Source organism: Rhodanobacter sp. T12-5 (genome assembly GCF_008329435.1).
In the GTDB taxonomy this organism is placed as follows: Bacteria; Pseudomonadota; Gammaproteobacteria; order Xanthomonadales; family Rhodanobacteraceae; genus Rhodanobacter.
In genome coordinates this window covers 1-57,671 of sequence record NZ_NPKN01000006.1, presented here as the reverse complement: position 1 = coordinate 57,671, position 57,671 = coordinate 1, and the positions used below count along the sequence as shown (strand labels likewise).

The 57,671-nt window shown below is 64.6% G+C and carries 34 protein-coding genes (1 of these 34 running past the window's edge); 13 read left to right on the top strand and 21 right to left on the bottom strand.

What is annotated here, in order from left to right:
• From CIW53_RS17960 to asnB, 4 genes are all read left to right on the top strand, one after another.
• Nucleotides 1–430, top strand: the final stretch of a protein-coding gene (locus CIW53_RS17960) for a phosphoglycerate mutase (RefSeq protein WP_242451896.1). 491 nt of this gene lie to the left of the window's left edge; only the last 430 of its 921 coding nucleotides appear in the window; its start codon lies off the left edge, out of view; it ends in the stop codon at nt 428–430.
• On the top strand, nt 427–2,139 hold the full coding sequence (recJ, locus tag CIW53_RS12575) for a single-stranded-DNA-specific exonuclease RecJ (protein ID WP_242451895.1): 1,713 nt from the start codon (nt 427–429) through the stop codon (nt 2,137–2,139). The genes CIW53_RS17960 and recJ overlap by 4 nt, the downstream gene beginning before the upstream one ends.
• 68 nt (nt 2,140–2,207) lie before the next feature.
• Nucleotides 2,208–2,573 (top strand): STAS/SEC14 domain-containing protein, encoded by a 366-nt coding sequence (locus CIW53_RS12570; protein WP_149365082.1) that lies wholly within the window; start codon nt 2,208–2,210, stop codon nt 2,571–2,573.
• A gap of 354 nt (nt 2,574–2,927) precedes the next feature.
• A complete protein-coding gene (gene asnB, locus CIW53_RS12565) occupies nt 2,928–4,595 on the top strand; it encodes an asparagine synthase B (protein WP_149365081.1) in 1,668 nt (555 codons plus the stop codon).
• A gap of 4 nt (nt 4,596–4,599) precedes the next feature.
• On the opposite strand, the gene chrA is transcribed toward asnB, so the two are convergent.
• Both chrA and CIW53_RS12555 read right to left on the bottom strand, forming a co-directional pair.
• Complete coding sequence (chrA, locus tag CIW53_RS12560; RefSeq protein ID WP_197736657.1) at nt 4,600–5,799, bottom strand: chromate efflux transporter; 1,200 nt, start codon at nt 5,797–5,799, stop codon at nt 4,600–4,602.
• A complete protein-coding gene (locus CIW53_RS12555; RefSeq protein ID WP_149365080.1) occupies nt 5,796–7,277 on the bottom strand; it encodes a multicopper oxidase domain-containing protein in 1,482 nt (493 codons plus the stop codon). Before CIW53_RS12555 ends, chrA begins: the two co-directional genes overlap by 4 nt.
• A 105-nt stretch (nt 7,278–7,382) precedes the next feature.
• On the opposite strand from CIW53_RS12555, the gene prfB reads away from it, so the two are divergent.
• The 7 genes from prfB to zipA all read left to right on the top strand — a co-directional run bounded on the left by prfB (nt 7,383) and on the right by zipA (nt 15,716).
• A protein-coding gene (gene prfB / locus CIW53_RS12550; RefSeq protein ID WP_149365079.1) for a peptide chain release factor 2 occupies nt 7,383–8,508 on the top strand; the annotation gives its coding sequence in 2 pieces (ribosomal slippage) (nt 7,383–7,457 and nt 7,459–8,508; 1,125 coding nt in all).
• A 41-nt stretch (nt 8,509–8,549) separates the two neighbouring features.
• Nucleotides 8,550–8,876: a hypothetical protein gene (locus CIW53_RS12545; RefSeq protein WP_149365078.1), complete on the top strand. Its 327-nt coding sequence runs from the start codon at nt 8,550–8,552 to the stop codon at nt 8,874–8,876.
• A 109-nt stretch (nt 8,877–8,985) separates the two neighbouring features.
• Nucleotides 8,986–10,518 (top strand): lysine--tRNA ligase, encoded by a 1,533-nt coding sequence (gene lysS, locus CIW53_RS12540; RefSeq protein ID WP_149365077.1) that lies wholly within the window; start codon nt 8,986–8,988, stop codon nt 10,516–10,518.
• 3 nt (nt 10,519–10,521) lie between these two features.
• Nucleotides 10,522–10,821, top strand: a complete 300-nt coding sequence (locus CIW53_RS12535; protein WP_149365076.1) for a YciI family protein — start codon at nt 10,522–10,524, stop codon at nt 10,819–10,821.
• The gene (locus CIW53_RS12530) at nt 10,818–11,081 is read left to right on the top strand and encodes a BolA family protein (RefSeq protein ID WP_149365075.1); all 264 of its coding nucleotides are present in this window, start codon (nt 10,818–10,820) and stop codon (nt 11,079–11,081) included. Before CIW53_RS12535 ends, CIW53_RS12530 begins: the two co-directional genes overlap by 4 nt.
• Before the next feature lie 131 nt (nt 11,082–11,212).
• Complete coding sequence (gene smc, locus CIW53_RS12525; RefSeq protein ID WP_149365074.1) at nt 11,213–14,722, top strand: chromosome segregation protein SMC; 3,510 nt, start codon at nt 11,213–11,215, stop codon at nt 14,720–14,722.
• A 10-nt stretch (nt 14,723–14,732) separates the two neighbouring features.
• Nucleotides 14,733–15,716, top strand: coding sequence for a cell division protein ZipA (gene zipA / locus CIW53_RS12520; RefSeq protein ID WP_149365073.1), 984 nt, complete (start codon nt 14,733–14,735; stop codon nt 15,714–15,716).
• Nucleotides 15,717–15,755: 39 nt separating this feature from the next.
• Here the strand turns inward: zipA and CIW53_RS12515 are convergent, their stop codons facing one another.
• The gene (locus CIW53_RS12515) at nt 15,756–19,625 is read right to left on the bottom strand and encodes a glycosyl transferase family 36 (protein ID WP_149365072.1); all 3,870 of its coding nucleotides are present in this window, start codon (nt 19,623–19,625) and stop codon (nt 15,756–15,758) included.
• A 180-nt stretch (nt 19,626–19,805) separates the two neighbouring features.
• Between CIW53_RS12515 and CIW53_RS12510 the strand changes: the two genes are divergently transcribed.
• Nucleotides 19,806–21,146 (top strand): glucoamylase family protein, encoded by a 1,341-nt coding sequence (locus tag CIW53_RS12510; protein WP_242451894.1) that lies wholly within the window; start codon nt 19,806–19,808, stop codon nt 21,144–21,146.
• An 88-nt stretch (nt 21,147–21,234) separates the two neighbouring features.
• Here the strand turns inward: CIW53_RS12510 and CIW53_RS12505 are convergent, their stop codons facing one another.
• The gene (locus CIW53_RS12505; RefSeq protein ID WP_149365071.1) at nt 21,235–29,880 is read right to left on the bottom strand and encodes a glucoamylase family protein; all 8,646 of its coding nucleotides are present in this window, start codon (nt 29,878–29,880) and stop codon (nt 21,235–21,237) included.
• 436 nt (nt 29,881–30,316) lie between these two features.
• Between CIW53_RS12505 and CIW53_RS12500 the strand changes: the two genes are divergently transcribed.
• Nucleotides 30,317–30,700 (top strand): HU family DNA-binding protein, encoded by a 384-nt coding sequence (locus CIW53_RS12500; protein WP_149365070.1) that lies wholly within the window; start codon nt 30,317–30,319, stop codon nt 30,698–30,700.
• Between the two features lie 187 nt (nt 30,701–30,887).
• Here the strand turns inward: CIW53_RS12500 and hppD are convergent, their stop codons facing one another.
• The 17 genes from hppD to CIW53_RS12415 all read right to left on the bottom strand — a co-directional run.
• Entirely contained in the window at nt 30,888–31,961 is a 1,074-nt protein-coding gene (gene hppD / locus CIW53_RS12495) for a 4-hydroxyphenylpyruvate dioxygenase (RefSeq protein ID WP_149365069.1), read from the bottom strand.
• A 160-nt stretch (nt 31,962–32,121) separates the two neighbouring features.
• Complete coding sequence (locus CIW53_RS12490; RefSeq protein WP_207105465.1) at nt 32,122–32,892, bottom strand: 4'-phosphopantetheinyl transferase superfamily protein; 771 nt, start codon at nt 32,890–32,892, stop codon at nt 32,122–32,124.
• Nucleotides 32,893–32,900: 8 nt separating this feature from the next.
• A complete protein-coding gene (locus CIW53_RS12485; protein WP_149365067.1) occupies nt 32,901–34,229 on the bottom strand; it encodes an MFS transporter in 1,329 nt (442 codons plus the stop codon).
• Nucleotides 34,226–41,635, bottom strand: a complete 7,410-nt coding sequence (locus CIW53_RS12480; RefSeq protein WP_149365066.1) for a non-ribosomal peptide synthetase — start codon at nt 41,633–41,635, stop codon at nt 34,226–34,228. Before CIW53_RS12480 ends, CIW53_RS12485 begins: the two co-directional genes overlap by 4 nt.
• 18 nt (nt 41,636–41,653) lie before the next feature.
• The gene (locus tag CIW53_RS12475) at nt 41,654–42,814 is read right to left on the bottom strand and encodes a YbaK/EbsC family protein (protein WP_149365065.1); all 1,161 of its coding nucleotides are present in this window, start codon (nt 42,812–42,814) and stop codon (nt 41,654–41,656) included.
• 19 nt (nt 42,815–42,833) lie between these two features.
• Nucleotides 42,834–49,316 (bottom strand): non-ribosomal peptide synthetase, encoded by a 6,483-nt coding sequence (locus CIW53_RS12470; RefSeq protein WP_149365064.1) that lies wholly within the window; start codon nt 49,314–49,316, stop codon nt 42,834–42,836.
• Nucleotides 49,317–49,388: 72 nt separating this feature from the next.
• A complete protein-coding gene (locus tag CIW53_RS12465; RefSeq protein WP_149365063.1) occupies nt 49,389–50,246 on the bottom strand; it encodes a branched-chain amino acid aminotransferase in 858 nt (285 codons plus the stop codon).
• A gap of 136 nt (nt 50,247–50,382) precedes the next feature.
• The gene (locus CIW53_RS12460) at nt 50,383–50,739 is read right to left on the bottom strand and encodes a nuclear transport factor 2 family protein (RefSeq protein WP_149365062.1); all 357 of its coding nucleotides are present in this window, start codon (nt 50,737–50,739) and stop codon (nt 50,383–50,385) included.
• A 2-nt stretch (nt 50,740–50,741) separates the two neighbouring features.
• Nucleotides 50,742–50,948, bottom strand: coding sequence for an MbtH family NRPS accessory protein (locus CIW53_RS12455; protein ID WP_149365061.1), 207 nt, complete (start codon nt 50,946–50,948; stop codon nt 50,742–50,744).
• Nucleotides 50,949–50,969: 21 nt separating this feature from the next.
• Nucleotides 50,970–52,832 carry a non-ribosomal peptide synthetase gene (locus tag CIW53_RS12450; RefSeq protein WP_149365060.1) on the bottom strand — a complete coding sequence of 621 codons (1,863 nt, stop codon included), beginning with the start codon at nt 52,830–52,832 and terminating at the stop codon, nt 50,970–50,972.
• A 101-nt stretch (nt 52,833–52,933) separates the two neighbouring features.
• On the bottom strand, nt 52,934–53,662 hold the full coding sequence (locus CIW53_RS12445; protein WP_172969665.1) for an alpha/beta fold hydrolase: 729 nt from the start codon (nt 53,660–53,662) through the stop codon (nt 52,934–52,936).
• Nucleotides 53,663–54,723: 1,061 nt separating this feature from the next.
• On the bottom strand, nt 54,724–54,996 hold the full coding sequence (locus tag CIW53_RS12440; RefSeq protein ID WP_149365057.1) for a hypothetical protein: 273 nt from the start codon (nt 54,994–54,996) through the stop codon (nt 54,724–54,726).
• An 86-nt stretch (nt 54,997–55,082) separates the two neighbouring features.
• A complete protein-coding gene (locus tag CIW53_RS12435; protein WP_149365056.1) occupies nt 55,083–55,391 on the bottom strand; it encodes an SEC-C metal-binding domain-containing protein in 309 nt (102 codons plus the stop codon).
• The gene (locus CIW53_RS12430) at nt 55,388–56,209 is read right to left on the bottom strand and encodes a VC1465 family Xer recombination activation factor (RefSeq protein WP_149365058.1); all 822 of its coding nucleotides are present in this window, start codon (nt 56,207–56,209) and stop codon (nt 55,388–55,390) included. Before CIW53_RS12430 ends, CIW53_RS12435 begins: the two co-directional genes overlap by 4 nt.
• On the bottom strand, nt 56,209–56,481 hold the full coding sequence (locus CIW53_RS12425) for a hypothetical protein (RefSeq protein ID WP_149365057.1): 273 nt from the start codon (nt 56,479–56,481) through the stop codon (nt 56,209–56,211). Before CIW53_RS12425 ends, CIW53_RS12430 begins: the two co-directional genes overlap by 1 nt.
• A gap of 86 nt (nt 56,482–56,567) precedes the next feature.
• Nucleotides 56,568–56,876 (bottom strand): SEC-C metal-binding domain-containing protein, encoded by a 309-nt coding sequence (locus tag CIW53_RS12420; RefSeq protein WP_149365056.1) that lies wholly within the window; start codon nt 56,874–56,876, stop codon nt 56,568–56,570.
• A partial coding sequence (locus CIW53_RS12415) for a VC1465 family Xer recombination activation factor (RefSeq protein ID WP_242451893.1) occupies nt 56,873–57,671 on the bottom strand: 799 nt, incomplete at its 5' end. The genes CIW53_RS12420 and CIW53_RS12415, both read right to left, overlap by 4 nt.

The window sequence follows — 57,671 nt, the reverse complement described above, 5'->3', positions numbered from 1 at the left end:
AGGGCGCCGCTGGCGCGTGCTGCTCAACGATATCCAGGTCCTCCTGCACCAGCATCCGCTGAACGTCGAACGGCGCACGCGCGGGTTGCCGCCGGTCAACAGCCTGTGGCTGTGGGGCGGCGGCAGGTTGCCGCCCTCACCGCACAGCCAGCTGCATGGCGTGATCAGCGACGACCTGCTGCTGCGTTCGCTGGCCGGTCGCGCCACCATCGCGCAACAACTGCGCACGCCGGAAACCGTGGCTGCTGCCGCTTCGGCATGGCTGATCGATCTGCAGGATCTGCCGCCCGCGGACATCGCATCGTCATGGTGGTCGATCCTGAGACCGTTGCTCGAACGGCAGCCGGTCGTCCTGCATTTCGCCAGTGGCGAACGCTGGCAGCGCAAGCCCTCGCATCGCTGGCGCCTCTGGCGCGGGGCGGGGCGTTGAGCACATTGCAATTGCGTCGACGCGAACGCAAGGGCGACCCCGAAGGCTGGCCTGCCTCGGTGCATCCGGTGCTGCAGCAAATCTATGCCGCCCGCGGGGCGTTGACGCCGGTACAGGTCGAACATCGGCTGGCGCGGATGCTGTCGCCGCAAACACTGGGTGGCATGCCGCAGGCGGTCGAGCTGCTGGCCCGGGCGATCCGCGACGACTGGTCGATCCTGATCGCCGGCGACTACGACTGCGACGGCGCGACCGGTACCGCGGTGGCCGTGCGCGGACTGCGCCTGCTCGGCGCGAAACGGGTCAACTACGCGATCCCGAACCGCTTCGCGCATGGCTACGGCCTGAGCCCCGCATTCGTCGCCTCGTTGCAACCGACGCCGCAATTGATCGTCACCGTCGACAACGGCGTGGCCAGCGTGGCCGGGGTGGCGGCGGCGAAGGCGCGCGGCATCAAGGTCATCGTCACCGACCATCACCTGCCCGGCGCGCAGCTGCCCGCATGCGATGCGATGGTCAATCCGAACCTGCTCGGCGACCCGTTCCCGAGCAAGATGCTCGCCGGTGTCGGCGTGATGTTCTACCTGCTGCTGGCGCTACGCGCAAAGTTGCACGAGCAGGGGGCTTTTGCCGACGCGAAGCCGGATCTGTCGAGCTTGCTCGACCTGGTCGCGCTGGGCACGGTGGCCGACCTGGTGCCGCTGGATTTCAACAATCGCGTGCTGGTCGAGGCCGGCCTGCAACGCATGCGCAGCGGTCGCGCCTGTGCCGGTATCACTGCGCTGGTCGAAGTCGGCAAGCGCAGCATGGCGACGCTGTGCTCCAGCGACCTGGGTTTCATCGTCGGTCCGCGCCTGAACGCGGCCGGGCGGTTGGAGGACATGCGCCTGGGCGTGGAGTGCCTGCTCACCGACGACGTGGCGCAGGCGCAGCGGCATGCCGGCCAGCTCGACGCGATCAACCGCGAGCGTCGTGATCTGCAAGCGTCGATGGTGGCCGAGGCCGAACAGATGGTGGCTGGCATGACCGACATCGACGCGATCGGCGTGGCACTGTACGAGCCGTCATGGCATGCCGGCGTGGTCGGCCTGGTCGCCTCCAAATTGAAGGACCGCCTGCATCGCCCGGTGATCGCATTCGCGCCCGCCAGCGAGGACGATACCGACCACCTGCGCGGTTCCGCACGCTCGATCGCCGGCTTTCACATCCGCGATGCCCTGGCCGCGGTCGACGCGCGCCAGCCTGGCTTGATCGAACGCTTCGGTGGCCACGCGATGGCCGCCGGGCTGAGCCTGAAGGCTTGTGATTACCCGCGCTTCGCGGCGGCGTTCGACGCCATCGCACGCGAATTGATCGATGCCGAACGCCTGCAGGCGGTGCTCTATACCGACGGCGAACTGCCGCCCGGCGCGGCCTCGCTGGATCTGGCCAGGCAACTGCGCCAGGCCGGCCCGTGGGGACAGGCGTTTCCCGAACCGCTGTTCGACAACCTGTTCGAGTGCGCAGGCTGGAAGGTGATGGGTGAACGCCATTTGCGCCTGCAACTGCGCGATGCGCGCGACGGCGCGTTGCACGATGCGGTGATGTTCAACGCCTACCAGGGCCAGCCACCGCCGCCACGCTTTCGTGCGGCCTACGAGCTGACCATCAATGATTGGCAGGGTCGCGAAACGCCTCGGTTGCTGTTGCGGCACATCGAACCGGCTTGAGAAGCGTCTTGCACCTTTTTCACGCTGCCTGCGTCAAGCTGCCAGCCAGCCAACCAGGGAGCACACACGTGATCGCACAGATCGAAGGATTGCCCGCCGGCACGCTGGGTTTTCGCGCCCACGGCCAGGTGACCGCGGCCGATTACGAGAACATCATCGTGCCGGATGTCGAGGCGGCGTTCGCGCTCAATCGCAAGCTGCGCCTGCTTTACGTCACCGCCGACGACTTCACCGGCTTCGACCCGGGTGCCATGTGGAACGATGCCAAGCTGGGCGCGCGGCATTTCAGCGGCTGGGACCGTGTTGCGCTGGTCACCGACGTGGCCTGGTTGCGCGGCACCGCTAGCGCGTTCAGCTTCGCCATCCCGGCGCAGTTCCGCCTGTTTCATGGCGCGGAAATCGACGAAGCCAGACAGTGGATCACCGCCAGCTGACCGGAACGTGTCGGTCGGACCGTGCACTTGCAAGGGCGCGGTCAATCTGCTGAAGTCGACGCCATGCATCCCGTCGCCATCCACTGTCTGAAGCTCACTGCGCATTCCGCGCAACGCGTCGTGCTGGCCGACAACAACAATAACCGTGCGAACAATAACGCCAACCACTGGCGGGCTCGCGCGTAGCTTCAAGTCTCCACGAAACACGCGAAGAAGGCCCGCCCAGTGCGGGCCTCTTTCGTTTTGGGTCTTTAGGTTTGTGCGCGGCTCCATCCGCGCAAAGCAAAACCGGCCATCCATGGCCGACTTTCAAAAAGAGCGGCATCCACAACCAGCGATCGAGGAACTTTCAGCATGTGTTCGATTTTCGGAATGTTCGACCTGCAGCCGGGCGACGACCTCGCCGCGTTGCGCCGGCAGGTGCTGGAACTGTCGCAGCGCCAGCGTCATCGCGGGCCGGACTGGAGCGGGGTGTTCGTCGACGCCGGGGTGATCCTGGTGCACGAGCGGCTGGCCATCGTCGACCCAGCCAGCGGCGCGCAGCCGCTGCGTTCGCGCGACGGCGCGCTGGCGCTGGCGGTGAACGGCGAGATCTACAACCACCGTGAGCTGCGTGCGGCCAGCGACTACGATTTCACCACCGGCTCGGATTGCGAGGTGATCAACGCGCTGTATCGCGAGCAGGGCAGTGACTTCGTGGGTAGGCTCAACGGCATCTTCGCGTTCGCACTGTGGGACGGCGAGGCGCAGCGGTACCTGATCGCGCGCGACCCGATCGGCGTCTGCCCGCTGTACTGGGGCCACGACGCGCAAGGCCGCCTGTGCGTGGCCTCGGAGATGAAGGCGCTGGTCGGCGTGTGCGCCGACGTGGCGCCGTTCCCGCCCGGCCACGTCTACGACAGCGCCAGCCGCGAGCTGCGCAGCTACTACGCCAGGCCATGGCGCGACTATGCCGCCACGCGCGGCCATGACGTGGCCGCACCGGCCTTGCGCAAGGCGTTCGAGCAGGCGGTACATCGCCAGCTGATGACCGATGTGCCGTATGGCGTACTGCTTTCCGGTGGTCTGGACTCGTCGCTGGTCGCCGCCTGCGCCGCGCAGTTCGCGCGCGAGCGGGTCGAGGACGACGACCGCAGCGAGGCCTGGTGGCCGCGCCTGCATTCGTTCGCGATCGGACTGGACGGCTCGCCCGACCTGGCCGCGGCGCAGGTCGCCGCCGACGCGCTGGGCACCGTGCACCACGGCTTCGTCTACACGTTCTGGGAAGGCCTGGACGCATTGCCTGAAGTGATCCGCCACATCGAGACCTACGACGTCACCACCATCCGTGCCGCCACGCCGATGTACCTGCTGGCGCGGCGGATCAAGGCGATGGGCGTGAAGATGGTGCTGTCCGGGGAGGGTTCGGACGAGTTGTTCGGCGGCTACCTGTATTTTCACAAGGCACCTTCGGCCGAGGCGTTCCACGAGGAGACGGTGCGCAAGCTGGACGCGCTGCACAGCTACGACTGCCTGCGCGCGAACAAGGCGATGATGGCGTGGGGCGTGGAGGCGCGCGTGCCGTTCCTCGACCTGGAGTTCATCGACGTGGCGATGGGCCTGGATGCGAAGCACAAGATGGCGGGGCAGGGACGCATCGAGAAGGCGGTGCTGCGCGAGGCGTTCGACGGCGCGCTGCCGGATGCGATCCTGTGGCGGCAAAAGGAGCAGTTCAGCGATGGCGTCGGCTACGGCTGGATCGACGGGCTGAAGGCGCACGCGGAGCAGGCGGTCAGCGACCGGGAGTTCGCCGCGGCGGCGGCGCGCTACCCGTTCAACACGCCAGCGACCAAGGAGGCGTATTTCTACCGACGCATCTTCGAGCAGCACTTTCCCGGCGAGGCCTGCGCCGCAACCGTGCCCGGCGGCAAGTCGATCGCCTGTTCCTCGCCGGCGGCGCTGGCGTGGGATCCGGCGTTCGCGAACGCGGCCGATCCGTCGGGCCGGGCGGTCAAGGGGGTGCACGACCACGCGCTGACCTGATCCATCAAAACAATACCGTGAGCAGCGAAGCCGCCACGCACCATACGACGATGGCGAGCGCCGGCCAGCGTGCCCAGCCGAGCAGAACGAAGGCGCTCAGCGCAATGACGGCATCGCGCGGGCGATGCACGGCACTGAGCCACACCGGGTCGTACAGCGCGGCGGCAAGCAGGCCGACCACGGCAGCGTTGACGCCGGCAAGCACGCGTGCGGCATCATTCCGCGCGGCCAGCGCCTGCCAGAACGGCAACGCCGCGGAAACCAGCAGCAGCCCCGGCAGAAAGATCGCCAGCAGACAGACCGTGGCGCCGAGTGCGCCACTGTGTCCGATACCGATACGTTCGCCAAGAAATGCCGCAAGGCTGAACATCGGGCCGGGCACCGCCTGGGCCGCACCGTAGCCGGCAAGAAAGGTGTTGCCATCGAGCCAGCCCGGATCGACCACGGTCTGTTTCAGCAGGGGCAGCACCACGTGACCGCCGCCGAAGACCAGCGCGCCAGCCCGGTAGAACCCCGCGGCCACCTGGGCCCACGGTGGCGCACCGGGCCACGGCACCAGGGCGAGCAGCAGCAGGACGGCAAACACAGCCAGCAGCGCGGTGCCGCCGCGACGTCCGTGCCGCAGAGACAGACGATCGCCCGGACGCGCCATGACCGTGCGGCACAGCCACGGACCCAGCACCGCACCGAGGGCGACCACCAGCAATTGCATCCATGCGTTGCCGCCGATCGCGATCAGCAAGGCGGCGAGCGCGGCGAGCAGCAGGCGCGGCAGGTCCGGCGTGAGCCGGCGCGCCATGCCGAGCAGGCCCTGGGCGACTACCGCCACGGCGACCAGTTTCAACCCGTGGATCGCCGCCAGGCCCAGCGCGCCGGACAAATGCGCACTCAGCACGGCGAAGGCAAACATCAGCAAGGCCGAGGGCAGCGTGAAGCCGACGAAGGCGGCCACGCCGCCCCATCCGCCCGCCCGCAACAGGCCGATGGAAAACCCCAGCTGGCTGCTCGCCGGCCCTGGCAGGAACTGGCACAACGCCAGCAGCTGGCCGAAACGCTCGTCGTCCAGCCAGCGTCGCCGTTCGACAAACTCGCGATGGAAATAGCCCAGGTGCGCGATCGGCCCGCCGAACGAGGACACGCCCAGCCGGAGAAATGCAGCCAGCACCTCCCAGGCGGAGCCACGCGGCATGGTCGCGTTGCTCATGCGCAATCGAACAGCGCCATGAAGCCGAAGTCCATGTGCAGTTGCATGTGACAGTGGAGCAGCGACAGTCCGCGCTGGTCGGCCGTGAAATCGACATCCATGCTTTGGTAGCCACCCAGCATCGCCACGTCCTTGATCACGCCGGCGACGGGCTGGCCGGCGATGCGGGTGATCTCGAAGCTGTGCCGGTGCAGGTGCATCGGGTGGATGTCGTCGCTGGCGTTGTGCATGCGCAGCCGGTAGCGCTTGCCGTATTGCAGCCGGAAAGTCGGCCGCATCGCCTGCATGTCGAACGGCTGGCCGTTGATCGTCCACTGGTTGAAGCCGTGGAGGGCCGCGTTGCGTTTGGCGAACGTCAGCTCGATGGTCTCGTCCGGTGTGGCCGGCGGCGGCGCATCCGGCGAGGCGAAGCGACGATAGTCCCACTGGAACGGCGGCGGCTTGATCCATTGCGGCTTGCCGCCGTGGCCGGCGTACTCAACCACGATGCCCATGCCGCGGGTGCGATCATCATCGGCCAGGTCGCCGAGTATCCACGCGCCCGGATGCGTCATCTCGACGATGGCCGAAATGCGCTCGGCGGTGCCCAGCCACAACACCGGCACCGCCGCCGGATGCGGTACCGGGTTGCCGTCAAGCGCCAGTACCGTGAACGTGTGGCCGGGCAGGGCGAGGCTGCGTATCTCGGTGGCGCTGCCGTTGACGATGTGCAACAGCACGCGTTCGCCGGCGCGCACGCGGATCGGTTCGCCGTGGCCGAGCATGCGGCCGTTGATCGAGAATGTCTGGTAGCCGACTTCATAGCCGTGCTGTGCGCCGCCGGCCAGCGAGGCCTTCATCGCCTTTTCGCCACGCCGCAGCAGGGCCGCGTCGCGTTCGTCCGGCCGCAGGAAGTCCATCGCCATGTCGCCGCCCTTGCTGAAGAACGGATCGAACTCCTTCAGGGTCAGGAACACCTCGCGGTCCCAGGCGCCGGACTCGTGCTGCGGCTCGATGTACACGGGCCCGACCAGGCCGCTGTACTGGCCGAGGTCGAGATCGGCCCCGGCGCGCAGATGCGTGTGGTAGAAACGCAGCCCTGCCGGTCCGGGCACGAAGGCGATCCGGCGCATGCCGTGGGCCGGAATGTACGGGGTGCCTTCTTCGGCAGCGCCATCCACCGCGGCGGGCAGGAATTGCCCGTGCCAGTGCAGTTGCTCCGGCGTGTCGGTGTCGTTGTGGATGTCCACCACCACCGGCCGGCCTTGCTTCAGCCGCAGCAGCGGCCCGGGAAACTGGCCGTTGTACGTGCGGGTGGAAACGATGTGGTCGGGCGCCAGCTCCACCAGGCTGCGGCCGATGCGCAGCGTGTGGTCGGCAGGGCGATGCGATTCGGCTGGCCGCATCGCCGGCACATCGCCGGCCTGGAGCAGCCCCGGCATGGCGCCAGCCAGGGTCAGCCCACCCAGTTTCAGGAACTCTCGGCGGTCGATCGGCATGGCGGGCCCCGTTCGGAAATAGGCACGGCCAGTGTAGTGTGGCGTGCAACGAAGGCGGCGTGTCCTCTGGTATTCTTGCGGGCTTGCATCCCGGACCGCCAACACATGATCGAGACCAATCCCATCCATGCGCAGATCGCCGACCTTCGTGGCCGGGTCGAGTCGCTTAGGGGGTATCTTTGACTACGCTACAAAAAGCGAACGTCTTGAGGAAGTAACCCGCGAACTGGAAAGCCCCACCGTGTGGGATGATCCGGCCCGTGCACAGGAACTGGGTCGCGAACGCGCCCGCCTCGACACCATCGTCAGCGGCATCGACTCACTGACCGCCGGCCTTGCCGACGCCGGTGACCTGCTCGACATGGCCATCGCCGACAGCGACGACGAAACCGCGCAATCGGTGATCGACGACCTGGCCAAGCTCGAGGCGCAAGTCGGCAAGCTGGAATTCCAGCGCATGTTCTCCGGCAAGATGGATGCGACCAATGCGTTCGTCGACATCCAGGCCGGTGCCGGCGGCACCGAGGCGCAGGACTGGGCCGAGATGCTGCTGCGCATGTACCTGCGCTGGTGCGAATCGCGCGGCTGGAAAACCGAGTTGATGGAGGTCAGCGGCGGCGACGTGGCCGGCATCAAGTCCGCCACGTTCCGCGTGGAAGGCGATTACGCCTACGGCTGGCTGAAGACCGAGATCGGCGTGCACCGGCTGGTGCGCAAGAGCCCGTTCGATTCGGACAACCGCCGGCATACCAGCTTCACTTCGGTGTTCGTGTCGCCCGAAGTCGACGACGACATCGACATCGAGATCAACCCGGCCGACCTGCGTACCGACGTCTACCGTTCGTCCGGTGCCGGCGGCCAGCACGTCAACAAGACCGAGTCGGCGGTGCGCATCACGCACATCCCGACCAACACCGTGGTGGCCTGCCAGACCGGCCGCAGCCAGCACGCGAACCGCGACACGGCGATGAAGATGCTGGCCGCGAAGCTGTACGAGCTTGAAGTGCAGAAGCGCAATGTCGAACGTGACGCGCTGGAAGCGACCAAGTCCGACATCGGCTGGGGCAGCCAGATCCGCAATTACGTGCTGGACCAGAGCCGCATCAAGGACCTGCGCACCGGCATCGAGCGCACCGATACGCAGAAGGTGCTCGACGGCGATCTCGACGAATTCATCGAGGCCAGCCTGAAATCCGGCCTCGAGGCTGGTGCCAAGCGCATCGACGCGTGACGCCCGATTCCTTCCGTTCCGCTCACTGACGAGGTGGCCGCATGAACAGCAAGAAGATCTGCGCAATCCTGATCGCATTTGCCGCGCTGGCCGCGTTCGGCGCGGGGGCGCAGTCGCAGCAGGGCAGCGCCGGCCAGAGCATCAAGCAGGATGCCAAGACCGTCGGCCACGGCGTCGCCGACGGCGCCCGCGATGTCGGCCACGCGACCAGGCACGTCGCCAGGAAGGTCGGCCACGGTGCGAAGGAAGCCGGCACCGGCATCGGCCATGGCGCGAAGAAGGCCGGTGTCGCCATCGGCCATGGTGCGCGCGAAGGCTGGGACGCGACGAAGCATGCGGTCAAGCACGTGTTCAGCAAGGACGATTGACGCGCAATGCCGTCGCGGAGACATGCCGGTACGCATTGGTTTGGCAACCAGACGATAGACAAAGAGGCGTCCGCCGACCGGCGCGAGCGCAGGCAGCAATGGAATCCCCATGAGTGAACCGACCGATACCCTTCCCATCGACGAGAACAAGCCTGACGACAATCGGCTGATCGCCGAGCGCCGCGAGAAACTGAAGGCGCTACGCGGGCAGGGCATCGCATTCCCGAACGACTTCAAGGTCGACAGCTTCGCCGGCGACCTGCAGGCCGAGTTCGCCGACAAGGACGCGCATACGGCCGAGGCCGTCGAGGCTGCCGCGCGCCGGGTGAAGATGGCCGGGCGCATCGTGCTCAAGCGCGTGCAGGGCAAGGTCAGCTTCGTGCAGCTGCAGGACTTCAGCGGGCGTATCCAGCTGTTCATCCACCAGGGCACGCTCGGCGAAGCCTACGAGGCGTTCAAGGGCTGGGACGTCGGCGACATCGTGGGCGCCGAAGGCGTGCTGATGCGCACCAAGACCGGCGAGCTTTCCGTCCGGGTCGACCATCTGCGCCTGCTGACCAAGAGCCTGCGCCCGCTGCCGGACAAGTTCCATGGCCTGGCCGACGTGGAGCAGCGCTATCGCCAGCGTTACGTCGACCTGATCGTCACCGAGGAGGCGCGCCGCACTTTCATGCTTCGCTCGAAGATCATCGGCACCATGCGCCAATGGCTGGAAGCGCCCACGCGTCGCTTTATGGAAGTGGAGACGCCGATGATGCATATCATCCCCGGCGGCGCCACGGCCAAGCCGTTCGTCACCCATCACAACGCGCTGGATCTGGACCTGTACCTGCGCGTGGCGCCGGAGCTGTATCTCAAGCGTCTGGTCGTCGGCGGCTTCGACCGCGTCTACGAGATCAACCGCAACTTCCGCAACGAAGGCGTGTCGACCCGGCACAATCCCGAGTTCACCATGCTGGAGCTGTACCAGGCCTACGCCACCTACCACGAGATCATGGACCTCACCGAGAGCGTGATCCGCGACACCGCGCAGGCCGTGCTGGGTACCACGCAGATGGAATGGGACGGTGCCGCGATCGACGTCGGTCCGGCGTTCCGCCGCTGGCGCATGGAAGACGCGGTGCTGGAACACAACCCCGAGATCCGGCGCGAGGAACTGCGCGATCGCGAGGCGATGGCGGCACATGCGAAGCGTCTCGGCGCGCAGGTCAAGCCGGGCTACGGCTGGGGCAAGCTGCTGCTGGAAATCTTCGAGAAGACCGTCGAGCACACCCTGGTCCAGCCCACCTTCATCACCGACCATCCGGTCGAGGTGTCGCCGCTGGCGCGCGAGAGCGATACCGACAAAGGCATCACCGACCGCTTCGAGCTGTTCGTCAACGGCAAGGAACTGGCCAACGGCTTCTCCGAGTTGAACGACCCGGAAGACCAGGCCGCGCGCTTCCAGGCCCAGGTCGACGCGAAGGACGCCGGCGACGACGAGGCGATGCACTTCGACGCCGACTACATCCGCGCGCTGGAAGTGGGCCTGCCGCCCACCGGCGGGCTTGGCATCGGCATCGACCGCCTGGTGATGCTGCTGACCGGATCGGCCTCGATCCGCGATGTGCTGCTGTTCCCCTATATGCGCCCGGAGGCTTGAACCATGTGGTACGCGATCATCGGCACCGACCATCCCGAATCACTGGAAGCACGCAAATCCGCACGTCCGGCTCACCTGGCCCGCCTGCAACAACTGCAGGACGAAGGCCGCATGCTGCTGGCCGGTCCGTTCCCTGCGATCGATTCGGAAGATCCAGGTCCGGCCGGTTTCAGCGGCAGCCTGATCGTGGCTGAATTTTCCACGCTGGCCGAGGCGGAAAGCTGGGCCAAGGCCGACCCGTATGTCGCCGCCGGCGTCTACCGCGAGACCACGGTCAAGCCGTTCCGCAAAGTGCTGCCGTGACTGCAACGCCTCCCGTCATTGCGCAGATCCGCGAGCGCCTGCAGGCTGCATTCGCGCCGACCGAGCTGGACGTGGTGGACGAAGGCCACAAGCACGCCGGCCATGCGGGGGAGGGCAAGGGCCACTTCCATGTGCGCATCGTCAGTACGGCTTTCGCCGGCCAGTTGCCGATCAAGCGCCACCGGATGATCTATGCGGCGCTCGACGGGTTGATGGATCGGGGCATCCATGCCTTGTCGATTGATGCAAAAGACAAATAATAACAATTAGATAGTTATCATTATTGAAGTACTATCTCATGTCGACGCGCATTGCAGCTCCGCCCCGCGTTTGGCACAGTGACCTGTCGCCCGGCCGTATGGGCGTTACCCGATGACCCGTTGATGACCGCATGCGCCTGAGCACCATAAAACTCGCTGGTTTCAAGTCCTTCGTGGACCCGACCACCCTGCACCTGCCGAGCAACATGATCGGCGTCGTCGGCCCGAACGGCTGCGGCAAATCCAACATCATCGACGCGATCCGCTGGGTGATGGGCGAGAGCGCGGCCAGCCGCCTGCGCGGCGATTCGCTGACCGACGTGATCTTCTCCGGCTCCAACACGCGCAAGCCGGTAGGGCAGGCCACGGTCGAGCTGATCTTCGACAACGCCGACGGTTCCATCCAGGGCGAGTACGGCCAGTACGCCGAGATCTCGGTGAAGCGCCAGGTCACCCGCGACGGCCAATCCGCCTATTTCCTCAACGGCGCGCGCTGCCGCCGGCGCGACATCACCGACCTGTTCCTCGGCACCGGCCTCGGCCCGCGCAGCTACTCGATCATCGAGCAGGGGATGATCAGCCAGATCATCGAGGCGCACCCGGAGGAACTGCGCACGCATCTGGAAGAAGCCGCCGGCATCTCCAAGTACAAGGAGCGCCGCAAGGAAACCGAAAGCCGCATCAAGGCCACCCGCGAAAACCTCGACCGCGTGCGCGACGTGCGCGACGAGGTCGACAAACAGCTCGAACACCTGAACCGCCAGGCCCGCGCGGCCGAACGCTGGAAAGCGCTGAAGGAAGAGCAGACGCGCAAGGAAGCCGAGCTGCGCGCGCTGGAATACCGCGGTCTGAAGAGCCAGCACGACGGCGAGGGCGAAGGCCTGTCCGCCGCCGAGATCGAGATCGAGAAGCAGCTGGCCGGCCAGCGCCAGATCGAGGCGCAGCTGGAAAGCGTGCGCGAACGCCACACCGACGCCAGCGAGCACCTGAATGCGGTGCAGGCCGAGGTGTACAAGGTCGGCGCCGAGATTGCCCGGGTCGAGCAGCAGGTGCAGCACAACCGCCAGACCGCCGAGCGCCTGCAGCGCGCCCACGGCGACAGCGAACGCGAGCATGCCGAACTGGCTGCCCACATCGCCACCGACCGCGAGCAGATCGAAACACTGCGCATGGCGCTGGCCGAGGGCGAACCGAAGCTCGAAGCCCTGCAGCAGATGCAGGACGACACCGCCGAAGCGCAACGCAGCACCGAAGCAAAACTCGCCGACTGGCAGCAGCGCTGGGACAGCCACACCCGAAACGCCGGCGAATCCAACCGCGCTGCCGAAGTGGAACGCACCAAGCTCAACTATCTGGACCGCCAGGGCATCGACCTGGCGCGCCGCCGCGAAGCGCTGGAAACCGAACAGAAGGCCACCGACGTGGCCGCGCTGGACGCCGCCGGCGAGCAACTGCACAGCGAGCACGACACCCAACGCGAGCGCGTCGAAACCCTCGGCAGCCTGCTCGACCAGCACAAGTCCAGCCACGAAAAAGTGCAGGAAGAAGAGCGCCAGGTGCAGTCGGCGCTGAACGAGGCCCGCCAGCAACTGCAGACCGCCCGTGGCCGGCACGCCTCGCTCGAAGCGCTGCAGCATGCCGCGCTCGGTCAGGAAGAAAACGCCGCCAGCGGCTGGCTGGCTCGTCTCGGGTTGAACAAGTCACGCCGCCTCGGTGAGTCGCTGCAGGTCGAGAACGGCTGGGAAACCGCGGTGGAAACGGCGCTGAGCGGTTTTCTGGACGCGGTGCTGGTGGATGGCTCGCATGCGTTGGCGACGGAGTTCGATGCGCTCGACAACGCCGACATCGCCTTGCTCGACAGCGCCGAGGGCGGCGTCGGCACCGCTGGCACGCTGGCCGCCCACGTGCGCGGTCCGGCGGCGGCGATGGCCATCCTCGGCCATGTACTTACTGCCGAATCGCTGGCCGACGCCCACCGGCAGGTGGCCTCGCTGTCCGCACTGGCACCGTATCAATCCGTGATGACGCGCGGCGGCGAATGGCTCGGCCCGGGCTGGGCGCGCGTGCGCCGGGCGCAAGGCAGCCAGGTTGGCGTGCTGGCGCGCGAACGCGAGCTGCGCACGCTGGCCGAACAGATCGCCATGCTGGAAGCGCAACTGGAAGAAGCCAGCGAACGGCTCGACAACCTGCGCACCAGCAAATTCGAAACCGAACGCGCGCGCGACGACGCCCAGCGCGAGCTGTACAACGCGCACCGTCGCCAGTCCGAACTGGCCGGCCAGTTGCAAAGCCACCGCGGCAAGCTGGAAACCGCCCGCGCCCGTGCCGAAAAGGTCAACGGCGAGCTGGCCGACCTGTCCACGCAGATCGACGAGTTGCAGAACCAGACTCGCGAAGCACGCGCACGGCTGGACGAATCGGTCGGCCTGATGGGCGACCTGGAAGACCAGCGCCGCGAACTGGAAAACGAACGCCGCAGCCTGCTCGAGGCCCGCGAGGAAGCCCGCATGAATGCGCGCGAGGCGGCCGATCAATCGCATTCGCTGGCGCTCTCGCTGGAGTCCAAGCGCTCGTCGCTGAGCTCGCTGGAACAGGCGCTCGGTCGCATGGACGCCCAGCTGCGCCAGATCGAGGCGCGCCGCAACGAGATCGCCGAACAGCTCGCCGCCGGCTCCGACCCGATCGCCGAACTCGAAGCCGAGCGCCAGGCGTATCTGGACCAGCGCCTGCTGGTCGACAAGCAATTGGTGGAAGCGCGCCGCGCACTGGAAGATTGCGACCTCGAATTCCGCAAGCTCGAACAGCAGCGCCACCTGGCCGAGCAGGGCCTGTCCGCATTGCGCGAGGGCCTGTCCGAGAAACGCCTCGCCGCCCAGGCTCTGCAACTGCGCGCCGAACAACTGGCCGAAGCGATCGCCGCCTCCGGCCTCGAACTGGAAACCCTGCTGGCCGAACTGGCCGACGACATCGACGCCAGCCAGTGGCGGTCACAGCTCGCCGACATCGGCCAGAAAATCGCGCGGGTCGAGCCGGTGAACCTGGCCGCGATCCAGGAGCACGCCGAACAGAGCGAGCGCAAGACCTACCTGGACAACCAGCTGGCCGACCTGGTCAGCGCGATGGAAACCCTGGAAGGCGCGATCAAGAAGATCGACCGCGAAACACGCCAGCGCTTCAAGGAAACTTTCGACAAGGTCAACGCCGGCGTGCAGGCCTTGTTCCCGCGCCTGTTCGGCGGCGGCCATGCCTACCTCGAACTGACCGGCGACGACCTGCTCAGTACCGGCGTATCGATCATGGCGCGCCCGCCCGGCAAGCGCCCGTCCAACATTACATTGCTCTCCGGCGGCGAAAAGGCGTTGACCGCCGTGGCCCTGGTGTTTGCGATCTTCGGCCTCAACCCCGCGCCGTTCTGCCTGCTCGACGAGGTGGATGCACCGCTGGACGAGGCCAACGTGGGACGTTTTTCGAGCCTGGTTCGCGAGATGAGCGAAAAGGTGCAGTTCATCTTCATCAGCCACAACAAGGCCACCATGGAGGCCGCCACCCAGTTGTGCGGTGTGACCATGCGCGAGCCGGGCGTGTCGCGACTGGTGCAGGTGGATCTGGCCGAAGCGGCTAAACTGGCAGGCGCTGCCTGAGGAACCCATGATGACGTTGCAACCCGTGCTCGCATTCGCCTGGAACCCTGCCGTCGGCATCCCGATGCTGATCGTGGGTCTGATCGTGCTGGCGCTGATGTGGCTGTTCGGCCAGCCAAAGAAGGAGCAGGGCAAGCGCCGGGTCGTGCCCACGCCGCATGGCGGCGAACGTCGCGAGCCCACGCTGGGCGAGGCCGGTGCAGGCGAAGAAGCTTCGTTCGACGGGTTCGGCACGGTGGCCGCCAGCTCTACGGCCGGCACGGAAAACCCCCGGCAAGGCGAATTGGAAGTAGGTTTGCGCGAAGAGCTCGAGCGTCTCGGGGCCACGCTTTCCGGCGAGCGCTCCCAGTCGCCGGCAGCGCCGGCGAAACCCAAGCCACCGGCCAAGTTGGCCGACCATGTCGCGTCGATCATCGACGCCTTGCGCGCACCCAGCGCCAGCCAGCCGGCACCGGCCATCGAAATGCCACAGGCACCTGCGCCTGCTGCAGCGAAGGCGACCAACACGCCGCCACGTTCGGACCTGGGTCGGCGTCCCGCGCAGTTGCCGGTGGAACGGATCGTCACCTTGTTCGTGGTGGCGCGCGAAGGCAGCTTCTTCAACGGCCCGGACTTGGTCGTAGCTGCCGAAAAGGCCGGTCTCGAATTCGGCGACATGGGCATCTATCACCGCCTGGTCGACGGCAAACGCGAACTCGGGCCGATCTTCAGCGTCGCCAACATGCTCAAGCCGGGCAATTTCGATCTCGCCCGGCTGGACGCGCTGCACACGCCCGGGGTGAGCTTCTTCATGACCCTGCCGGCACCGTTGCCGGCCCTCGATGCCTGGGACGCCATGCTGCCCACCGCGCAACGCCTGGCCGAATTGCTGGATGGCCAGGTACTCGACGAAGAACGCAACGCCCTCGGCCGCCAGCGCATCGCCCATATCCGCGACCAGCTGCGCGGCTGGGACCGCGACCATGAAGGCAAGGAAATCATCTTCGGTCGCTAGGCCTGCCTCGCCGGGCTGACGGGCCTGCAGTAGCGTCCGTCAGCCGAGCACGATGCGCAGCGCATGCGCCTGGCCGTCGTCGACCAGGGTGATCGGGTCCGCAGCCGGGCACGCCGCACCATCAAGCTCGACGGCCGTGACGCCATGACCGGCGTGGTTCGGATTCTCGACCGTGATCGTGTATGCGCTCACATGCCGCCGACGATGTTGATAGCGCAGCTCGAAGCCTGGCCACGCCCGTGGGATACACGGATCGATGCGTAGTTGTTCTCCGTGCAGATGGAACCCCAGCACCGCTTCCAGCCCGGCGCGATACAGCCATGCGGCGGAGCCGGTGTACCAGGTCCAGCCCCCACGGCCGATGTATGGCGCGACCGAATAGACGTCGGCGCAGACCACGTAGGGTTCGACCTTGTAGCGTTCGACGGCCTCGGCACTGCCGGCGTGATGGATCGGGTTGAGCAAGTGGAACAGGCCTTCGGCACGGTCGCCGTCGCCGAGTCCGGCCCACGCAAAAATCGACCAGATCGCGCCGTGTGTGTACTGGCCCCCGTTTTCCCGCACACCGGGCGGATAGCCCTTGATGTAGCCGGGGTTTTCCTTGCCGTGATCGAACGGCGGGGTGAAAAGGCGGGCAACCTGGTTGGGGTGGTCGATCAGCAGGCGGTCGACCGAATCCATCGCTTGTGTCGAACGCGCCGGATCGGTGTTGCCGGCCATGACACTCCATGACTGCGCGATGGTGTCGATCCTGCATTCGTCGTTTTCGCGCGAGCCCAGCGGTGCGCCGTCATCGTAATAGCCGCGGCGGTACCACTGGCCGTCCCAGGCCTGCTCCAGAGCGGCGCGCAGTTCATCGGCGTAATCGCGCCAGTGCCTGGCACGCGCCTTTTCTCCGCGGTGTTCGGCGTGCGGCGCGAGTGTCGCGATCGTGGCGAGCAGGAACCAGCCGAGCCAGCTGCTTTCGCCGCGACCCTCGGCACCGACGGCGTTCATGCCGTCATTCCAGTCGCCGGTTTCGATCAGTGGCAGACCGTGTGCGCCGCGGGTAAGCGCGGTGTCGATCGCCAGCGCGCAATGTTCGTAGACGCTGACGTGTTGCTGCGCCACGCCGGGTTGGAAAAACGCATCAGAGGCTCCGTCGGGAATCGGCTGGCCGGTGAGGAATGGCAACACCTCGTCCAGCACGGCCGCGTCGCCGCTCACGTCGACGTAGTGCGTGGCGACATAGGCCAGCCAGATGCGGTCGTCGCTGATCTTCGTGCGGATGCCCTGGCCCTTCGGCGGCAGCCACCAGTGCTGCACGTCGCCCTCGGCAAACTGGCGGCCGGCGGCACGCAGCAGGTGCTCGCGGGCGAGGTCTGGGCGGCTCACGCACAGCGCCATCACGTCCTGCAACTGATCGCGGAAGCCGTAGGCGCCGCTGGACTGGTAGTACGCGGTGCGCGCCCACAGCCGGCAGCCCAGCACCTGGTACAGCAGCCAGTCGTTGAGCAGGAGGTCCATCGCGCGGTCCGGCGTGCGCACCTGCACGGTGTCGAGCAGTCCGTTCCACTGTGCGGCCAGGTCCGCCAGCACGCTCTCCATCGTGGTCGCGCGGAAGGTTTCGACCAGTTGCCTGGCAACGGCTTCCGAGTCGGCATCGCCAAGCAGGAAGGTCAGCTCGATCTGTGTCTGTGGCGGCAATTCGATGCGCGTCTGCAACGCCCCGCACGGATCCATTCCGGCGCCAAGCCGGCCGTCCAGCGGACCGTCGTCGCGCAGCGCAGCCGGTTGCACGACCGTGCCGAGTGGGCCGAGAAACGCAGCGCGATCGCCGCTCATCGAATGTTGCTGCCCGGACAGGTCGAAGAACGCCACCCGCTCACCGAAGTCGGGCCGCCAGCGGTTGCGCGCAAACAGCGCGCCGGTGGTTTCGTCACGAGAGGTGACCACGTACGGCCCCGGTGTGGTGCCGTTCGCACCCAAGGCCCACTCCACATAGCCGGTGATCGACAGCGTCCGCGTGCGCGACGAGCGATTGCACAGGCGCAGTCGCGACAGTTTGACCGAGGCGTCGGTCGGCACGCACTGGGTCAATTCCAGTTCGATGCCATGGGCATCGTTGTTGAAACGCGACCAGCCTTTGCCGTGGGTCGCCGAATAAGCGGCATTGGCCACGCGGATCGGCAGCGCCGTGGCACTCCACAACACGCCGGTTTCCTCGTCACGCAGGTACAGCACGTCATGCGGCGTATCGCTGACCGGATCGTTGGGCCATGGCGTCAGCGGGTTTTGCTGGCTGTTCAGCGACCACGCGTAGCCGCCGCCGTCGGCCGAGACGAGGAAGCCGAACGTCGGGTTTGCGATCACGTTTATCCACGGTGCCGGAGTACTGCGGCCGTCCCCGAGGTCGATCCGGTAGGCGCGACCGGACTGCGTGAACGCGCCGATGCCGTTGGCGAATTCGAAGTCCGCGTCGGTTGTCGCGACCACCTCGTCCATGCGGCGGGTTGCGCGGATGGCGGGCGGCGTGGCGACGCTGTCGCCTGCATTGGTTGCAGCCGGGGCGGGTGGAGCCTCGTCCGGCAGCAGCCGTGCTGCCGTCAGCAGGCCGTCGCGCAGTTCGGCGCTGATCCCGTCGTCGCGCAGCAGGAACAGCTCAGCCTTCGGCGCATGCTCGTCGGCCTTCAGGCGCGCCTGTTGTGCATTCGCCAACGGTTCGAGCTCAGCTTGCAACGCGTCAGCCGCTGCGCCGCCGGCGACGTTGAGCAGTACCACGTCGACGGCGAGCTGCCGGCTTCGCCAGTCGATCTGGGCCAGCAGCACATCCTCGACCCGCGGCAACGCCTGCAGATCGTCCACGCGCAGCAAGGTAATCGGGCGATCGCCGGAAATACCTGCGGCCCACAAGGTCGGCGGCCCGCCGCGACCCTGCATCAGCGCCGCCGGCGCCGCGCGCTGCTCCGGATCGTTGCACAGCAGGGCGCTCATCCAGTGCGCGAAGCGGGTGGCTTGCGCGATATCGACAGCGAGTCGCTGTTGTTCCGCTTCGGCGTGGTTCGTGGCGGCGTCGAAAAGCCGGGCGGCGGCGCTCGTGTCGCGCAGCCGGGCGGCGAGCGCCCTGGCGCCTGCGCGCGTGTCGGCCACTTGCGTCCACAGCAGCAGGGTCACGCTGGCACCCGGTGCGAGGATGAAATGCTGACGCAGACTGAAGACCGGATCGAGCACGCAGCCGACCGTGTTCGAGAGCGGCGTATCGGCCTGCATCGCCACGGCGTCGCGCAAGGTGCGCGTGCGTCCGAGGAAGCGCGCACGATCGCTCTCGTACCCGGCCGCGGCGGCGTTGTCCTGACCCTCGATCTGCAGCGCCTGCGCCACCCACATCTCGGCCTCCTTGCTGTCGCGCCGGCGGCGCGTGGCGAGCAGCAAGCCGGCCGCGGCGTCCCATTCGGTCTGCACGAACATCTTGGAGAACGCCGGGTGTGCGTTGTCGGCGGCGATCGGGCCGAGCACCATTTCGGCGTAGGAGGTCAGCGACAGCCTGCGCGTGCGGTCACCGTGATTGCTCAGAGTCAACCGGCGCAACTCGATGTCGGCGTCGCAGGCCACCGCAATGTCCAGCACGCTGTGCACGCTGTGGTGGCGGCGGCTGAAGGTGGCGCGGCCCGTGCTGAACGCAACCGCATCATCCGGCGTGCGGGTGCCGTAGGGCTGCTGCGTGGCCGACCAGGACTCCGCGTTGTCTTCATCGCGCAGCAGCAGATAGCTGCCCCAGCTCTCGACGGTGGGGTCCTCGCGCCACCGATTCACTGCCAGCTCCCGCCACCGGCTGTAACCTGAGCCAGTCGCACTCAGCATGACGCTGTAGCTGCCGTTCGACAGCAGGCAGCGTTGGCGGGTGTTGATGGTGCGCGAGGATGCGGGCATGGTGGGTCCTGTCGAAGGCGGGCAATTCCCGCATCGTGCACCTTGTGCGGCATACATGCCGTCAAGGCATGAACCCGCGTTTCACGATGGCGAAGATAGGATGGCGGCGATATCGACGGGCCACAGGCATCGACGAGCCCGGAATTCACTTCGATGCGTCACTCATTGCCGCAACAGACCATGACGAAAACCATGAGTTCCGATCCGCTCAGTCATCCGATGGAATCCGCCCCGATGCTGCAGCACTTGCAGAGCAAGGCGTTCGCCTATTTCCAGTACGAAACCAACCCGGTCAACGGACTGGTCAGGGACAAGACAGCGCCGAACTGGCCGGCCAGCATTGCCGCCACCGGGCTGGCCTTGAGCAGCTATCCGGTGGCGGTCGAGCGAGGCTTGATGAGCCGGGCCACCGCGATCGCGCGCACGCTTGCCACGCTGCGGTTCTTCCGCGACAGCCCGCAGGGCCCGGAGCCGGACGCCTCCGGCTACTGTGGCTTCTACTACCACTTTCTCGACATGCAGACCGGTCGTCGAGCGTGGAAGTGCGAACTGTCGACGGTGGACAGCGCACTGCTGTTTGCGGGCATGTTGACGGCGGCCGCCTATTTCGAGGACGACACCGCTGAACAGAAGGAAATCCGCGAGCTCGCGAATATGCTGTACCAGCGTGCCGAATGGCCCTGGACCCAGGCCGCGGACGGCACCATCGGCCACGGCTGGCACCCCGAAAGCGGCTTCATTCCGCACCGCTGGCAGGGCTACGACGAGGGCCTGATGCTGTACGTGCTCGCACTTGGATCGCCGACGCATCCGCTGACACCGGACGCTTATGCGGCATGGTCGTCGACCTACGAATGGAAGCATTGCTACGGCATCGATTACCTGTATTGCGGGCCGATGTTCACCCATCAATTGTCGCAGGTATGGATCGATGCCCGCGGTATCCGGGATGCCTTCATGCGCGACAAGGGCATCGACTATTTCGAAAACAGCCGCCGCGCGACGATGGTGCAGCAGCGTTACGCGATCGACAACCCGCTCGGCTTCAAGAACTACTGCGATCACTGCTGGGGCATCACCGCCAGCGATGGCCCGGGACCGATGAGCGTGAAGATCGACGGCATCGAACGCCAGTTCTACGATTACGTCGGCCGCGGCGCGCCATATGGCATCGACGACGGCACGCTGGCGCCGTGGGTGGTGGTGGCATCGCTGCCGTTTGCACCGGAAATCGTGCTGCCAACGGCGCACCATTTCATCCACACCCTGCAGTTGCACGAGCAGCATCCCTACGGCTTCAAGGCAAGCTTCAACCAGACCTACGTCGACAAGCCCGGCCTGCCGCTCGACGGCTGGGTGTCGCCGTATTTCTTCGGGCTCAACCTGGGCCCGATCGTGCTGATGGTGGAAAACCATCGCAGCGGCATGCTGTGGGAATTGATGCGAGGCTGCCGCTGGATGGTGGACGGGCTACGCCGCGCCGGCTTCCAGGGCGGTTGGCTGGACCAGCAGCGGCCGTGAAGCCGTATGGCACGTTGACGGCAACGTGTCCGGTTCGAGTGTGAACCGGTTCGGCGAAGGTCGAAGAAACCAGCCGCATGACCGATGTTCAATCGGCTGGCACATGGCCGGATTTTTCATGAGGCAGCGACGCCGACGCCGCACGCGGCCAGTTGAAATTCACGCTGTGATCCACGCCGTCGTCGATCAGGACGATGCAGCCATCCGGCTGTGCGACGCCATCCAGCCACAAGGTGCTGGTGGTGCCCGGGCCGCTTTGCCGCAGGTTGATCCGGTACCACGTGGCAAGGTGGCGGTAGTCCATGGAAAAGCCCTCCCACTCCGGCGGCAGCACCGGCGCGAAGCGCAGGCGGCCGGCGTCCAGCCGCAAGCCCAGCAGCGACTCGATGATCAACCGGTACATCCAGCCGGCGGAGCCGGTGTACCAGCTCCAGCCGCCGCGGCCGACGTGGGGCTCGACGGCGTAGACGTCGGCGCTGACCACGTAGGGTTCGACCTTGTAGACGCCCATTTGCACGGGATCGATGCCGTGGTTGACCGGGTTGATCATGCGCAGCAGTTCCCAGGCGCGCGCACTGTCACCGAGCTCGGCGAATGCCATCGTGGCCCAGATCGCGGCATGGGTGTACTGGCCGCCGTTTTCCCGCACGCCTGGCACGTAGCCCTTGATGTAGCCCGGGTCCATCGGCGAGCGGTCGAACGGCGGGTCGAGCAATTGCACCAGGCCGGCATCGCGGCGTACCAGGTGTTGGTCGAGCGAGTTCATGGCCTGCTGCCGGCGCGCTGGTGATGCCACGCCGGAGAGCACCGACCAGCTCTGCGCAATCGAGTCGATGCGACATTCGCTGTTGCCGCTGGAACCGAGCGGGGTGCCGTCGTCGAAGTAGGCGCGGCGATACCACTCGCCGTCCCAGCCATGCAGTTCAAGTGCGGAGCGCAGCCTGGCGAGCTCGCCGTCGCAGCGTTGTGCGAACGCTTCGTCGTCATGCAGGCGCGCCACCTCGGCAAAGCTGCGCAGCACCTCGCAGGAGAAGAAGCCCAGCCAGACGCTTTCGCCGCGGCCGTGTTCGCCGACGCGGTTCATGCCATCGTTCCAGTCGCCGCTGCCGATCAGCGGCAGGCCGTGCACGCCGCGTACAAGGCTGTGTTCGATCGCGCGCACGCAGTGCCGGTACAGGCTTTCGTACAGTCCCGACGGTTGCGGCAGGTCGTAATAGGACTCCTCGCCCTGGTGCAGCGGGCGGCCTTCGATGTAGCCGATCCGCTCGTCCAGCACGGTCGTGTCCGCGGTGGCCAGCACGTAGCGGCTGGTGGCGAGCGGCAGCCACAGGTAGTCGTCGGAACATGCCGTTCGCACGCCACGATCCAGCGGCGGATGCCACCAATGCTGCACGTCGCCTTCGGGAAACTGATGCGCGGCACATAGCAGCAACTGCGCGCGCGACAGCTCGGGGGCGGCGTGCAGCAAGGCCATCGAATCCTGCAACTGGTCGCGGAAGCCGAACGCACCGCCGGACTGGTAGTAGCCGCTGCGTGCCCACATCCGGCAAGCGATGGTTTGGTACAGCAGCCAGCCATTTGCCAGTACGTCGAGCGCGGGATCGGGGGTGCTGACCTGCACGGCACCGAGCAGGTTCGACCAGTGTGCGCGCACCTGGTCCAGCGCTTGCGTCGCCGCACCGCGGCCGCGGAATCTTTGCACCAACGCGCTTGCGTCCGCTGCATCGCGTCCGAGACCGAGGCGGAATACCAGTTCGTGTTGCGCGCCGTCCTCCAACGCCACGTTGACTTGCAGCGCCGCGCAGGGATCGAATCCCGCGCCGATGCGTCCGGACAGATGCATCCGGCCCAGCGCGGCCGGTGCGCGGGTGCTGCCGTTGCGACCGAGGAACTCGCTGCGATCGCCACCGATGCTGCGGTTGGGGTCGTCGACATCGAAGAACGCAACGCGGTTGGGAAACTCGGTGTTGTACGCATTGCGGGCGAACAGCGCGCCGCTGACCGGATCCGATTCGGTGACCACGTGCATGGCAGTCTTCTCGCGCAAGTCTCCCAGCAGCCATTCGACGTAGCCGGTGACGCTGAGCCGGCGCGGCCGGCCGGAGCTGTTGCGCAGTTTCAGTCGCGAGAATTTCACTGACGCGTCGAGCGCCACGTAGATCCACAGTTCGCAGTGGATGCCGTCTTCCTCGTGCTCGAACACGCTGTAACCGAAACCGTGCCGGGTGATGTACTGGCCACTGCCGCGGCAGGGCAGCGGGGTAGGCGACCAGAACTCTCCGGTCTCCTCGTCGCGCACGTACAACGTCTCGCCGCCAGCGTCGCCAACCGGATCGTTGTGCCAGGGGGTGAGCCGGAACTCGTGCGCATTCTCGCCCCAGCTATAGGCGCTGCCGCTTTCGGAGATCACCGTGCCGAAGTGCGGGTTGGCCAGCACGTTCGACCACGGCGCCGGCGTGGTGTCGCCCGCTGCCAGCACGATCACGTATTCGCGGCCGTCGGCGCTGAAGCCGCCAAGCGGATTGGCCAGTTGCAGCAGCCTGTTCGGCTCCGGTGCAGTAGCCATTGGGGTCGGGCGCCGCGAGCGGCTTGGCTCAAAGGGCGGTGCGTGCGTCTCCACCCGGCGCCGGCCGATCTGCTCGGCGAGGCTGCCGCGATTGTCGGCCAAGATGATCCGCGCGCTGGCCTGCACTACCATGCGGTCCTCGCTGGACAATTGCTGCGCAGGGCGCACGAAGATGCCGCCGGGACGATCGAGCAGGCTGGCCTCGCTGCCCGATGCGATCAATCCCATGATCTGGTCGTGCAGCTCTTGCCGGTAGCCCGCGCGATCCTCGTTCCAGATCACCAGGTCGACGGCCAGGCCCTTCAGCCGCCAGTACGCATGCGCCTGCACCAGTTGGCGGACCAGTTCGATCCGGGCCGGGCTGGCGATCTGCAGCAGCACGATCGGCAGGTCGCCGGAGATCGACTGGCCCCACAACCCCGACTGGCCGCGCCGGTTGCCGCGCAGGACGCTGGGCTCGGCGCGCAGACTGTCGTTCGGAAAGATGATCGCAGTGGCCATGTGCTCATACAGCTGCGCATCGGCGAGGCTGGCGTTGAGTTGCCGCAGCAATACCTGGCTGTGCGTCCAGGCCAGGTCGAACACGCGATCGGCGAGGTGCCAGTCGCGATACTTGCCGATCAGCTGCAGGCAATACTCGCGGCTATCGGCCATGCCGGTGACCAGGTCCACCGTGGCCGACTGTTCCGGCTGGAGCGTGATGCGGCAACGGATCGCCACGATCGGATCGAGTACCGAACCGGCGCTGCCGGACAGCTGCGCCTGCTCGCGATCCAGCACCTGCGGATCGGCCGTACTGCGGCCCCGACCGATGAAACGCGCGCGGTCGGTTTCGTAGGAGATCGCGTCAATGTCCGCATTGTGCACGGCCAGCAGGTGGCACATCCACGGCACGTGTTCGTCGGCCGACCGCGGCCGCCGCGTGCACACGATGGCCTGCAGCTCGGGTACCAGTTCGGTCTGCACGAACAGCTTGCTGAAGGCCGGGTGCAGGGCATCGGCGAGCGGCGGCGCCAGCACCACCTCGGCGTAGCTGGTCAGCTCGATCACGCGGGGCGTGCGGCCGCGGTTGGTGATGCGGGTGCGGCGCAGTTCGATGTCGTCCTCGGGTGACACCACGATTTCGGTGTGCGTGTCGAACTCGCGTTCGCGCACGCGGAACTCGGCGCGTGCGTCGGAAAAGATTGCCTCGAACAGTTCGGTTTTCTTCCGCGTGGGCTGATACGCAGTGGACCAGTACTCGCCGCTGGCGACGTCGCGCAGGTAGCAGAACATGCCCCAGTTGTCGCGCGTGATGTCCTCGCGCCAGCGTGTCAGCGCCAGATCGCCGCGGCGGCTGTAGCCGCCGCCAGCGCTGCTGAGCATGACGTGGTAGCGGCCGTTGGACAGCAATTGCACGGCAGGGCGCGGCCGGTCCGGATCGGTGAACACCCGCAGCCGCGCCTCGGCCATGCGCAACGTGCCATCGACCTCGGGGAAGCCGGAGGCGTGCATGTACTCGGCCGCCGTCTTGGGCACGCGTTCCTGCAGCAACAGGCTGGTCGCCTGGAATGGCGGATCGGATTCGAAGCGCCGCTGCATCGGTCGATCCAGCAGTGCGTAGTCCAGCGCCAGCAGGCTCATGCCCTGGTGATGTGCCATGAACGACCGGACCAGTGCCGAGCTCTGTCCCAGCGGTAGCCGCGCCTGGGTGTAATCAATCGCCTCGTAGAGGCCGAAGCGCGCGTGCCCGGCATCTTCGGCCAGTCGTTGCAGATTCTTCGTCGCTGCCGCCGGCGCCACCATCATTGCCAGAGCGCTCGCGTAGGGCGCGATCACCACGTCGTCGCCGAGGCCACGCATGAGGCCGAGGCCTGGCACGCCGAACGCTCGGTATTGATAAGTGAAGTGCGCGTCCACCGTGTTGTAGCCGGATTCCGAAACGCCCCACGGCACGTTCAACTGCTTGCCGTACTCGATCTGTCGCGCCACCGCGGCGCGGCAGGTCTGGTCGAGCAGGGTGCCTTCATAACTGGGCATCACCAGGGTAGGCATCAGGTATTCGAACATCGACCCGGTCCAGGACAGCAGCACGGGTTCCCCGCCACTGGTGGTCAGCAGGCGGCCGAGCGCGAACCAGTTCTCCTGTGGCAACTGGCCCTGGGCGATCCCCACGAAGCTGGCCAGTCGCGCTTCCGATGCGAGCAGGTCGTAATAGCCTGCATCGAGACGACGCTCGTCGACGTTGTAGCCGATCGCCAGCAGGTCACGCGTGTTGTCATAGAGGAAGCCGTAATCCATCGCGGCGAAGTCTCCGGCCTGCTGCACGAGCTGCTCGATCGCGATGATGCGTTCGCGCGCCCGCTCGCGGATCGTCTCGGCCTGCGCCGTCGCCGGCCAGCACAACGGCTCGATCCTGGCCAGCTGGCGCAGGGTCGGGATGCCGCTGAAACCGCCATCGTCTTCTGGCGGGGGGTCGAGGTTGAACATGCCGGCTTCGTCGCATAGATCGCTGCACTGGTCGAGCAGCGCATCGATCCAGAATTCCGCATCGCTGCCGGGTTCGATCACGAGTGCCTGGGCCAGCGCGTGGGCACGGTCCAGTTGCCGCTGCAGCAGTTCGGTGGCGGCACCGGAGGTGGCCGGCGGGGTCTTCAGCGCGCCCTGCAACTCACGTTGCAGCGGTTCCAGCGTACTGGCCGCGTTGTCTTCCAGCGTGTCATGCAACGCATTCAGGCAATCGAGCAGCCCCTGCAGCACGCGCGGCTGAAACACCGGTTCGTCGAGCAGCGCAAGCAAGCCGGGACGCAACGTCAGCAGGTGCCCGGCGAGGTTGCCGCTGTCCACCGCCGAGACGTAAAGCGGTGTCAACGGTCGCAGGCTCAAGGTGTCGTACCAGTTGTAGAAATGCCCGCGATGACGCGGCAACTGCTGCAGCGTGGCAAAGGTCTGCCGCGTGCGATCGAGCAGGCGCCCGGCGCTGAGGAAGCCGAAATCGAGCGCGGCCAGGTTGGCCAGCAGCGCCATGCCGATATTGGTCGGCGAGGTGCGATGGGCGATCACCGGCCCGGGTTGCTCCTGCAGGTTGTCCGGCGGCAGCCAGTGGTCGATGGGCCCGACATGGCTGTCGAAGAAAGCCCAGGTCTTGCGGGCCAGCACGCGCAGGAAACGCAGTTGCGCCATCGTGGGACTGAACGCGCTTGGCGCACGCGGCTGGCTGACCCACCACGCGATCGATGGCGAGAAGAACCACAGCAACAGCAGTGGTGCGGCCAGCAGCAGTACCAGCGGACGCTGGATCAGCAGGATTGCCGTCAGCGTCAGGGCAAGTACCGGACCGAACCACATGAGTCGCCATGAGGCCGCGGGAGCATTGCTGCTGCTTCGCTCGACTTCGCTGGAGGTTTGCCACAGCAGCAGGTGACGGCGACTGACCAGCACGCGCCACAGCGTGCGCACGATGGCGTCGAGGTGGTAGTGCGCTTCGTGCGGCAGCCAGGCCAGCCCCAGCGCCATCCGTGCGAAATGCTGCATGCCGGCCTTGAAGCCGGCGCGCAGGTGCTGGTCCAGTTGCACGTCGCGCGGCTTCTGTACCAGATCCAGCAACGCCGACAGCAGCGGCGGCACCAGCACCATCGACAATACCGCGAGCGTCCACGACACCACCGGCGACAGCAGCAGCCAGCCGATCAACAGCAGTGCAAGCAACGCGATGGGCACCAGGCTGCGGCGCAGGTTGTCCAGGATCTTCCAGCGCGACAACGCGGTCAGCGCATTGCGGCGCCAGCCGTCGTGCGCCGTTGGTGCCCATGGCAACAGCCATGGCAGCAACTGCCAGTCGCCGCGGATCCAGCGGTGCCGTCGCTTGACGTCGGCGCTGTAGCGGGCCGGATATTCCTCGAACAATTGCACGTCGCTGAGCAACCCCGAGCGTGCATGACAACCCTCGACCAGATCGTGACTGAGGATGCGGTTTTCCGGGAAGCGGCCATCCAGGCTGCGTTCGAAGGCATCGATGGCGTAAATGCCCTTGCCGATGAAGGAGCCTTCGTGGAATACATCCTGATAGACGTCTGAAACCATCTGCGTATAAGGGTCGATGCCTGCATCGCTGCCGTAGAGTTGCGCGTAGCGCGAGCGGGCGGTGCTGGGCAGGCTGATCCCTACGCGCGGCTGAAGAATGGCGTAACCCTGCGCCACCAGTCGGCGCGCCGGATCGTAGACGGCGCGGTTGAGCGGGTGGTCGATGGTGCCGACGAAGGCCTGCGCCGAGTCGCGCGGCAAACCGGTATCGGTATCCAGGGTGATCACGTACCGAACTGTCGGCAGGTTTTCGATGTCGCCGACGATCCGCATGAAGCGACCATCGGCATTGCCGCGCAGCAAGCCGTTCAGATCGGCCAGCTTGCCGCGCTTGCGCTCGTGGCCCATCCAGCAGCGCTCGGAGACGTTCCATCGGCGGGGCCGATGGAACAGAAAAAAGTGATCGGCCCCGGTGCCGTTGTAACGCTCGTTGAGCGCTTCGACACGGCGCTGGGCCAGCTGCAAAAGAGCCTCATCACCGGGCAAGGTTTCGCTTTGCGCATCGGCGAAATCGGTGAGCAGCGCGAAGTGCAGACACTCGTCGCGGTTGCCAAGGAAGCGCACCTCCAGCGATTCGACCAGTTCTTCCACATCCTGTGCGCTGGCGATCAGGCTGGGAATGACCACCATCGTGCGCGCGGCATGCGGGATGCCCGCCGAGTAATCCATCCTTGGCAGCAACTGCGGAGCGATGGTCAGCGTAGCCATCCAGTTGAGCAGGCTCAGTCCCAACTGGCTGGCCAGCACGATGGCCGGAATCGCGATCGCGATCAGTCCCCACGACGGTATCCGGTCGTGCGTCGCCGCCATGACCAGCGGCTCCGCAAATGCAAATGTCAGCAAGGCCAGCAGTGTCAGGTAGATCGGCAAGGGCGTGCGATCGAATCCGCGTCGCAGCTTTTCGCTCAGGTTCGGACGGACCCCGAGGCGCTGCTCCAGGCGGCGTCGACCGCGGTCGACCAGGTAAAACCCGACGTGGTGCGACAGCGTCGAATTGATGTCGTCAGGCGGTGCACCCTGTGACAGTTCGATCGTTGCTTCGGCGACCTGCAGTTCGGTCAGCCGGTGACGGCGCGCCAGCGTCTCCACGACGTGGCGGTAGCGATCGCGGGTCGCGAAATCCATCGCCGCATAGACCTCGGCCGGATCTTCGCGCAGGCACTGTTCGACCAGGCTGCAATGTTCGACGAAATCGCGCCAGTCGATCGACGACAGCGCGCGCAGGCTGCCGATGCTGTTGCTGATGGAAACCTGGTTGGCCGCCTGCTGCTGCGCCTCCAGCTGGATCAGGTGCTCGATGCTCTGGCCGGATTCGGACAGGCGCTGCTCGATCCAGCTCAGTGGCAGGGCCAGCGCCGGGCTCTGGCCCTGCAGGCGGCGCGCCATCTCGGCGACGAACGGGCCGGTCATCGGCGGATTCGAACGCGCCATGTCGGCGACCACCAGCACGACGCTCTTCGGGTCGCCCTCCGCGGTTGCCGCCATTGCATCGGCCCAGCGCGCGGCCTTGCCACGGTAGCGCCAGTCCGCCATCACCCTCGCGGCGACCCGGCGCAGGTTCTCGATCAGCGCCAGGCGCAGCATGATCGGTATCGCCCACAATTCACCCAGCGTGAGCCCGGTAACACTCTGATAGGCCTGGATGAAGCGGTGCAGACTGAGCGTGTCGACACGCCCATCGCCGTGGGAAATGATCTCCAGCGCGATGTCGTAGGCCCGCGGCAAGCCGGCCGACGGACCGCTTTCGAGCCGTGGCAACTCGCGGCTGTAACCTTTCGGCAGATGCCGGCGGGCGATCCGGATCTGCTCCTCGACCAGGTAGAAATTGTCCAGCAGCCACTCACCGGCGGGAGTGATCCGTCGCTTGCGCCGGGTGGCGTCGGTCAGCCGCTCGCAGGTGTGGATCAGGACCGCCTCGTTGTCGTCCAGCCTGGCCAGCAGCAGGTTGCTGCGCGAGCGCGGGCTCAAGCGGTGCTGGTTGGCCAGCGTCTGGCCGTGGCGTTCCATCTGCTCGGCACTGAACAGCTCCGAGCGCAGTGCTGGCTCCTGCTCCGGCTTTGTTCGCATGGCCGTGCGGCGTCGACGGAACGCACGCAGGCGACGCATCTTGAGAAAATCCAGTGTGCTGCCGATGGTCAATGAGACACCTTTGCCTGTCTGTGGCGATCCTCCGGCAGGGTGGTCCATCACACGATGGCCTGGCGGGCAACGCTCATGAAGTTTGGGTCCGGCACGCGCCGGAATTCCCGCCACAACATACGCGGAACGGTGTGAAGACGACGCGGGCTGCAGGCGCGCAGCGGTGGCGGAGCATGGTCGAGGCGGCAGCAGCATGCAGCCGGGGAGGGCCGCGACGTGGCGAAGGGCGTTCGTCCTGGACGAATGCCGGGAGTCCGGCCCGGGGGTCAGCACGCGCCGATCGGGAGGAAGAGCCGAAAATTGATGGACAAACCAGTTGGCGACACCGAAGAATTCCCCTACATTCGGCGTGCCGCGAGGCACTTTATCCATCCGTATCCATTCGACCAAGGGAATCCGATCCATGGCAACGACGCAGAAAGCAGCAAAAGGCAAGACGGCTGCCAAGGCAGCACCCGCTTCAGCAACTCACAAGCCGATCAAGGAAGCCCTGACCAAGTCCGGCCTGGTGGCACACATTGTCGAATCGAGCGGCGTGGCAGCGAAAGACGTGCGGGCCGTGCTCGCCGCACTTGAAGGTGCCGTGGCCGGATCCATCCACAAGAAAGGCGCAGGTTCGTTCATGCTGCCGGGCCTGTTGAAGATCTCCTCGGTCAGCGTGCCGGCCAAGCCGAAGCGCAAGGGCATCAACCCGTTCACCAAGGAAGAGCAGTGGTTCGCCGCCAAGCCCGCCTCGGTCAAAGTCAAGATCCGCCCGCTGAAGAAGCTGAAGGACGCCGCAGCCTGAGGCTGCGGGTCGCAAACTTTCGGTTTTTCGCAATGAGCCGCAACGGCTCAACTGCGTGACACATGGGATCCGGGCGGCAACCACCGACCGGATCCCTGCATCGAAACGAGGTTGCCGTACAGCCCGCAGCCCCGTCGCCTGGACCCGGTATGCGCTGGCGCGCCGGAAGCCCGCGAGGCACTCGCACTCAGTTGGAATTCATCTCCATCAACGCCAGACGGTCGCTCTCCACCGCATCGAACAAGGCGCGGATGTTGCCGCTGCCGAAGCCGCGGGCATCTTTCCGCTGGATGACTTCAAAGAAGAACGTCTGGCGCTTGTGCAGGGAGCGCGTAAACACCTGCAGCAGATATCCCCATTCGTCGCGATCCACCAGCACGTTCAGATCGCGCAGGTCATCCACGCGCTCATCAACCGGACCGACCCGGTCGGGCAGCATGTCGTAATACCGCCCCGGCGTAGGAAGCACTTCGACGTGATTCTGTTCGAGCTCACGCAAGGTGTTGACGATGTCGTTGGTGAGGAACGCCACGTGGTAGACCCCGGCCCCCTGGTTGAGATCGAGGAATTCGGCAATCGGCCCTGTCGGATTCGTCGCGAGTGGTTCGTGAAGGGGAAACTTGATCGACCCGGACTGGACCACCCGGGCATTCATCCCGCTACGATCCGTGTATACGACCTCGCGGTGTCCGTCTTCGAAATCGAGTACGCGCTTGTAGTATTCCGCGACCTTGTCCAGCGTTCCGGTGCGCAGGCATATGGCGACGTGGTCGATCGCGTCGAGCAGGAACGGCTTGGACTTGTCGGTCGTCTTGAGGGGGCGATAGCAATCCGGAAGTGAGTCCAGAAAAGACAGATCGTGCTGGATCAATGAATGCACCACGTCGTCGAATCCGCCGATGATGGCGCGAACCACGGCTGCCGAGTTCGAAGGCGACGGCTCCAGAATGGCTGGCGCACCACGGGAGACGGCATGGTCGAACACCCGTGCAGCATCGTCTACCCTGAATGCGATATCGCGGACGCCGTCTCCGTGTCGGGCGACGAAATCGGCAACCATATCCCCGGAGCCGGTCGACGAAGTGACGATGACGTGTGCAGTTCCCTGAGCCAGAACGACCGAATTTCGCCCCGAAAGCCCGGTCTCCGGACTGGCCTGCGCAATTCGCTCAAAACCGAATGTTTGCTGATACAGGGTTGCAACTGAATCGGCATCTTCGACCCAGAGCTCGATGGATTCAATATCACGCAAACCGATCATTGCATTTCTCCTTGCGATTTGTTGGTGTCATCGACTCGTAGTGAGCCCCCCGTCTCGCGGTAGTGCGAACCCAATACGATGCCAATCGGTTCATGCCTGTCTGCCATTTTTCGAAAGTCGAGTGTTGCAGGTGAAGAAACATTTCATTCCAGTGCGGTGGCTAATGGCTGCCATCAGTCCGTGGTTTGAAGCGCTGCGCATTGGGGCGCGCATAGCCTGGCACTACGCAACGAGTGAACACACGGTCTGCGTTCCAGTGGAAGCGGATCGGATAAGTCGAACCTTGCGGATGATCTGGCGACAGTGCGGTTAGCAGTTCGAGCATGAACGTTCCCGCGTCAGCATCCAGATGTACTGCCGTGACGTCGAGGAAATCGAAGTACCGCCCGACGCCCGGATAAAGTGCCTTGTACAGACTTTCCTTGCCCGAGAAGAGCACCGTCAGCCAGGCTTCCGGCGACATGCTGCCATGGCGTCCAAGAGCCAGCTCCTGGTCGGTAGCCAGTTGCCGCCGGACGTCGCTGGCCACCTCGACGGACATCTGCCGTTCGACGTCAATGCCGAGGGCGGCAATCCGTTGGGCGCATGCGACCGAAGCGATGGCGAAACCGTCGCAGTGGCTGATCGACCCAAGGAAGTTTGCGGGCCATACCGGTGCCCCGTGCTCACCGGTGGCGATCTCGACATCGCCTTCGAAGCCTGCAGTACGCAAGGCGCGTTGTGCGCACAATCGTCCGGCCAGGAAATCCACCTGGCGACGGAGGACCGCCGTCTTCAGCCTGGCCGGAAAGGGTACCTGCTCACGCAGTTGATCGAGCATGGCGCCGGAGTATTCATAACCCAGCTGCGAAACACTTGTGCCGTCCTCGAGCAGGGCTTCATGGGCGTGATGAACGGTTCGCTCAGGCGCGACCGTTCGACATTCGGTCATGTGGCAAGTCATGCCGCCTCCGGCAGGGCAGGCTTGGCATAGGTGCCGAAACGATTGATCCCTGGTGACAGCAGCCCCAGCAAGGCAAAACTGCCGATCGCACACCCGGACAGTGTCAGCAACGCCTCCAGCGAGTAGTGCGAAATGATCACGCCGCCCAGGGACATGGACACCGGCGTGAGGCCGAGCACCGCGAACATGACAATGCCGAGGACGCGACCGGCGAGCGTGGCAGGAACGCGTTCCTGTATCCAGCTCAAGGCGAGTACGCCGCCGTACGCAGCACTGAGACCGATCAGTGCCAGCGCCGGAGCCGCCGTGGCAAAGCTGGTGCTGTGACCGAGCCAGAACACGCAAATGCCGGCAAGCAGGTCGGTGGAGAACATCACCAGGCCAAGGCGTCGTTTCCCGGGCTTGGGCAACAACCCGCCACAGGCAAAACCGAGCAGTGAGCCCAGGCCATTGACGGCGTACAGCATGCCGTACGACAAGGCGCCATCGTGCAGGCGTTGCTCGGCAATTTGAGGGATGACGATCAGCAGCGGGCCGATCGCGAAGAAGCCGATGCAGCTCATGTACGAAGTGGCGATGCGCAGGCCGCGATCACGCCAGAGGTATCTGAATCCATCGGTGAGCCGGACGCCCACCCCGTTCGCATCCTCGGTGTGCTGCAGAGGCTGCAACTTGATCCTCAACAACAACAGGAGGGCGACGAAGATCGCGGCCGCGTTGAAGGCGAAGGCGAGAGCGATACTTGGAACGTCGGTCGTACCGGCCGGCGCCGCACCCGATGGCATGCCCCAGATCAACAACCCTGCCAGCACAGGCGCGAACAACTGGATCAACTGCTGCGACCCCATCAGGGCGCTGTTGCTTTGCTGGATCTGCGTCTTGTCCACCACCTGGGGCAGCAATGCCTGGCTCGCCGGCAATGCAAACGCCGTCAGCAGACCGAAGACGAAGGCGAATCCGTAGAGATGGCTCAGTTGCAGGTAGCCATACCAGAGATCCAGCGCCAGTGCGACGAGTGCCAGCATGAAGATCGTCCGGCTGACGAGCAGCACCATGCGCGCGCTGTAGCGATCGGCGAAACCGCCACTCACCAGCATGAACGCTGCACGAGGCAGGCTTTCCAGAGCCATGACCGCGCCCAGTGTGGCCGGATCCCTGGTCAAGGTCAGCACCAGCCAAGGCATGGCGATCAAGGTGAAATAGTCGCCCAGGCACGAGATGCCCGAGCTGGCCCACAGCCACAGATAATTGCTGTTGCGGAACAAGGAGCGAGGAAGCTCGTCCCCGGCGATGGGGTCAACCTGGGCCTGGATGGACGTGGTCATGCGACAGTCTCCTGCAAGAAATCCGTGGCCTGTGGGGAGGGGGCGGGCGAATGTGCGGCTTCTTCCTTGCGCGAGCGCTCGATCGCTGCTGCCATGGCACAACCGAGTTCGGCCACGCTGGGTTCCTCCATGATCGAAAAATGTGTCGCCTCGAATGATTCATGGCTGATCGGTTGTTCGACCAGGGCCTGGATCTCGGCGATGCGCTGCTCCTCGGTCCTGACATTTCGATTGAGGGTGCAACCGAAGTAGTGCACGCGCGCGGCCAATCGAAAACATGGCTGGTGGAAGTCGAGCCCGATCTGGTTGGCGGCCACCAGGTAGTTGAAATAATCGGTTGCGGAAATCTCGAGAACTCCGTTCACCGGTGCCACTGGCGGTAATTCAGGGTCATATTCGCGCATGAATTCACAAGCTTCCTCCGACGACAATTGCTGCAAGCTGGACAAACCTTTCTCATGATATTCAGCCGCCACGTCGGTTCCGGTGGAAAGCATGCTGTCGATCACCGCCAGCATGGCCACGGTCTCGCCCTTGTCTTCCAGGTGCGATGCGACCTCCATCGCGATAAGACCGCCGCTCGACCATCCGGCGAGGTAATAGGGGCCTCGTGGCTGCCGCTCGAGTATCTGCTCGATGTATTCGCCTGCCAGTTGCTCGACCGATTTGAACATCGGCACGCGCTGGTTTGGCAATTCACTGCGATGAAAGCCATGCACCGGCATATCCGGCGGCAAGTACTTCAGCAATGGCTGGTAGCAGAGCACGTCGCCGCCCGCTGCATGAAACACAAACAACGGAGCGCCTTCGCCTTTTTCGCGCAACGTGACAAAGGATTCGTCCGCGACCGCGAGATATGTTTCCATCTGAACGGCAAGCGCCCGTATGGTCGGTGCCCTGAAAAGGATCGATATCGGCAAAACTCTACCGGTCGCCTGGTGGATGGCGGACATCAATCGCACGGCATTCAGCGAATGGCCGCCCAGATCGAAGAAATTGGCGGTTACGCTGATCCGCTCGTGCTGCAGAAGATCCTGCCATAGGGACACCAGTTGTCGTTCCGCAGGCGTTTCCGGCGGGATATAGGTAGCCGATGTGTAAGCGCTCGTCTCCGGTACCGGCAGCGCGTGGCGATCCAGCTTGCCATTGGGTGTCAGTGGCAAGTTCTCCAACTGGACGAAGGCATTCGGGACCATGTACTCGGGCAGGCTTTCTCCCAATGCCTGGCGCAGGTCCGCATTTTCGAGTGTGTGTCCTTCCTGGGCCACCAGGTACGCCACCAGCCGTTTGTCGCCCGCCATGTCCTCGCGTGCGATCACCACCGCTTCGCGCACGCCCTCGCAGGCTGTCAGTGCTCCCTCGACTTCCCCAAGCTCGATACGGAAGCCGCGGATCTTTACCTGGAAGTCGTTGCGACCGAGATACTCGATGGAACCGTCCGGCAACCAGCGTCCCAGGTCGCCCGTCCTGTACATCCGTGCGTCCGGATCGTCGACAAAAGGGTCCGCCAGGAAGCGTTCGGCGGTCAGCTCAGGCCGGTTCAGGTAACCCCGCGCGACCTGGATACCGCCGATATACAACTCGCCTGCCACGCCACGGGGCATCGCGGCGCGATGACCATCGAGCACGTACATCCGGGTATTGGCGACAGGCCGACCGATAGGCACGATGCCCGGATGCAACGAAGCGTCGCAGCGCCAGTAGGTGACGTCGACGGCCGCCTCCGTCGGACCGTAAAGATTATGCAGCGCGACCTCCGGCAATACTTTCTGGAAGCGCACCTGCAATGGATAGGGCAAGGCTTCGCCGCTGCACAGCACATGTCGCAAGCCGCTGCATCGAGCTGCTTGGGCACCATCCAGGAACACCTGCAGCATCGAAGGCACGAAATGCAGCATGGTGATATCCGCGCGCTCGATCAGTTCGGCCAGGTAACCAGGGTCCTGATGACCGCCAGGTTTCGCCATGACCAGTTGCGCGCCCGCCAGCAACGGCAAGAAAAACTCCCATACCGACACGTCGAAGCCGAACGGCGTCTTCTGCAGGACGCGATCGGCCGATGACAGCTGAAACTGCGATTGCGCCCAAAGCAGGCGATTGACGACGCCGCCGTGTTCGTTCATCACCCCCTTGGGGCGGCCGGTCGAGCCGGATGTGTAGATCACGTAGGCAAGATGCGCGGGATGGAGGTCGGCGATATCGGGGTTATGGCTGGGCTCATGCATCCACGGCACGGTGTCGTCGAGGAGCAACGTCGGGATATTCACCACAGGCAGCCGATCGAGCACGGACCGCTGCGTCAGCAAGGCTGCCGGCGCACTGTCTTCCAGCATGTATGCCAGCCGATCTTCAGGGTAGGCCGGGTCCAGCGGCACATAGGCGCCACCGGCTTTGAGAATGGCGAGCAGGCCCGTCACCATGGCAAGACCACGTTCCACGGCAATCGCTACCGGTACATCCGGCCCCACACCGAGTTTGCGCAAGTGATGGGCAAGCTGATTGGCATGACGATTGAGTTGGGCGTAGGTCAGCGCTTCTTTTTCGAAGGTGACGGCAATGGCGTTCGGACTGCGCTCGACCTGGCGTTCGATGAGTGCATGCACACAGCATCGATCGAAACCCGGCATCGCCGCCTGACTGGCAAAGGCGGTCACCTCTCGCTGCATGGCTTCATCCAGGAGTGGAAGTCGCTCGATACGTTGTGTCGGTGTGGCGACAATGCCTTGCAAGAGCGTTTCGAACGAGGCACCCATGCGAGCGACGGTGTCGGCGCGGAAGAGATCGCGGTTGTAATCCCAGCAAGCCTCCAGGCCATCGGGCGTCTCCTGCATGCTCAACGTCAGATCGAACTTCGCATGGTGCGATTCGCCGGCGACGTCGACGACGTCGAGCCCGCCGAAAGGAATCACGGCGGCATCGTTGGTATCCAGCGAGAACATGACCTGGAAGAGCGGGCTGTGGCTCAGCGAGCGCTGCGGCCGAAGGCGGTCCACCAGCATCTCGAAGGGCACATCCTGATGCTGGAACGCGTCGAGGGCCACTTCCCGGGCAGCGACCAGCGCGTCGGTAAAACGCGGGTTCCCCGCGAGATCGTTTCGCAATACAAGGGTATTGACGAAAAAGCCGATCAGCGGCGCCAGCTCTTCGTGGCGGCGGTTTGCGATCGGTGTGCCGACCACGATGTCGGTATCGCCGCTCCAGCGCGCGAGCCATACGGCGAAGGCCGCCTGCAGGGTCATGAAAAGCGTGGCGTCGTGAGCTCGCGCCAGGCGCTTCAGCTCGACCAGCAGCGTTTCATCCAGCGTCTGTCGGTGGAGCGCGCCACGGTAGCGTTGAGCATCAGGACGCACGTAATCCAGCGGAAGATTGTGCAGCACCGGCAACGCTGCCAGCTGCCGTTGCCAGTAATGCAGCTGCGTTTCCAGCCGTTCGCCCTGCAACCACTGCTGCTGCCAATGCGCGTAATCGGCGTATTGCAGCGGCAATGCGGGCAGCGCCGCGTCGCGGTTCTCGATACGGGCTTCATAGAGCCCGGCCAGCTCCCGCAGCAGCACGACCATCGACCAGCCGTCGGCCGCGATATGGTGCAGGGTGAGCAGCAGTATGTGGTCGTCGTCGGCCACGCGCAGCAACCGCGCCCGGAGGAACAGGTCGGTGGCGAGATCGAATGGCCGTGAGGCCTCTGCGTCGAGATGTGCCTGGACGGCCGTGGGGCGCGCCTGGCCATCCAGGTTACGGAGATCATGCAACGGCAGGTCCAGCTCGAAGCTGTCGATGCAGCGCAGCTGGAACTCGCTGCCCACCGCCATCATCGGCGTGCGCAGCACTTCGTGGCGGCGCACGATGGATTCCAGCGAGTGACGCAACGCGTCTGGCTGCAACGAACCGGTGAGTCGCAGAGCGCAGGGGATGTTGTAGACAGCCCCCGCGCCACCCATCTGGTCGATGAACCACAGGCGCCGCTGCGCAAACGAGAGAACGCTATCGGCCTCGGCAGGCCGTGGTCGGGGTGCCGGCGAGGCCTCGGTGACCGCATGACCTGGCGGCAGCTCGATCAGCACAGCCTGTTCGCGAATGCTCTGCGCCGCGAAAAGCCGCTTCAGGGCGACCTCCACCCCGTAACGTGCACCGAGCTGATTGTGCAGGCGTGTCAGCAGCAGCGAGTGTCCGCCCAGCTCGAAGAAATTGTCGTTGCGGCCAATGCGCGCCACGCCAAGCAATTCCTGCCAGATGGCGGCAAGCGCGAGTTCCACATCTCCGGTCGGTGCATCGTAGTGCCGTACCACCACAGACGCCTGATCCGGCGCGGGCAGGGCGGCACGATCCAGCTTGCCGTTGGGCGTCAATGGAAATACCCGCAGCGCCACGAACGCGCTCGGCACCATGTAATCGGCCAGGCTTTTCGTCAGTTCGTCGCGTAGCTTGGCCACGGAAGGCTCGTGACCCTCGTGTGCAATCACATACGCGACGAGGCGTCTATTCCCGGGCTGATCCTCGCGGGCGATCACAACCGCCTGGCGCACCCCGGCGCAAGCGGTCAACCTTGCTTCGATCTCGCCAAGCTCGATGCGGAAGCCACGGATCTTCACCTGGAAGTCGTTGCGGCCGAGGTATTCCAGCTGGCCATCGTTCGACCATTTGCCCAGGTCGCCGCTCTTGTACATCCGCGCTGCGGGATCTGCCTGGAACGGATCGGTCAGGAAGCGTTCGGCCGTGAGGTCAGCGCGATTCAGGTAGCCGCGCGCAACGCCCGGGCCACCGACGTACATCTCGCCAGGCATGCCGATGGGCACCGGTCGGCGTTGTGAATCCAGCAGGTAGATACGCAGATCCGACAACGCATGACCGATCAAACTGCCTCGATCTGCCTCGATGTCCGCCTGTGTGAGCTCTTTGAAAGTGGCATGAACGGTGATCTCCGTGATGCCATACATGTTGATCAGCCGCGTACGCTGCGGATCGTTGCGCTCCACCCAGGGTGCAAGCGTGTGCAACTCGAGTGCTTCGCCACCGAAGATGATGCAGCGCAACTGGTGCGAAGTGCTGTCCTGCGCACCAATGAGGGCACGAAACGCACTTGGCGTCTGGTTGAGCACGGTGACCTGTTCGCGGCACAACAGCGCGTAGAAGTCGTCCGGCGAGCGGGCGCACGACAACGGCACCACGACCAGGCGTCCGCCATAGGCCAGCGCGCCCCACAGCTCCCAGACCGAGAAATCGAAGGCGAAGGAGTGGAACAGAGTCCATACGTCGCTGGCATCGAAGTGGAAATGCATTTCTGTAGAAGCCAGCAGCCGCGACACGCTGCCGTGTTCGACCATCACCCCCTTGGGCTTTCCGGTTGAACCGGAGGTATAGATCACATAGGCCAGATGTGCAGGAGTGAGGCCGGCGACGTCGGGATTGTGGCTGGGCTCATCCGCCCATGCCGCGTTGTCTTCGAGGAACAGGATCGGAAGATTCACCGGGGGAAGCCGGTCGAGCAGGGACTGCTGCGTCATCAGCGCAGCCGGTGCACTGTCCTCCAGCATGTACGCCAGCCTGTCCACGGGATAGGCCGGATCCAGCGGCACATAGGCGCCGCCGGCCTTGATGATGGCGAGCAGGCCCGTCACCATGGCAAGGCCACGCTCGACCGCGATGGCAACGAGCACGTCCGGACCCACGCCCAGCTTGCGCAAGTGATGGGCGAGCTGATTGGCGTGGTGGTTGAGCTCGGCGTAGGTCAGCGATGCCTTATCGAAAGTGGCGGCAACGGCATTCGGGCTGCGCTCGACCTGACGCTCGAAGAGCGTATGCAAACAATGCCGGTCGAAACATGGCGTGGCCGCTTCGCTGCCAAGGGCGAGCATCGCGCGTTGCGCGGCGGCATCGAGCAGCGGTAGTTGTTCGATGTGCTGCGTCGGCCCGGCGACAATGCCCTGCAACAGGTTCTCGAACGAGCCGGCCATGCGGGCAATGGTGTCGGCATCGAATAGCGCACTGCTGTAATCCCAGCAAGCCTCCAGTCCATGTGGTCGTTCGAACAGGCTGAGATTCAGGTCGAACTTGGCATTGACCGAGTCCGGTATGAGCGCTTCGGCGCTGATGCCCGGCAATGTCAGCGCTGCGTCTTCGTCGATGTCCTGCAGCGAGAACATCAGTTGGACCAGCGGGGCCAGGCCCAGACTGCGCGGCGGGTTGATGTCCTCCACCAGCATGTCGAACGGAAGGTGCTGGAACTCGTAGGCGCCGAGCGCGACCGTCTTCGCCTGTTGCAGGATGTCCGCAAAAGAAGCATCGCCAGGTACGGTCGTGCGCAAGGCGAGCGTGTTGGAAAAAAAGCCGATCAGCGGTGCCAGTTCATTGCGTGGGCGATTGGCGACCGGAGTACCGATGACGATATCGCTTTCGCCGCTCCAGCGGGCGACGAATACCGCAAACGCCGTTTGCATGGTCATGAACAAGGTGGTGCCCTGGCGCCGGCTCAATTCGAGCAACGCCTGGTGCAGCGACGGCGGCAGACACTGGCGCCACGACGCGCCGGCGTTGAGGACATGCGCAGGGCGTGGTCGATCTAGCGGGAGGCTGTGTGCGACCGGTACGCCCTCGAGCTGCTTGCGCCAGTACTCCAGCGAGCGATGCAGTCGATCGCCTTGCAGCCATTGCCGCTGCCAGGCGGCGTAATCCCCGTATTGCAGCGACAAGGGCGGCAGCGGATCCGCTTTTTCGTCACGAAATGCGGTGTAGAGAGTGGATATCTCGCGCAGCAGGTTTTCGACTGACCAGCCGTCGGATGCAATGTGATGCATGGTCAGCAGCAATACGTGGGCATCCGGAGCGAGCCGCAGGAGCTGCGTGCGGAGCGGTGGTTCGTGGGCCAGATCAAATGGTCTGACGACGGCTTCCTGCATGCGGGCACTGACCGCTGCTTCCTGCGAAGCCGCATCCAGGTCTGTCAGATCCTCGGCTACGAGCCTGATATCAAACTGCTCGCTCATCACCACGGCGACCGGCTCGTCATTGCGCAGTTCGATCACGGTACGCAAGATCTCGTGACGTTCCACCACCCGTTGCAAGGCGCGGCCCAGTGCCTGGGTATCCAGCGAGCCCACAAGGCGATAGGTCACCGGAATGGTGTAATTGGCATCGGATTCGGTCAGTTGATCGATGAACCACAGCCGTTGCTGGGTCGGCGACAACAATGCAGGGCCCGCAGGACGGCGCACCAGAGGTGGTTCATCCTCGCGCTGCTCGCCAACATCCTGTCGGAGAAAAGCGATGAAATCCGCCTTGCGGTCCGCGATGAGGGAGCGTCGCTCAGGCGTCAAGGCACCTGCGCTGGCCTTGCACAGCAGTTTGCCGTCCTGCACCGTGAGATAGATGCCGGCAGCGGCGAATTCTTCGATAACCTGGTGGATCAGCATGAGCGACGGTTCTCGTGGTCAGGCCATGGCCAGGATCTGGGCAGCGCATGAAGCGCGCAGGTCGGCCGGCGCGATCTCGATCTCCACCCGGGGCACACCGCTGCCGGTCAGCACGGTGGGGAACTGAAACAAGGTCTCATCCATGAACACCGGGATACCAGCCACCGCGATCGGCGTGACCGACGTCGGCGGATAACCGACGAGACGTTGCAGGTCGGCAAGTGGCGCCAGTTCCAGTCGCCCGGTACCCAGCTTGGCGGCCAGGCCACGCAGGTCGACCCGTTTGTCCATGCTGCAGATCACAAGGTAGTAGCGCGCGTCATCGCGGCTTTTCAGGAACAGCGTCTTGGTGATGCGCCCCACGGCATAACCAAGCGCGTCGGCGAAATCCTTCGGCACGCGGATGGGAAGAGGGTAATTGTCGTGGCAATGCACACGGTAGGTGAGGCCCGCCGCATCGAGCGCGTCGATGATTCGCGGCGCGGCTTGCGGGGCATTTTCATCCGGATTCGTCGTCATGCCAAAGCGCTCCGCAGCTTCCTCGAATTGGGCGCGGAAACGTTCCGGCACCGCGTTGCCGTAAATCTGCACATACTCGCGAAACAGCTGTGCACTGTCTTTCAGGAACAGCAGGTCGGTGGGTACCATGTGCCGGATCACCAGCATGGGCACCGGGCTGTAGAGCGGCCGGAACGCGCTGTTCCACAGCCCGCCTTTCTGGGGCGGGCCGGAATGGAATTCACCCACCATCAGGCCGTTCGGCACGAAGTGCTTCTGCAATTCGGCCTGGGCGACCTCGATCATGTCCAGGTCGTCGACGGACAATTGGGGGAACATCACCATCAGCGATTTGAACTGAGCCTCGTTGCCCGAGACCGGATCGAGCTTGATGAAGCGCTCCATCTCGCGCAGCAGGATCGTCTTGATATCGTCGACGTCGATACCGGGATCTTCATACACGGTCGCGAACAGCAGCTGCTTCTGCAATGCGCCGGGTACGAAAGGGCAGACCGGCCCGTTGCGTCCGAGCTCGGCATGCGGACAGCAGAGGTAATTTCTTGCCCAGTCTGCGATGACGCCCAGCGCGGGATGCCGGTCGCCGTCCACTGCGGGCGCTTCAAGCGGCAACAAGGCGGGTATGTCGCGTTCAAGCGTATTGCCGGAGAGTTCGTAGCCCATGGTGAGTCCTTGCCGGGTTCTAGAATTCGACGATGTCGGAGAGGTCGCACTCGTTGAAACGCTTCGCGGCGAGCCGCGCCTGACGGTGGCGGTGGATTGCCTCGGCGAGTGCGCGGACCGTGGGAGCGGCGAAGAACGCCTTGAGCTCGAGTTCGTAATCGAACTTCTCTCGCACGCAATTGGCGAGGCGCAATGCCAACAACGAGTGCCCGCCGGCTGCGAAGAAATCGCAGGTGATGCCGATGTGCGGCTGCTTCAGCAAGGTCTGCCAGATCTCCAGCAGTTGCCGCTGCAGATCATTTTCAGGTGGCTGCAATGTGCCTTCGGCACCGCGCCCCCCTGGCGCAGGCAAGGCTGCGCGGTCGAGCTTGCCGTTGGCGTTGAGGGGCAGACGCGCAAGCACGACATAGGCGGCCGGAAGCATGTGCGAAGGCAACTGCGACGCCAGGTGCTCGCGCAAGGCCGGCAGCAAGGCATCCTCCGACACATCCGGGTCCGTCGGTACCAGATAGGCGACAAGTCGCAGCTCGGCACCATCATCCCGCGCCAGAAGCACGGCCTGCCGGATGCCGGCAAAGGCGAGCATTTGTGCCTCGATGTCGCCAAGTTCCACGCGTTGGCCACGGATCTTGATCTGGAAATCGTTACGGCCCAGGTGCTCGATGTTGCCGTCCGGAAGTTGTCGACCGAGGTCGCCAGTGCGGCACATCCGTGCGCCGGCTGCGGGATGATACGGGTCTGCCACGAAGCGTTCGGCATCCAGCTCGGGACGGCGGAAATAGCCGCGTGCAACCTGGCAGCCACCAACGTGGATCTCGCCACGCACACCGCGCGGCACCGGCCTTCCCAGCTCGTCCAAAATGTAGATGCGTGTGTTGGCACCCGCCTTGCCGATGGGAACCTTGTCCGGCACCACGCCGGCCGAGCAGTCCCAACTGGCGGAGAGCACCGCCGTTTCGCTGGAGCCATACAAATGCGTCAGGCCGGCCTGCGGAAGCTGCTCGCGACAACGGCGGGCAAGCATGCCCGATAGCGGCTCGCCGCCGCACAGGATGTGCCTGAGGATCTTGCAATCGCCCGCGTGCGGCTGATCGAGGAACGCCTGCAGCATGGATGGCACGAAGAACAGGACGGTGACGCCCTCGCGCACGATCAGTTCGCACAGGTACGTCGGGTCCTTGTGGCCCTGACCCTCGCTCAACACCAACTGCGCACCGGCAAGCAGCGGCCAGAAGATCTCGAATACCGAGGCACCGAAGCCGATCGCCGCCGTCTGCAGGAACTTGTCCCGGTCGTTCAGCGGGTGAGCCTCCTGCAACCAGCGCAAGCGATTGACGATGGCGCGATGCTCGTTCATCACCCCCTTTGGCCGACCGGTGGAGCCGGAGGTGTAGATGATGTAGGCCACGTGGGCCGAGGTGAGGCCGATGTCTTCCAGGGACGGGTTCGACTCGCTGTTGCGATGCCATTGTTCGGCGTCGCCCTGGACGTCCAGCACATGTGGGCGCGTCGAAGCTCCGCTCTCGCAGAGCGCTGCCTCGATCCTCGGGCGGGTGTTTTCATCGACCAGGATCACCGCGGGGGCGCTGTCGGCCAGCATGATCGCGAGTCGCGCTTGCGGATATCCGGCATCGAGGGGCACATAGGCACCGCCGGCCTTCAATATGGCGAGCAGGCCGACGACCAGCGATGGTCCGCGCTCCATGGCAATGGCTACAGGTACGTCGCCGGCCACGCCCAGCCCGCGCAGATGGTGCGCCAGGCGATTGGCTTCCCGATTGAGCTGTGCATAGCTGAGCGTCGTACTCCCGTGGATCACCGCGACAGCGTCGGGTGCAAGCTCGGCATGGCGCTCGATCAGCGTGTGCAGGCAATCCTGTGCGGGGTATGGGCGATCCGTGTCGTTGCCCAGTGCAAGCACGCGCGCCTGACCGGCCGCGTCGAGCAGCGGCAACTGCCGCACGCGTGCGTCGGGGGCATCGAGGACGGCTTCCAGCATCACCCGGTAGGACGAGGCCATCTGCTCGATGGTGGCGACGTCGAACAGGTCGGCGTCGTATTCCCATTCGGCGAGGATCTCGCCGTCGACGGGTTGAAGGTTGAGGGCAAGGTCGAACTTCGCGAATCGTTCGGCGAACGGAATCGGTTTCGCGACGAGATCCGGCAGCACCATGTCCGCAGCATCCGTGTTCTGCAGTGCGAACAGAATCTGGAACAAGGGGCTATAGGACGCATTGCGGGCGGGATTGATCCGCTCCACCAGCAATTCGAACGGCAGGTCCTGATGTTCGTACGCATCCAGCGCATACGTCCTGGCCTGGGCGAGCAGGTCGATGAAAGTGGGGTTGCCCGACATGTCGCTGCGGAAAACCAGGGTGTTGATGAACAACCCCACCATCGGCATCAGCGCTTCATCGCGGCGGTTTGCCACGGGCGTGCCGACCACGATGTCGTTCTCGCCGCTGTAACGCGAAAGCAGCAGGGCAAAGACGCTGTGCAAGCCCATGAACAAAGTGGCGTCGTGATGTTGCACCAGGGTCTGAAGACGCTCGACGAGACTGCTCGGCAACACTTGCCGATGAACTGCTCCGCGATAGCTCTGAATGCCGGGACGCGGGCGGTCCAGCGGCAAGCCATGCAGCAAGGGCAGGCCGCGCAAGCGGTCCTGCCAGAACGTTAGTTGCGATTCCAGCGCCGCTTCATCCAGCCATTGGCGCTGCCAGCGCGCGTAGTCGGTGTACTGCAGCGGCAACGGAGGCAGCGATGCCGGTTCGTCGTTTCGATGCATCGCGTACAGCGCAGCGAGCTCCCTTTGCACGATACCCATGGCCCAGCCATCGGCCGCAATGTGATGAACCGTCAAGGCGAGCCAGTGCCGGTTCGCCGCCAGTCGCAGGAGTTGCGCGCGCAGCGATCCCTCTCGGGCCAGGTCAAATGGACGCAGCGCCTCGGCATGCAGGCAGCGTTCGGCTTCGAGCTGCCGCTCGGATTCTTCGACCTCGCAAAGGTCGAGCACCGGCAGATTGAAGTCGGCGGGCGGCAGAACGACCTGCCGTGGTTCGCCGTCCACTTCGCGGAATACCGTGCGCAGGATGGCGTGACGCTCGACCAGATCGCGCAACGCCTTGCGCAGCGCATCGATGTCGAGCGCACCATCCATGCTCAACCGATAAGGGATATGGTATTGCGCACTGGCGCTGTCGAGGCGGTGGATGAACCACAGCCGTTGCTGCGCATGAGACAACGGCGCGTCATTGCAGCCGCCCATCGCCGCGATGGGCGGCAACGAACGAGGGCGGGAGTGGAGTGCCGCGCCAACCGGCGCATGCAGGGCGTCCACGCATGCGGCCAGCTGGCGCACGGTGGGAGCCTCGAATATCGTGCGCAACGGCAACTCGGCCTCCAGCTCGGCACGGATGCGATTTTGCAGGCGCGTCGCCAGCAGCGAGTGGCCACCGATCTCGAAGAAATTGTCATCGATGCTGATGCGATCCATCTTGAGCAGGTCTTGCCATACGGCCAGCAGCGCTTCCTCGCGCGTGGACGTCGGGGTCGCAAAGGCATCGATGGTGTAAGCGCTTCGATCAGGTGCAGGCAATGCCTTCAGGTCCAGCTTGCCGTTCTGCGTCAGCGGCCATGCAGGCACCATGACAAGGGCAGCCGGCACCATATAGGCCGGCAATTTCTGTTGCAGACAGGTGCGCCATCGTTCGCGTGCGTCTTCCGCCGCGACGATATAGGCGAGTATCTGCTTGTCTCCGCTATTCGCGCGATGGACCACGACCTTGGCATCCTGCACTCCGGGACAGGCGCGGAGTTGGGCCTCGATCTCGCTCAGCTCGATACGAAAGCCGCGAATCTTCACCTGCTGGTCGCTGCGACCGACGAATTGCAGGATGGCTCGTCCGCTCCCGCCAGGGATTTGCCAGCGCACGAGATCACCGGTGCGGTACCAGCAAGCCGAAACGGCCATGGCCGGATCGGCCGGGAGGAATTTTTCCGCCGTGAGTTCGGCATGCCCGAGGTAGCCGCGGGCGAGTCCCTGACCCGCCACGTAGAGCTCGCCGATGACGCCAGCTGGCTGCGCTTGGCCGGCACCGTTGAGTACGAGCAACTGGGTTCCGGGCGCTGGCAGGCCTATCGGCACCGGCGCGGTGATTTCGCGGGGAATCGGGTAGTAGCTGCTCAGCACGCCGTTTTCGGTCGGGCCATAGTGATTGATCACGGTGACCTGGTCGTCGAGTGCATACAGGCGCGCGACCGTGCTGGCGGAGAGGGCCTCGCCGCCGGCCACGATGCGCTTGAGGCCTGTGCTTCCTTGCCACTGGTCGCTCCACAAATCGAGCAGGGATGCGGGCAGGGTCAGCGTATTGATGCCGTAGTCCGCGATGAGGGCATGCAAGGTCGAGACATCGAGGCCCTGGCCGGGGTAGAGCACCAATTGGCCGCCACAACATAGCGGGGCCCACGTCTCCAGCACCGAGGCATCGAACGCCACGTTGATGCTCTGCAGCATCACGGTCTCGCGGTCATAGCCCAGTGCTTCAGGCGCACCGAGCAGGCGACTTACGGCACGGTGTTCCACCAGCACGCCTTTCGGTTCACCGGTTGAGCCCGAGGTGTAGATGACGTAAGCAAGGTCATGGGGATCGCGGGCGATTGTTGGCAGCGCGACCGACGCGGCGATCCGTTGTTGCGTGGCCGGGTCATCGAGGCACAGCAGCAAGCGGCCTTCGCCGGTAAAACGTGCTGCGAGCGATACCATCGTCAGGACGCGGCAGATGCCCGCGTTGCCGATGATATAGGCATGCCGATCGGCCGGCTGCTCCGGATCGAGCGGCACATAGGCGGCGCCGGCCTTCCACAGGGCGAGCACTGCGACCAGGAAGTCAGGCGATCGCGGCAGGCAAAGCCCGACCAGCTCGCCATGACCCAATCCATCGGCCGACAGAAAACCCGCGAGACGATCCGCACGCTCGTCCAGCTCCCGGAACGAAAAGCACTGTTCGCCGTAACGCACGGCCACCGCATCCGGTCGGTTGGCAGCCGTTTGCGCGAAGAGGTCGTGAATGCCGATATCCGGAACGTTCGCCACCGGCAAAGTCGACCACTCCAGCCATTGAGCGTGTTCGGCTTCGTTCATCAGGGGCAGCTGGTCGGCGGCAAGGTCGGGCTTGTCGAGCGCCGCAGCGAGCATCACCAGGAAGTGGTCGAACATCCGGTTCGCGGTGGCCGGATCGAACAGGTCGAGGTTGTACTCCAGCGAGAGAATCATCTCGTCCTGCAGGAAATCGAGCACCATCGACACATCGAAACGCGCCTTGTCGATCGCCATCTCGCCCAGGTAGGTCATGCTCGACGTCGGTGACAGCACGGCAGGGCGGCGACGGTTCTGCACCGCAAGCATCGCCTGGAATATCGGTGGATGCGACGATTCGTGACCGGCACCCAGCGTGCCGACCAGCTCGCCGAAAGGCAGCTCTCCATGGGGGTAGGCGTCGAGACAGAGATGCCGCGCTTGCCGCAGCAATTGGCGGAACGATGCCTGGCCGTCCACCTTCATGCGCAGCGCGACCGTGTTCACGAAAAAGCCGATCAGCCCCCGCGTGTCCTTGTCGCTACGCAATGCGAACGGGCTGCCTACCACCACCTCCTGCTGGCCCGCGTAACGGCACAGCCAGATCGAATAAGCCGTCAACATCAACATGAAGGGTGTCACGCGCTCGCGTCGGCAGGCCCCTTCGAGTGCGGCGGCAAGGTCGGCGCCAACCACTCTCTGAAAAGTGTCTCCGCGAAAACCCTGCCTTGGCGGCCGTGGTCGATCCGAGGGCAGGGTGAGAACGGGCAGCTCATCGCCGAGCCGGGATTGCCAATACGCAACCATCCCATCCTTGAGCGCACCGGATATCCGCTGGCGCTCGGCAACCGCAGCATCCCCGCTCTGCAGCGGCAACTCGGGCAGCGGCGACGGTCGCCCCTCGCGGAAAGCCGGGTAGAGAGCCTCCAGTTCCTGCATGAGGATGTCGATGGACGCGCCATCGAAGATGATGTGGTGCACGGTCAGCAGGAGTTCGTGGTGATCTTCGCCGAGCCGGTACAAGGCGACGCGCAGCAGGGGTGGACGCCGCAGGTCGAACGGACGCGAGGCTACCGACCATTGATCGCGGCGCATGGCCTGGACCGGATCCGAATGCGCCCGCATGTCCTGGAACGTCAGGTCGAATGATGGCTGCGCAGCAATCTCGGGATGACCATCATCGGCGGCGAAGCCCATGCGCAGCACATCGTGCCGGCGCGCGACCTCGCGCAACGCGCGTTCGAACACCGTCACATCCATCTCGCCGGTCAGCGCGAATCGCATGGATGCGTTATAGAGGGCCTTGTCATCGACAAGCTGGTCGACGATCCACAGGCGTTCCTGCGCGAACGAGATTCGACGCGCCGCATCTGCACGATGACCGGGCGCAGGACCAGCTACGTGCGCGGCTTCGGATTCAACCATCGATATGCTCCGGAGAATGATTGCTCTGGCGATGCGGCTCGATCGCCTGGCAGGCGACGCACTCGCGCGACTTCACGCGGCCACAGTGGCGCGTGCGGTGTCGTGGGCGAACGCCTGGTACAGCACGTGCGCCTGTTCGGCGATCGGGCCGCGTGGATAGTGGCGGTCGTCAATGCGGTGTACCGGCAGGACCTTGCCGAAATTGCCTGTGCTGAATACTTCGTCGGCATCGAGTACGTCCTGCCAGCGCAGACGACACTCGACCACCTCGATCCCGGCATCGCGGAGCAGGCCGATCACGCGGGCGCGCGTGATGCCAGCCAGGAAGCTGCCATCCGGTGCCGGGGTATGGACGATCGAGTCACGCACGATCATCACGTTGCACGTGGAGAACTCCGCAACATCGTCGTCGGCGTTGCACAACAGCGCGTTGTCGAATCCACGCTGCCGCGCATAATTCAGCGCCTGCTGGGTCATTGGATAAAGGCAGCTGGCCTTCGCAAGCGTCGGTGCCATGTCCGGGCGGGGCCGGCGGAAGGGTGCGGAGCAGGCACTGAAGCCGTCACGAGAAGGCAGCGGTGCGCGATGGATCACGATGCCACACTCGGTCGTATCGGGATCGGGGACGATGAAGCCGCCGCGGGCGTAAAACATCGGTCTTATGTAGAGTTCTGCACCCGGCTCGAAATGCGCCACGCCAGCCCTGCAGATCGACGCGAGCGTGGCGGCGTCCATGGTCGGCTTCATCAGCATGTGGACGGCGGAGCGGAGCAGGCGTTCGCAGTGCAAGTCCAGGTCGGGAATGATGTTGTCGTAAGCGCGCGCGCCGTCGAAAACGCTGTTGCCCATCCAGAAGCTGTTGTCGCTCAACCCCAGGATCGGACGCCGCTCGGACGTCCAATCACCATCGTGCCAGTACATCGATTCCATGAATGTCCCCCTCGGTTCCACCTGGCGTCCGGCGTTTTGCCCGACGAAAAAGGAAAGTCGGCCAATGCATCTTTGCAACAGGCTGCGTCGTATTCATCCATCTTGCGTTGCCACGCGACGGCGATTGAAGTGGCGATCAGATGGCAGCGCGGAAGAAGAAAGTCGTGCGCTTCCTGATCAAACCGTCTTCGAGCTCGTAGGCATCGGCGAAGCGTTCTTCCAGCGGGTCGCCGCTCTTCGAACGACCGCGGAAATGCCCCCAGCAGATCGCCTTGTCGGCATCGCGCAGGCCGCCGTCAAGCGAATGCTTGCCCTCGGCGATGATTCGCGTACTGCTGTAGAAATCACGCAAGGCATCCAGGCCGCTGATCGGTGCATATCCCGGCCTTTCGTAGACGATATCCGGATGGAAGAAATTCGGAAGATCGTTCCACGATGCCGTGTCGATGGCATGGAACAGATCCTCGAACCACGGGAACCGCAGCTGTTGCATCGTCAAGATTGTTCTCCCAGATGGTGACGCACGCTGAGCGGGCGCATATCCGTCCATACGCGCGCAATGTGGGCAAGGCACTCGGCGCGCGTTCCTTCGAACGCATCCGCTCGCCAGCCCGACGGAATATCGCGGCCCGCGGGCCATATCGAATACTGTTCCTCGTGGTTCACCACAACGATGTAACGTTCTTCATTTTCCATCTGCATGAATCATCCTCGTTACCGGATTCAGGCTACTGCCGTTTGCGGAGAATCAAGCCGTTCCTGCTTCAGGCCCCTGACGCGCTCGACGATTTCCTGCAGGGAGTCGGCTTCGAACAAAGCGGCGAGCGACAAATCCACGTTGTGCTCTTCACTCACTGCGGCGCAGAAGCGCATCGCAGTCAGCGAATCGCCACCGACATCGAAGAAGTGATCGGCGAGACTGACCCTCTTGTCGTCCAGAAGGTGTTTCAGCGTGTCCAGGAGTGAATTGCCCAGTGCATCGTCTGACGTGCCGCTCGTCTCCGGAGCGGGAGCATCGCCGGGCGTCGAAGAACGGGCATGTGCTTCGAGCTGCTTGCGATCGACCTTGCCATTGATGGTCAACGGCAGCACGTCCAGAAAGGCAATGCGCCGGGGAACCATGTAGTCGGGCAGGGTGGCCTGCAACTGCACGGTGAGCTCATCTTCAGTGATATCCGGACCATGCCTGTCGCGAACGCAATAGGCGTGAAGCAGGGACGTACCGGCATCGTTCTTTACATGAATGACGCACGCGGCAAGCAGCGATCCGCAGGAACGCAGGCAGCTCTCGATTTCGCCCAGTTCGACACGGAATCCACGGATCTTGACTTGGGTGTCGATGCGCCCGTGGTAGTCCAGGCATCCATCGGCTGCCTGCACCGCGAGATCGCCCGTTCGGTACATGCGTGAACCGTCCAGCGCGAAGGGGTCGGGCAGGAATCGTTCGGCGGTCAACGAGGGATTGCCGAGATAACCCTGCGCAAGTCCCGTTCCGCCAATGAACAGCTCGCCCTCGGCGCCCAGCGATCTGGCCTCAAGGCGTTCGTCCAGCAGATAGGCAGCCGTACCGCGGATGGGTGTGCCGATGGGAATGGACGTGTCGGCAGAACCGGCATCCGTCATCACATGACAATGCGAAAACGTGGTGACTTCCGTGGGGCCGTAGCCATTCACCACGATACGGCCACCGGCGCCGAAGAACTGGTTCGCCACGGATGGCGACATCACGTCACCGCCGGCCAGCAACACCCTCACCCCGCTTAGCCTCTGCAGCGCGTCGCGTCCCAGGGAATTGAATACCCCCGTGCTCAGCAGCAGCACGCTGATCCGATGCTCTTCGACCAGATCGCAAATTTCGTGAATGGCCACCCTGGGCGGCGCAACCACCAGTCGGGCGCCGCTCAACAACGCTCCCCAGATCTCGAAGGTCGATCCGTCGAAGGCGATCGACATCCCGTGATACACCACGTCATCGGGCACGAACCCGCAATAGGCGGCCCCCGTGACCAGGTCGAGTATGGCGCGATGCGGTATGCACACACCCTTGGCCTCGTTGGTCGAGCCCGAGGTATAGATCACGTAAGCCAGTTCAAGTGGATGGATATCGAGCAGGGGGCGAGACGCGACAGTGTCATCCGATCTGGTCGCAATGGCCTGGACAGCACCGCGGAACCAGCCCGGCGCGGGCTGGCCTTGCGCTACCGTCAGCACCTTGATCGTCGCAGCATCGGCCTGGGCTGCGAGACGCTGGCCAGGCGCCGCCGGGTCGAACGGCACATAGGTGGCGCCAAGCTTCAGGATCGCCAGCATCGCGATGATGGCTTCGGCAGAGCGATCCATATGGATGCCCACGCAGTGCCCACGCGCCACGCCATGCGTCACGAGTTGCGTGGCGGCCGCATCTGAAAGCCTGTCGAGTTCGGCGTAACTCCATGCTTGCTCGCCAACAATCAGCGCGATCTTCCCCGGCAGAATGCCGACGATATTGGCAAACGCCTGCGGCAGGGAGGCGGCGGGAGAGGGGGAAATACCATTTCGAGCAATACTCCTGGCCAATTCGACATGCTGCTGGTCACTGTCGTTCATGACTCCTCCATGGTGTTGTCGCTACTGCGCCCGGCCGGATGCGGCTACCGTCACCGTCGACCTGGGTCACTATCCGCTACCGATTGCCAGGCGCGGGCTCGCTATGCCGTCTTCAGCTGTTTTCCAAAAAGCGCCAGGTCTTCTGCCAGCGCGTTGGCGAGTGCCGATGCGGCATCGTATAGAAACATGTGTCCGCCATCGAATGCGCGAGTGTGAAATGCGACGTCAGTCTCGCTTCGCCATGCCGCGTAACCATCACCAACACTGACGTCGGCGTTGCCCCAATAGGCGTGGACGGGTATGCCCGCCAATGGCTTGCCTGGCGGCGTGAATGTTTTGAACAGGGTCAGGTCGGCGCGCATGGCGGGTGCCGACAACGCAATGAGCTCTGGCGAATCCAGCAGTTCGTCGGGGATGCCGCCGAGATCGCGCAACGCCTCGAACATGGCCCTGTCCTCCATGCGGTGCAACAGTCGTTCGTGGGTGATGGCTCGCGGTCCGCTCAGTGCGCAAGCGAAAAGCGCGCGCGAAGGCAATGACCTTGCGAGATGCCGATCCTTGAGGGCATGCATGACCTTGAGGGCCACCAAGGCACCAAGGCTGTAGCCGAGAAAAGCGTGCGGCTCGTCCAGCTTGGGGGCCAGCTCGGATACCAGGACATCCGTCAGCTCATCCCACTGATCGATGCATCGCTCCCCGCGCCGCCTGCCACGACCGGGTAACTCGACGGGAACGACTTCGATACGGCCTGCGAGCTCCTGGCCGAGTTGCCGGAAGGCCCATGAATTGCCGCCAGCGTAAGAAAAGCAATAAAGAGTCAGCAATCCCACTGCGCACGAGCTCCTTGCGGTGATGAGTCGATCGCCTTGGCATCATCTCCAGAGGAAACCACGCCATTGGTCATGGAGTTTCCCGGCTGGCGACTGCTTGCTGTCGGCAACTCGAGTTCGAAACAGTGTACGTACCGCATCTCCGCCACCTGAAGCAACGATGGACCATTGCCATGGCCGTTCCGTCGCCCGCGCTTCGGCGATCGCCGTGCGTGACGATCGATTGCTGCGCGAACTTTGTTATCCCCGACACGACAGCCCCGAAAGGCCATGCTGTCATCCCCCCCGCGGACGATCGCATGTTGAGCCATACGGTTCGGCTCGTTCGGCACGCCTTGCGAGCGCATGAACATACGTTGCGTTGCCCGGCATTGCAAGAAATCGGGAAGCTGGTCGGGAACCGCGTGCTGATTTCGCTGAGGAACGCGCAAAAGAAATGGCAGTCGGTATGCCGTGTACTCGGTGGCCGATACCACACTGAACAGACACAAGAGGCAGAACGATTAGGCAAAATTGTCGGGTTCCTACACCTTTACGGACATCCGGCGCAACGTGATAACGGTGTACGACTGGAAAGCAACGGCACTTTACGACGGGCGACCCGAAGCGGATTTGCCGACTGTGAAGACCTTTTGGGCGTCGACGGAGCCCGCTGAGTTCCGTATCGCCGCCCGTGGCATTGTGGATATTCGGGCCTTTGCTCGCTGGCTAAAGACCGACGTGGCACATGTCTAAACGCTTCTGCAAATCGGCGGCAGTCTGCTGGTCGATTTCGGAGACTGTTTGTTGATCACCTGGTGCAAGTTTCGTGGTCCTGCCACGTGGCGTTCCAGGAAATTAGAGGAGGTTCGTCGCGGCACCTGGGAACTTGCGGCGGCTTCTTGGTCAATCAACGAGTTCGGGGCAGTTTGTTGCTCGCTCAGAGGCGGCTTCTTGGTTGCTGCGGAGGTGGTTCGTAGTTTTTAGACACCAGAACAGGACGTTTTCGGCGCTTCCAGCCCCCTCGTCGGGCACCTCCTTTAATTTCGCATAATGTATAGCCTTCGCGGCTTTGCTCGCCATTATCTCGCCCCCGTCGTGAGGCGATTATTCCGAGGATTTTCCGGGGTGGCAAACGGTGCATTATCCGGCGCGTTCTTTTCGGCATTTTCGAGCGCCACCGCAGGCCGGTAAGCGTCGATTCTGTCAAGCAGATAGTCCGTCACGTCGGCGACGGCGGCAGGGTCCAGATCGCACGCCGGATCGGCCTTCACCCGGTTAAGTTCCTCCAGGAGTTGCCGCCACGCGTTAAGCAAGGTCTTGCTGGTGTAGGGCTTCGCAGTACGGCCTTTCATGGCATCATCCCTTGGGGCTTCGGCCCCGGTTGTGGTTGTACCCGATGCCCCCGTGCAGCTCGCCAGCGTCCGGGGGCATCACTTCGTCAGGCGCCCGGTTTCCCGTGGCACCACTTCCACTTCTGACCGCTGCCGCACGGGCAGGGGGCATAGACCCCGCCAGCCGGTTGCACGTAGGGCAACGCGGCCGGAGCCAGATCCTGCACGTACTTTTGCCTGACCTCAGCCGGACTGAGGTTCACCACCGGCAGCGCCTCAGACCGTGAACGCGCGTCGAGGTAGTCGCGCAGGGCGACGGCACACAGCGCATTGAGGGAAATTCCCAGCGCGACGGCGTAGGCCTCAGCGTCAGCTTTGAGGCCATCGGGAAGGCGGAGAGTAGTCGAGGTGGTCATAGATCGGCATCCAGAAGGGTCTTTTGGCCCCTGTTAGTTTCTGGGCCTACCGGCGGGCTTTGGTGCGCTCCGACCGGTGTAAAGTACCACTTCTGACTGCAAGCTGACGTCAGATTGACGTCACGGGGAAGAGTGCACCCGAGGGCAGCGAACGCCGCCATGCCCGTCGACCATGCCAGCCCAGCCGCATGAGCGCAAGCGGAATCGCCGGTCACATGGCCCTCGTTGTCGGCCTTCGGCTGGTCTCCAACGAGGGCCACGCCGACCGGCTCAACCGATACGCGATCAAAAGCGGTTTGGCGGGAATGGGACGCGGCAAGGACGGCCACCGATGCGGGCAGGGTGTCCGCGCTTCGCCCTGGCATCGCGATCAAAGGCACTGCTGCGCAGGCGACCGCGGGGGCTGGCGCCCCCACACCCCCGAGCGTCGCACGGTCATAGCCCTCGCGAAACAGGGCCGCTTGCGTCAGCGTCAGCCACAGGTGGCGCATGTCGCGCTCCCGGTAGGCCCGGCCATCGGGCGAAACGAGCCGGTCCCGCCTGATCGTCCAGCCTTCCCAGCCGTCCAGCAGGCCGCCCAGCTCGCCGGCACGCCGCAGCCGCAGCAGACGCACCGCCGACCACGGCACCCGGCACCGGCCCGCGTCCCAGTGGCGCACGGTGCGCACGCAGACGCCGAGGTACGCGGCGCACGCTTTGCGGCTCAGCAGGCAACCGTGGCGCAGCTCGCGGAAGCCTTCCGGAGAGATCAGCCAGAGGCGGCGCCGGGCCTTCTTCAATTTCGCATAATGTATAGCCTTCGCGGCTTTGCTCGCCATTATCTCGCCCCCGTCGTGAGGCGATTATTCCGAGGATTTTCCGGGGTGGCAAACGGTGCATTATCCGGCGCGTTCTTTTCGGCATTTTCGAGCGCCACCGCAGGCCGGTAAGCGTCGATTCTGTCAAGCAGATAGTCCGTCACGTCGGCGACGGCGGCAGGGTCCAGATCGCACGCCGGATCGGCCTTCACCCGGTTAAGTTCCTCCAGGAGTTGCCGCCACGCGTTAAGCAAGGTCTTGCTGGTGTAGGGCTTCGCAGTACGGCCTTTCATGGCATCATCCCTTGGGGCTTCGGCCCCGGTTGTGGTTGTACCCGATGCCCCCGTGCAGCTCGCCAGCGTCCGGGGGCATCACTTCGTCAGGCGCCCGGTTTCCCGTGGCACCACTTCCACTTCTGACCGCTGCCGCACGGGCAGGGGGCATAGACCCCGCCAGCCGGTTGCACGTAGGGCAACGCGGCCGGAGCCAGATCCTGCACGTACTTTTGCCTGACCTCAGCCGGACTGAGGTTCACCACCGGCAGCGCCTCAGACCGTGAACGCGCGTCGAGGTAGTCGCGCAGGGCGACGGCACACAGCGCATTGAGGGAAATTCCCAGCGCGACGGCGTAGGCCTCAGCGTCAGCTTTGAGGCCATCGGGAAGGCGGAGAGTAGTCGAGGTGGTCATAGATCGGCATCCAGAAGGGTCTTTTGGCCCCTGTTAGTTTCTGGGCCTACCGGCGGGCTTTGGTGCGCTCCGACCGGTGTAAAGTACCACTTCTGACTGCAAGCTGACGTCAGATTGACGTCACGGNGAAGAGTGCACCCGAGGGCAGCGAACGCCGCCATGCCCGTCGACCATGCCAGCCCAGCCGCATGAGCGCAAGCGGAATCGCCGGTCACATGGCCCTCGTTGTCGGCCTTCGGCTGGTCTCCAACGAGGGCCACGCCGACCGGCTCAACCGATACGCGATCAAAAGCGGTTTGGCGGGAATGGGACGCGGCAAGGACGGCCACCGATGCGGGCAGGGTGTCCGCGCTTCGCCCTGGCATCGCGATCAAAGGCACTGCTGCGCAGGCGACCGCGGGGGCTGGCGCCCCCACACCCCCGAGCGTCGCACGGTCATAGCCCTCGCGAAACAGGGCCGCTTGCGTCAGCGTCAGCCACAGGTGGCGCATGTCGCGCTCCCGGTAGGCCCGGCCATCGGGCGAAACGAGCCGGTCCCGCCTGATCGTCCAGCCTTCCCAGCCGTCCAGCAGGCCGCCCAGCTCGCCGGCACGCCGCAGCCGCAGCAGACGCACCGCCGACCACGGCACCCGGCACCGGCCCGCGTCCCAGTGGCGCACGGTGCGCACGCAGACGCCGAGGTACGCGGCGCACGCTTTGCGGCTCAGCAGGCAACCGTGGCGCAGCTCGCGGAAGCCTTCCGGAGAGATCAGCCAGAGGCGGCGCCGGGCCTTCTTCAATTTCGCATAATGTATA

Excerpts from the sequence above, each read along its gene's own strand:
- asnB (WP_149365081.1), top strand. The coding sequence starts at position 2,928 with ATGTGTTCGATTTTCGGAATGTTCGACCTGCAGCCGGGCGACGACCTC.
- chrA (WP_197736657.1), bottom strand. The coding sequence starts at position 5,799 with ATGAGCAACGCGACCATGCCGCGTGGCTCCGCCTGGGAGGTGCTGGCT.
- CIW53_RS12555 (WP_149365080.1), bottom strand. The coding sequence starts at position 7,277 with ATGCCGATCGACCGCCGAGAGTTCCTGAAACTGGGTGGGCTGACCCTG.
- CIW53_RS12545 (WP_149365078.1), top strand. The coding sequence starts at position 8,550 with ATGAACAGCAAGAAGATCTGCGCAATCCTGATCGCATTTGCCGCGCTG.
- lysS (WP_149365077.1), top strand. The coding sequence starts at position 8,986 with ATGAGTGAACCGACCGATACCCTTCCCATCGACGAGAACAAGCCTGAC.
- CIW53_RS12535 (WP_149365076.1), top strand. The coding sequence starts at position 10,522 with ATGTGGTACGCGATCATCGGCACCGACCATCCCGAATCACTGGAAGCA.
- smc (WP_149365074.1), top strand. The coding sequence starts at position 11,213 with ATGCGCCTGAGCACCATAAAACTCGCTGGTTTCAAGTCCTTCGTGGAC.
- zipA (WP_149365073.1), top strand. The coding sequence starts at position 14,733 with ATGACGTTGCAACCCGTGCTCGCATTCGCCTGGAACCCTGCCGTCGGC.
- CIW53_RS12515 (WP_149365072.1), bottom strand. The coding sequence starts at position 19,625 with ATGCCCGCATCCTCGCGCACCATCAACACCCGCCAACGCTGCCTGCTG.
- CIW53_RS12510 (WP_242451894.1), top strand. The coding sequence starts at position 19,806 with ATGACGAAAACCATGAGTTCCGATCCGCTCAGTCATCCGATGGAATCC.
- CIW53_RS12505 (WP_149365071.1), bottom strand. The coding sequence starts at position 29,880 with ATGCGTCGCCTGCGTGCGTTCCGTCGACGCCGCACGGCCATGCGAACA.
- CIW53_RS12500 (WP_149365070.1), top strand. The coding sequence starts at position 30,317 with ATGGCAACGACGCAGAAAGCAGCAAAAGGCAAGACGGCTGCCAAGGCA.
- hppD (WP_149365069.1), bottom strand. The coding sequence starts at position 31,961 with ATGATCGGTTTGCGTGATATTGAATCCATCGAGCTCTGGGTCGAAGAT.
- CIW53_RS12490 (WP_207105465.1), bottom strand. The coding sequence starts at position 32,892 with ATGACCGAATGTCGAACGGTCGCGCCTGAGCGAACCGTTCATCACGCC.
- CIW53_RS12485 (WP_149365067.1), bottom strand. The coding sequence starts at position 34,229 with ATGACCACGTCCATCCAGGCCCAGGTTGACCCCATCGCCGGGGACGAG.
- CIW53_RS12480 (WP_149365066.1), bottom strand. The coding sequence starts at position 41,635 with ATGCTGATCCACCAGGTTATCGAAGAATTCGCCGCTGCCGGCATCTAT.
- CIW53_RS12475 (WP_149365065.1), bottom strand. The coding sequence starts at position 42,814 with ATGGGCTACGAACTCTCCGGCAATACGCTTGAACGCGACATACCCGCC.
- CIW53_RS12470 (WP_149365064.1), bottom strand. The coding sequence starts at position 49,316 with ATGGTTGAATCCGAAGCCGCGCACGTAGCTGGTCCTGCGCCCGGTCAT.
- CIW53_RS12465 (WP_149365063.1), bottom strand. The coding sequence starts at position 50,246 with ATGGAATCGATGTACTGGCACGATGGTGATTGGACGTCCGAGCGGCGT.
- CIW53_RS12460 (WP_149365062.1), bottom strand. The coding sequence starts at position 50,739 with ATGCAACAGCTGCGGTTCCCGTGGTTCGAGGATCTGTTCCATGCCATC.
- CIW53_RS12455 (WP_149365061.1), bottom strand. The coding sequence starts at position 50,948 with ATGCAGATGGAAAATGAAGAACGTTACATCGTTGTGGTGAACCACGAG.
- CIW53_RS12450 (WP_149365060.1), bottom strand. The coding sequence starts at position 52,832 with ATGAACGACAGTGACCAGCAGCATGTCGAATTGGCCAGGAGTATTGCT.
- CIW53_RS12440 (WP_149365057.1), bottom strand. The coding sequence starts at position 54,996 with ATGAAAGGCCGTACTGCGAAGCCCTACACCAGCAAGACCTTGCTTAAC.
- CIW53_RS12435 (WP_149365056.1), bottom strand. The coding sequence starts at position 55,391 with ATGACCACCTCGACTACTCTCCGCCTTCCCGATGGCCTCAAAGCTGAC.
- CIW53_RS12430 (WP_149365058.1), bottom strand. The coding sequence starts at position 56,209 with ATGGCGAGCAAAGCCGCGAAGGCTATACATTATGCGAAATTGAAGAAG.
- CIW53_RS12425 (WP_149365057.1), bottom strand. The coding sequence starts at position 56,481 with ATGAAAGGCCGTACTGCGAAGCCCTACACCAGCAAGACCTTGCTTAAC.
- CIW53_RS12420 (WP_149365056.1), bottom strand. The coding sequence starts at position 56,876 with ATGACCACCTCGACTACTCTCCGCCTTCCCGATGGCCTCAAAGCTGAC.